At 42.1% G+C, this 41425-nt stretch carries 36 protein-coding genes; 11 read left to right on the top strand and 25 right to left on the bottom strand.

The genetic code is table 11. The features are described 5' to 3' along the window. Positions 1-393: 393 nt before the first annotated feature. The 3 genes from fba to epd form a co-directional block, all read right to left on the bottom strand. Positions 394-1458 (bottom strand): class II fructose-bisphosphate aldolase, encoded by a 1065-nt coding sequence (gene fba / locus ISP07_RS06590; protein WP_187490641.1) that lies wholly within the window; start codon positions 1456-1458, stop codon positions 394-396. A gap of 196 nt (positions 1459-1654) precedes the next feature. Continuing rightward, the gene (locus ISP07_RS06595) at positions 1655-2830 is read right to left on the bottom strand and encodes a phosphoglycerate kinase (protein WP_209327150.1); all 1176 of its coding nucleotides are present in this window, start codon (positions 2828-2830) and stop codon (positions 1655-1657) included. A gap of 42 nt (positions 2831-2872) precedes the next feature. Next, a complete protein-coding gene (gene epd / locus ISP07_RS06600; protein ID WP_054551164.1) occupies positions 2873-3889 on the bottom strand; it encodes an erythrose-4-phosphate dehydrogenase in 1017 nt (338 codons plus the stop codon). 298 nt (positions 3890-4187) lie between these two features. Here epd and ISP07_RS06605 point away from each other — a divergent pair, with 298 nt between their 5' ends. Together ISP07_RS06605 and ISP07_RS06610 are read left to right on the top strand one after the other, a co-directional pair. Then, positions 4188-4472, top strand: a complete 285-nt coding sequence (locus ISP07_RS06605; RefSeq protein WP_199530155.1) for a type II toxin-antitoxin system RelB/DinJ family antitoxin — start codon at positions 4188-4190, stop codon at positions 4470-4472. Next, a complete protein-coding gene (locus ISP07_RS06610) occupies positions 4469-4747 on the top strand; it encodes a type II toxin-antitoxin system RelE/ParE family toxin (protein WP_199530156.1) in 279 nt (92 codons plus the stop codon). The genes ISP07_RS06605 and ISP07_RS06610 overlap by 4 nt, the downstream gene beginning before the upstream one ends. A 14-nt stretch (positions 4748-4761) precedes the next feature. On the opposite strand, the gene ISP07_RS06615 is transcribed toward ISP07_RS06610, so the two are convergent. The 4 genes from ISP07_RS06615 to ISP07_RS06630 form a co-directional block, all read right to left on the bottom strand. Next, on the bottom strand, positions 4762-5385 hold the full coding sequence (locus ISP07_RS06615) for a 3'-5' exonuclease (protein WP_199530157.1): 624 nt from the start codon (positions 5383-5385) through the stop codon (positions 4762-4764). Positions 5386-5393: 8 nt separating this feature from the next. Continuing rightward, positions 5394-7232: a DUF294 nucleotidyltransferase-like domain-containing protein gene (locus ISP07_RS06620; protein ID WP_054551335.1), complete on the bottom strand. Its 1839-nt coding sequence runs from the start codon at positions 7230-7232 to the stop codon at positions 5394-5396. Positions 7233-7351: 119 nt separating this feature from the next. Beyond that, entirely contained in the window at positions 7352-9076 is a 1725-nt protein-coding gene (locus ISP07_RS06625) for a sodium:solute symporter family protein (protein ID WP_199530158.1), read from the bottom strand. Between the two features lie 10 nt (positions 9077-9086). Further along, positions 9087-9350 carry a DUF4212 domain-containing protein gene (locus ISP07_RS06630; protein ID WP_054551160.1) on the bottom strand — a complete coding sequence of 88 codons (264 nt, stop codon included), beginning with the start codon at positions 9348-9350 and terminating at the stop codon, positions 9087-9089. Between the two features lie 387 nt (positions 9351-9737). Between ISP07_RS06630 and ISP07_RS06635 the strand changes: the two genes are divergently transcribed. Further along, on the top strand, positions 9738-13178 hold the full coding sequence (locus ISP07_RS06635) for a PAS domain-containing hybrid sensor histidine kinase/response regulator (RefSeq protein ID WP_209327151.1): 3441 nt from the start codon (positions 9738-9740) through the stop codon (positions 13176-13178). Between the two features lie 36 nt (positions 13179-13214). Here ISP07_RS06635 and ISP07_RS06640 read toward each other — a convergent pair whose 3' ends face one another. After that, on the bottom strand, positions 13215-15818 hold the full coding sequence (locus tag ISP07_RS06640; protein ID WP_209327152.1) for a DUF2339 domain-containing protein: 2604 nt from the start codon (positions 15816-15818) through the stop codon (positions 13215-13217). Between the two features lie 105 nt (positions 15819-15923). After that, a complete protein-coding gene (locus ISP07_RS06645) occupies positions 15924-17285 on the bottom strand; it encodes a DUF4397 domain-containing protein (protein ID WP_209327153.1) in 1362 nt (453 codons plus the stop codon). A 340-nt stretch (positions 17286-17625) separates the two neighbouring features. Here ISP07_RS06645 and purU point away from each other — a divergent pair, with 340 nt between their 5' ends. Beyond that, a complete protein-coding gene (purU, locus tag ISP07_RS06650) occupies positions 17626-18456 on the top strand; it encodes a formyltetrahydrofolate deformylase (protein WP_054551156.1) in 831 nt (276 codons plus the stop codon). A 52-nt stretch (positions 18457-18508) separates the two neighbouring features. Here purU and ISP07_RS06655 read toward each other — a convergent pair whose 3' ends face one another. Beyond that, on the bottom strand, positions 18509-19159 hold the full coding sequence (locus tag ISP07_RS06655) for a response regulator transcription factor (protein ID WP_209327154.1): 651 nt from the start codon (positions 19157-19159) through the stop codon (positions 18509-18511). A gap of 96 nt (positions 19160-19255) precedes the next feature. Further along, a complete protein-coding gene (gene acs, locus ISP07_RS06660) occupies positions 19256-21196 on the bottom strand; it encodes an acetate--CoA ligase (RefSeq protein ID WP_209327155.1) in 1941 nt (646 codons plus the stop codon). A gap of 292 nt (positions 21197-21488) precedes the next feature. Between acs and ISP07_RS06665 the strand changes: the two genes are divergently transcribed. From ISP07_RS06665 to ISP07_RS06675, 3 genes are all read left to right on the top strand, one after another. After that, positions 21489-22655, top strand: a complete 1167-nt coding sequence (locus ISP07_RS06665; protein WP_209327156.1) for a DcaP family trimeric outer membrane transporter — start codon at positions 21489-21491, stop codon at positions 22653-22655. Between the two features lie 191 nt (positions 22656-22846). Beyond that, the gene (locus tag ISP07_RS06670; RefSeq protein ID WP_209327157.1) at positions 22847-24964 is read left to right on the top strand and encodes a TonB-dependent siderophore receptor; all 2118 of its coding nucleotides are present in this window, start codon (positions 22847-22849) and stop codon (positions 24962-24964) included. A 153-nt stretch (positions 24965-25117) separates the two neighbouring features. Next, complete coding sequence (locus tag ISP07_RS06675) at positions 25118-25471, top strand: hypothetical protein (RefSeq protein WP_209327158.1); 354 nt, start codon at positions 25118-25120, stop codon at positions 25469-25471. Positions 25472-25658: 187 nt separating this feature from the next. Here ISP07_RS06675 and recA read toward each other — a convergent pair whose 3' ends face one another. Next, complete coding sequence (gene recA / locus ISP07_RS06680) at positions 25659-26705, bottom strand: recombinase RecA (protein ID WP_054551150.1); 1047 nt, start codon at positions 26703-26705, stop codon at positions 25659-25661. Positions 26706-26763: 58 nt separating this feature from the next. Further along, entirely contained in the window at positions 26764-27261 is a 498-nt protein-coding gene (locus ISP07_RS06685; RefSeq protein WP_209327159.1) for a nicotinamide-nucleotide amidohydrolase family protein, read from the bottom strand. 21 nt (positions 27262-27282) lie between these two features. Between ISP07_RS06685 and mutS the strand changes: the two genes are divergently transcribed. Next, a complete protein-coding gene (mutS, locus tag ISP07_RS06690) occupies positions 27283-29856 on the top strand; it encodes a DNA mismatch repair protein MutS (RefSeq protein ID WP_209327160.1) in 2574 nt (857 codons plus the stop codon). A gap of 101 nt (positions 29857-29957) precedes the next feature. Here mutS and rpoS read toward each other — a convergent pair whose 3' ends face one another. The 11 genes from rpoS to ISP07_RS06745 are packed head-to-tail and all read right to left on the bottom strand — an operon-like array spanning position 29958 to position 37534. Then, the gene (rpoS, locus tag ISP07_RS06695; RefSeq protein ID WP_054551147.1) at positions 29958-30941 is read right to left on the bottom strand and encodes an RNA polymerase sigma factor RpoS; all 984 of its coding nucleotides are present in this window, start codon (positions 30939-30941) and stop codon (positions 29958-29960) included. Between the two features lie 60 nt (positions 30942-31001). Further along, positions 31002-31826: a peptidoglycan DD-metalloendopeptidase family protein gene (locus ISP07_RS06700; RefSeq protein WP_054551146.1), complete on the bottom strand. Its 825-nt coding sequence runs from the start codon at positions 31824-31826 to the stop codon at positions 31002-31004. Positions 31827-31868: 42 nt separating this feature from the next. Further along, positions 31869-32447, bottom strand: coding sequence for a YqaA family protein (locus ISP07_RS06705; protein ID WP_054551145.1), 579 nt, complete (start codon positions 32445-32447; stop codon positions 31869-31871). 11 nt (positions 32448-32458) lie between these two features. Further along, positions 32459-33097 (bottom strand): protein-L-isoaspartate(D-aspartate) O-methyltransferase, encoded by a 639-nt coding sequence (locus ISP07_RS06710; protein ID WP_054551144.1) that lies wholly within the window; start codon positions 33095-33097, stop codon positions 32459-32461. Then, positions 33087-33851, bottom strand: coding sequence for a 5'/3'-nucleotidase SurE (surE, locus tag ISP07_RS06715; RefSeq protein ID WP_138599729.1), 765 nt, complete (start codon positions 33849-33851; stop codon positions 33087-33089). Before surE ends, ISP07_RS06710 begins: the two co-directional genes overlap by 11 nt. Continuing rightward, positions 33852-34880: a tRNA pseudouridine(13) synthase TruD gene (gene truD, locus ISP07_RS06720; protein WP_209327161.1), complete on the bottom strand. Its 1029-nt coding sequence runs from the start codon at positions 34878-34880 to the stop codon at positions 33852-33854. Beyond that, the gene (gene ispF, locus ISP07_RS06725; RefSeq protein ID WP_209327162.1) at positions 34877-35359 is read right to left on the bottom strand and encodes a 2-C-methyl-D-erythritol 2,4-cyclodiphosphate synthase; all 483 of its coding nucleotides are present in this window, start codon (positions 35357-35359) and stop codon (positions 34877-34879) included. The genes truD and ispF overlap by 4 nt, the downstream gene beginning before the upstream one ends. Further along, positions 35356-36057: a 2-C-methyl-D-erythritol 4-phosphate cytidylyltransferase gene (ispD, locus tag ISP07_RS06730; protein ID WP_054551140.1), complete on the bottom strand. Its 702-nt coding sequence runs from the start codon at positions 36055-36057 to the stop codon at positions 35356-35358. The genes ispF and ispD overlap by 4 nt, the downstream gene beginning before the upstream one ends. Further along, entirely contained in the window at positions 36047-36337 is a 291-nt protein-coding gene (gene ftsB, locus ISP07_RS06735; protein ID WP_054551139.1) for a cell division protein FtsB, read from the bottom strand. The genes ispD and ftsB overlap by 11 nt, the downstream gene beginning before the upstream one ends. A gap of 22 nt (positions 36338-36359) precedes the next feature. Then, the gene (locus tag ISP07_RS06740) at positions 36360-36992 is read right to left on the bottom strand and encodes a hypothetical protein (protein WP_054560904.1); all 633 of its coding nucleotides are present in this window, start codon (positions 36990-36992) and stop codon (positions 36360-36362) included. Positions 36993-37051: 59 nt separating this feature from the next. After that, positions 37052-37534, bottom strand: coding sequence for a DUF2947 domain-containing protein (locus ISP07_RS06745; RefSeq protein WP_138599731.1), 483 nt, complete (start codon positions 37532-37534; stop codon positions 37052-37054). A 63-nt stretch (positions 37535-37597) separates the two neighbouring features. On the opposite strand from ISP07_RS06745, the gene ISP07_RS06750 reads away from it, so the two are divergent. Genes ISP07_RS06750 through ISP07_RS06760 form a run of 3 tightly spaced genes read left to right on the top strand, consistent with a single transcriptional unit; the run spans position 37598 to position 39921 of the window. Beyond that, a complete protein-coding gene (locus tag ISP07_RS06750; protein WP_420706830.1) occupies positions 37598-37831 on the top strand; it encodes a DUF1653 domain-containing protein in 234 nt (77 codons plus the stop codon). Positions 37832-37883: 52 nt separating this feature from the next. Then, positions 37884-38732: an AAA family ATPase gene (locus tag ISP07_RS06755; RefSeq protein ID WP_138618538.1), complete on the top strand. Its 849-nt coding sequence runs from the start codon at positions 37884-37886 to the stop codon at positions 38730-38732. Between the two features lies 1 nt (position 38733). After that, positions 38734-39921: a vWA domain-containing protein gene (locus ISP07_RS06760; protein ID WP_054551134.1), complete on the top strand. Its 1188-nt coding sequence runs from the start codon at positions 38734-38736 to the stop codon at positions 39919-39921. Positions 39922-40049: 128 nt separating this feature from the next. Here the strand turns inward: ISP07_RS06760 and ISP07_RS06765 are convergent, their stop codons facing one another. Then, the gene (locus ISP07_RS06765) at positions 40050-41222 is read right to left on the bottom strand and encodes an NRAMP family divalent metal transporter (RefSeq protein ID WP_420706831.1); all 1173 of its coding nucleotides are present in this window, start codon (positions 41220-41222) and stop codon (positions 40050-40052) included. Positions 41223-41425 lie beyond the last annotated feature (203 nt).

A 41425-nucleotide genomic window follows, 5' to 3' on the forward strand; every position in this document is an offset into this window, starting at 1 on the left:
ATCCTTAATTTAAGCAGTAACTTAAAAATCGAACATAAAGGGCTTTTGGTCAAGGCAAGGTGACTATATTTCACATAAAAATCACGGATCACAGATCTACTAACTCCATCAGATCAAGATCAGGTTTTTACCAAGTTGATCACCCACAGATCAGTTTTTTACTTAGAGAGTAAGATAACTTGTTGATTTAATGTTAAGACACTCAGCATTTCGTATAAAAGCTGAGCAAAGAAAAGCATATGATCAGTATACAACTAGTAAAATAATGATCCGTGGAAGCGAAGGTTAGTAAAACAGTGATCCCGAAAAGCACGAGTAAGTAAATCGTTGATCCGCCTTGATCGAATCATAAAAAAACCGGCATGCAAGCCGGCTTTTTCGATTTATTATCAATTACTTGATTTGTGGATCAAGTTCACCTGATAAGTATTTAAGGTGCATATCATCTAAAGAGATAGGCTTGATCTTACCAGCTTGGCCTGCCGTACCAAAGGCTTCGTAGCGAGCAACACAGATCTCAGTCATTGCTTTCGTTGCTTCAGCTAAGTATTTACGTGGATCGAAGTTAGCTGGGTTTAAAGCTAAGTGGCGACGAATTGCACCTGTAGATGCTAAACGAAGATCGGTATCGATATTTACTTTACGAACACCGTATTTAATACCTTCGATAATTTGCTCTACTGGCACACCATAGGTTTCAGGGATTTCACCACCGTATTGGTTGATCACTTCTAACCACTCTTGTGGCACTGAAGACGAACCATGCATTACCAAGTGCGTGTTAGGAATACGCGCGTGGATCTCTTTGATGCGATCAATCGCTAAGATATCGTCTGTTGGTGGACGCGTGAATTTGTAAGCACCATGTGATGTACCACAAGCAATAGCAAGTGCATCAACTTTAGTTTTACGAACGAAATCAGCGGCTTCTTCAGGATCTGTTAGCATTTGATCAGTAGATAATTTACCTTCTGCACCCACGCCGTCCTCTTCACCTGCTTCACCTGTTTCAAGTGAACCTAAAACACCTAACTCGCCTTCTACAGACACACCACAAGCATGTGCCATTTCAACGGTTTGACGAGTAACATCAACATTGTATTCATAACTTGAAGGAGTTTTACCATCAGACATTAATGAGCCATCCATCATAACTGATGAAAAGCCTAACTGGATTGAACGCTGACATACACCTGGTGAAGTACCGTGGTCTTGGTGCATTACGACTGGAATATGTGGCCATTCTTCAACGGCAGCTAAAATCATATGACGAATAAAAGGGGCACCAGCATAGGCACGTGCGCCTGCTGAACCTTGTACAATTACCGGGCTGTTTGTTTTGTCAGCCGCTTCCATAATTGCGCGCATTTGCTCTTGGTTATTAACGTTAAAAGCAGGTACGCCGTAACCATTTTCAGCTGCATGATCAAGAAGTTGTCGCATACTGATTAAAGCCATTTGGTATTCTCCAAATTGTATCGACAGTAGTTTCCTACTATCTAGTTTGAACGGATAAGTTATTTTTTGATGCATCACTGCATCACGAAAAGCTCGCGCCTACCGTAACAGCTGTAAATAAAACGAGGGTGAGAGGTATTTTATTAACAGCTAAACCAGCGTAATTACCTAATAACTACGCTGGCATACGCACTAATTACTTAGCACGTTCTTCAAGCATAGCAACTGCTGGTAATTTTTTCCCTTCTAAAAATTCAAGGAAAGCACCACCACCGGTTGAAATGTAAGAAACTTTATCGGCAATGCCGTATTTATCAATCGCTGCAAGCGTATCACCGCCACCAGCAATCGAGAATGCACTTGAGTTAGCAATCGCATCAGCAATAGCACGTGTGCCGTTGCCAAATTGGTCAAATTCAAATACACCTACTGGACCATTCCATACAACAGTGCCCGCATTAGCAATGATTTTTGCTAATTGGTTTGCTGTATCAGGACCAATATCGAAGATCATGTCTTCGTCTGTTACTTCATTCACATCTTTTAGTGTTGCCACTGCAGATTCTGAGAACTCATTACCTACAACAACATCAGTTGGTACCGGGATTTCACCGTTATTAGCTTTTGCTGCCGCACTTAATTTGTTTGCTTCATCAATTAAATCAGCTTCAAATAAAGACTTACCTACTGAGTGACCTGCTGCTGCGATGAAGGTATTAGCGATACCACCACCTGTTACAAGTTGGTCAACCACTTTAGAAAGTGAATCAAGTACAGTTAACTTAGTCGATACTTTAGAGCCACCAACGATAGCAACTAAAGGACGAGCTGGGTTATCAAGCGCTTTACCTAGTGCGTCTAACTCTGCCGCAAGTAGTGGACCTGCACATGCAACATCAGCAAATAAACCCACACCGTGAGTCGATGCTTGTGCACGGTGAGCCGTACCAAATGCGTCCATTACGTAAACATCACATAATGCAGCTAGTTTTTTAGACAGTGTTTCGTCGTTTTTCTTTTCGCCAGCGTTAAAACGCACGTTTTCGAAAACAACCACTTCGTTATCAGCAACGTCTACGCCTTCTAGGTAGTCTTTTTCAAGACGAACTGTTTGCTCAAGGGCATCATTTAAATAATTAACCACAGGGGCAAGTGAAAACGCTTCATCATATTCCCCTTCCGTAGGGCGGCCAAGGTGTGACATCACCATTACTTTAGCGCCTTTTTCTAACGCTAATTTGATAGTTGGTAATGCTGCACGAATACGCGCATCAGAGGTCACTTTACCTTCTTTTACAGGCACATTTAAATCTTCACGAATTAACACGCGTTTGCCGTTTAAATCTAAATCTGCCATTTTAATGACCGACATGGACTTCTCCTTAGTTAACGATACTAATATTATATTTATACATTATTGGCTTACAGCCATCATCGCACGCGCAGTGTCGAGCATACGATTCGCAAAGCCCCACTCATTATCGCACCACACTAACAACTTTATCAGTCGTTTATGACTAACACGTGTCTGAGTGCCATCTATGATACAAGAATGTGGGTCATGATTAAAATCTACCGATACCAATGGCTCTTCTGTGTAGCTTAAAATACCGTCAAGGCGGTCTTTTGCAGCTAACTTAAGTGCTTGATTGACAGTCGCTAAATTCACATCAGTATTCACTGTTACACTTAAATCCATTGCAGTCACGTTGATAGTGGGTACCCTAACAGCAATGGCTTCAAAGCGACTATGAAACTTAGGCAAAATACGCTCAATACCACGAGCAAGCTTTGTATCCACCGGAATAATAGACTGGCTTGCAGCGCGAGTACGACGCAAATCATGATGATACGCATCAATCACTTGTTGATCATGCATCGAGGCATGAATCGTTGTAATAGCCCCAGATTCAATCGAAAATGCGTCATCTAACACTTTAATTACTGGCACAATACAGTTTGTGGTACATGAACCGTTTGAAACAATCGTATGTTCAGCTTTTAGCTCATCATCGTTAATACCATACACAATTGTGGCATCAACATCAGCATCTGCAGGCTGTGAAAACAATACTTTTTTTGCGCCCGCAGCTAAGTGTAGTTCTGCATGTTCACGAGAGTGATACACCCCTGTACATTCAAGAACCACATCAACATCAAGAGTTTGCCAAGGCAGTTCTGCAGGGTTTTCTTCTGCAAATAAGGCTATAGAGTCGTTAGCAACCGTTAAAGTATCTTCGCCAAGATTAACTGGAAATGAAAAGCGGCCATGAGATGTATCGTATTTAAGGAGATGGGCAATGCCCTTAGGGTCGGCTAATTCGTTAATAGCGACAATTTTGATTTGATCTTCAAGCCCAGACTCATACAGAGCACGGACGATGTTGCGCCCGATTCGACCAAAACCATTAATTGCAAGTTTGATTGCCATGAAGAAGAAAATCCACTCTATTTGCTTGCAGATAAAGGCAGCTGCCTTTTAGATGGCGGTATTGTAATCGACCTGAAGAGTTTTTATAAGAGGTCAGATGAAATAAAAGTTGCCTAACACTTTTTAGATGGCGCAGTTTTGGTAATCAACCTGAAGAGTTTTTATAAGAGAGTAAGATAAATAATGCTACTTAAGTTAGTAAATTACCACTCACCTTAACTCTAATTAAAAAGTGAGTTAGTTGCCCAACCCTCACGCTAGTGCTAACATTTGTACACACATAGATGAGGAGTCTAGCATGGATACCAGAATTCAATTTCGAGTTGATGAAGAAACTAAACGACTTGCCCAGCAAATGGCACAAAGCCAAGGTAAAACACTTAGTGATGCTTGTAGAGAACTCACTGAACAACTAGCTGAGCAACAAAGAAAAGCGCTGTCTCATGACGCTTGGTTAACAGAGCAAGTAAATCAAGCTTTTGATAAATATGAGGCTGGTGAAAGTACTTTTATCGACAACGAAACAGCTAAATCCCGCATGGCTGAGCGTAAAGCAAAAATACGCAATAGAGGCAATCTATGATCCTGTGGGAAGATGAATCTTTAAATGATCGTGAAAAAATCTTCGAATATCTTTATCACTTTAATCCAAGTGCTGCAGACAAAACCGATGAGCTTATTGAAGCCAAGGTAGAAAATTTATTAGCACAGCCTTTGATGGGTGTAGAGCGTGCTGGCATTAAAGGACGACTGCTCATTATTCCAGAAATATCGATGATTATTTCCTATTGGGTTGAGGATGACACAATACGTGTAATGCGTGTTTTACATCATAAACAAAAGTTTCCTCAAGACTAAATAGCGGCTTTAAGTTAAATCAGCTCCCCTACTTTCAATGCCTTACCACGACTAATTTGATGACACTGGGCTAAGAATAACTCGGCTGTTGCCATGGCATCCGTAAGAGCATGGTGCGAGCTATAATGCGGTAAGTTGTAGCGTTTACGGCATTCGCTAAGTGTTAAGTCATCGTGGCCAATTTCGTGGCCTTGCTGGTGCAGGCGTTTTTTTTCAATAACAAAGGTATCAAGAATTAAACGCGCTTTTGCATCTAAGCCAAGCGTTCTGCAGGCTTGTTTTAAAAACCCCCAATCAAGTGCCGCGTTATGAAACACTAAAATGCACTCACCAAAATGCTGATGCAGCTTACCAAGAATGCTTTCGAGGCTTTCACCTGTATCTATATCTTGTTTTGCAATACCGTGATAAATCGGGCTTTGCTCTAAGCTTTGCACGTCTTTATTTATTAAGTGCTGCGCACCGCTGAGTTTAATGCATTGATCTTCTATCATCACCCACGCCACCGAGACAATTTCGTGCTGGCGAGGATCTAGCCCCGTTAATTCCATGTCTATCACTATGTAGCGTTCTTTATAGGCATCAGCTGCCAAGAGTTGCTTGCGCGCTAAATACCGACTTAACCAGCGTTTAACCATACCCTCTCCTATAAACTACCGCGAGCAAACTTAAATGCGGCGGCTTGTTGCGCCTGCTTAACCAAATAAAATGCTTCTTTTAATTGATGTCGCTCTAATGAATTCAACGCATTTGGGTTAATACAGTTGCTAGGCAATCCCTCTTCGTTAATTTGCGTGCCTAAACGCAGCTGGGTTAAAAAGCGCCAACAGTCTTTTAAGTTATAGAGATCATCTTTATTGAGTAACGAAAATTTCATTAACGCATCAATACGCTCTTGCGTATTAGCACGCTGAATACCCGCTTTGAGGGAATATAAACGTACTATGTCGTTGATGATCACCACACCGCGTTTTTTTAAATCGAGGTACTTATGCTGCTTTTCGTCTTTCTCTAATTTAAATTGATTAAACAAACCAATGGGCACTGGCGTATTTTTAATGTCACTGGCCATAGCCGCATAGAATAAGTCATTTTTAGAAATGCGTTTTAGCTGCTCACAAAAGCGCGCATATAAGGTAGTGGAACCTTCAATAAAACGTAGGTCAAAAAATATCTTACAATTGAGCATCGCCTCTGGTGTAGGTGAGGTGATCCACTTATGAAACTTTTCTGTCCAAGCATTAATGCCCATACGGCACTGTGCATTGCTCGCCATAATATTGCCAGGGCAACGTTTTATACCGCACTCAATTAAATGCTCACAGACATACTCGCCCATGCGCTTAAAGTAATCGTGTTGTTCTTCTGTTAAATCATCAGGTAGCAACAGGCCATTATCTTGGTCAGAATGCAGTGTTTGTTCTTCTCGCGCTTGCGAACCAAAACAAATAAAACTAAAGCTGGTTGGTGCCGCACCATTATCTTCTTGGAACAAACGAATTAACCGCGAAGTCAACGCATCGGTTAAGCCACTTAATAATTTACCAATCAAAGAGATATCGTCAATATTGTTCGAAAAGCCTTTTAATAAACCGGGTATCTCTTGCGAATAACGTTTTAAATCAACCACGCTATGCGCTTTGTAAATTCGCCCAATCAATTGTACTGGGTCGCTTTTTTGCTGACGCAGTAAATCAGTACTGGTGAGCATACCAAGCGGTTTGTGATGTTCATCAAGCACAGGTAAATGGTGAATATTGTGCTTAAGCATTAAGTGTAGCGCCGAAAACACGCGGTTATTTTCAAAAATAAACTTGGGTTTACACGTCATGATGCTACTAACAGACTCTTGTGGGTCAACCTCATCGGCTAATACGCGGTTGCGTAAATCTCGGTCGGTCACGACTCCTACAAGACGCTCATGTTCAGTCAACATAATCGATGAAACACCCTGTTGTTTCATTTTTTTAGCGGCTTGACGAATACTTGCATCTGGCGCCAAGGTGACGGCCTTGCGATTCATCAACTCGCAAATTTTTTTCTCCGACCAACTGTCGTTTTGACTTTTATAATGAGACGACAATAAACGGTTTTTATGGGCACGAACAAAGTATTGCTCAAACACCTTATACTCACGGCGTAAGTAATCAAATGCCGCTTGGTTAAGCATGTAAACAATGCCTTCCTTTTGCACTGAAATGCTATTTTGAATTGCTTCGCCAGTTAACAGTGAAGGAAAACCAAAGTAATCGCCACTTGATAACTTAGTGATCACATCGCCTTTTGGGTCAACTAAATCATAATCGCCAGATCGAATTAAAAATAATCTTAGATTATCCGAACTTAACCACTGATTTTGATTCTCACGGGTCAAATAAATAATATCGAGATGGTTTACAAAATACTCACTGGCAGCGCCATCAAGCTGATTAAATGGCGTTTGCTGCATCACAAATTGGGCGACTTCCTGTTGCTCGGTATTCATGGTCATTCTCGCTATAAAATAGAGACAATATCTACACTACCCCTGTTTGAAATAAATAAAAAGCCCGACTTAAGTCGGGCTTTTAAACGTCAAGAGTGTGTTCTTATAAAATGGTTTTATTAGTGCGCGTGTGCTGCGCTCGAACCTTTAGGGTTACGGATACCTTCAACCATTTCTTGGATTTCAACTGGTGTTTCAGCCGTTAGTTTAAGTACGATAGCTGCAACTACAAAGTTAACAATCATACCAATAAGACCGATACCTTCAGGTGAAATACCAAATAACCAGTTTGCCGGTGTATTCAACTCAGGGCTTACGAACTTGAAGTAGATAATATAAGCCGCTGTAAATGTAATACCTGTCACCATACCCGCAATCGCACCTTCTTTATTCATCTTCTTAGAGAAGATACCCATAATGATGGCTGGGAAGAAGCTCGCCGCTGCTAAGCCGAAGGCGAAGGCAACAACCGAGGCCACGAACCCTGGCGGGTTAATACCAAAGTAAGCTGAAATCACAATCGCTATCATCGCAGCTAAGCGTGCTGCAAGTAGCTCTTGTTTGTCACTTATATCTGGTTTTAAGGTGCGTTTTAATAAGTCATGGGATACCGAGGTCGAGATCACCAATAGTAAGCCTGCTGTTGTTGATAGCGCTGCTGCGATACCACCTGCTGCTACTAATGCAATCACCCATGCTGGTAAGTCTGCGATCTCAGGATTTGCAAGTACCATGATGTCGCGGTCCACTTTAACTTCGTTTGCGCTGTTTGGATCATCAATCTTACCTGCTGAGTAGAACATTTTGCCGTCACCATTTTTATCATTAAAGGTGATTAGGCCTGTTCTTTCCCAGTTTTTAACCCAAGCTGGTGCTTCTGCGTACTCTGTACCGCTACCGTCTTTACCGTTAATTGTATCAATCATATTTACACGAGCGAATGACGCTACAGCAGGTGCTGTTGTATAAACGATTGCAATGAAAACAAGTGTCCATGCAGCTGAGATACGCGTGTCTTTAACACGTGGAACAGTGAAGAAACGAACGATTACGTGTGGTAAACCTGCAGTACCAACCATTAACGCGCCTGTGATTGCGAATACATCAATCATGCTCTTCGAGCCTTCGGTATACTGCGCAAAGCCAAGCTCGGTACTGAGCCCATCTAGTTTATCAAGTACAAACTGTCCTGAGCCATCGCTAAGGGTTGCACCGAAACCGGTTTGTGGGAAGAAGTGACCTGTCATCATCATTGAAATGAAGATTGCTGGAACAAGGTAAGCAAATACGAGTACACAGTACTGAGCTACTTGCGTATATGTAATCCCCTTCATACCGCCTAATACAGCGTAGAAGAATACAATCACCATACCAATGTAAACACCGGTCTCAATATCTACTTCTAAGAAGCGAGAGAAAACCACACCTACACCACGCATTTGACCTGCGATATATGTGAAACAGATAAAGATAGCACATAAAATTGCAACAACACGTGCAGCTTGTGAGTAATAACGGTCACCGATGAAATCAGGTACCGTGAACTTACCAAACTTACGTAGGTAAGGAGCTAAACAAAGTGCAAGTAGTACATAACCACCTGTCCAACCCATTAGATACACACCACCGTCATAACCCGCAAACGAGATAATACCCGCCATTGAGATAAACGATGCCGCACTCATCCAGTCAGCAGCGGTTGCCATACCATTTGCTAGCGGCGGTACACCGCCCCCTGCAACATAGAATTCATTTGTTGACCCAGCACGAGCCCAGATTGCGATGCCGATATAAAGCGCGAAGCTTAAACCGACGATAATAAACGTGAGTGTTTGAACATCCATTGCTTAGCTCCTATTCGTCTACGCCGTATTTTTTATCTAACGTATTCATTTTGAAAACGTAAACAAAAATCAAAGCAACAAAGGTGTAAATAGCGCCTTGCTGGGAGAACCAGAAGCCGAGTTTAAACCCAAAGAAACGTATCTCGTTAAGTACGTCTACCAGTAAAATGCCGAAGCCAAATGACACGACAAACCAAATTGCTAATAATTTAAATAGCAGTGCGAGGTTTTCCGCCCAATAAGCTTTTGCTTGTTCTTCATCTTTAAAAGCCATTTTTTATCCCCTTATGCATTACAAAAAAGTAATGAGTGGTATTAGTTGTCATTAACTAAGTTAGCAAGGGTTCTGATTTATGGAATTGAGACCATAGTCGTAACAGTCAGTTTACGTTTACGTAAACTGCAAAACATCATTTGTTAATAAATAGTAAAAATCAATATTTAACAATAACTTAACCTATAAAGATAAATTTGCGAAATAGCGAAAATAGTAAAAACGAATGATCTGCGACATTAGTCTAATAGCAGCGCATAAAACAGTACTATCTTTTAAATATCAACAACTTGATTTTTATTAATTTTTATTGCAAAAAATCTAGCCATCGAAATCGCGCATAATTCTGGTAAGGTAGTGTTATTACAATAATTACTGAATTTAAACATGACAGCTGCGCTTTTATTTGTTGCACTCGCCTATATTGGCGTGTTGTTTTGGTTGGCAAATTGGGGAGATAAAACCACTCCTCTTGCAAAAAGAATTAGTCACCACCCATTTGTCTATTCTTTTTCACTAGGGATTTACTGTACGTCTTGGACCTACTATGGTTCGGTTGGTACAGCAGCCACCAGCAGTTGGAACTACTTACCTATTTTAATTGGCCCTGCGCTGCTATTTTTCTTCGGCCAAGGGTTTTTACGTAAATTAGTACTGGTCAGTAAAAAGCAAAATATCACCACCATCGCCGACTTTATTTCAGCTCGCTATGGTAAACGGCAAACCACCGCGATTATGGTAACGATTATCGCTTTATTAGCGACTATTCCGTATATCGCACTGCAATTAAAAGCACTGAGTAGCAGCTTCTTACTGCTGCAAAACGACGATCGTATTTCGGGGTCTATGCTGGCCCTTTCAGCAACACTTATCATGGCAATGTTTGCGATATTCTTTGGTACTCGTAAGGTGGATGTAACCGAATATCGCTCGGGGCTGATGCTGGCTGTTGCCTTTGAATCGATGATTAAATTACTGGCTTTAGTGGCCGTTGCTGGGCTTGCTTTATACACATTATTTAATTTAACTACGGTGCAAACCGAGCAACTAAAGGGCTCTATTTGGCAGCACTGGCATAACTTCGACTTTTTTAGCTTTAACTTTATCGGTCAGTCATTAATGGCAGCTGCGGCGATTATCTGTTTACCAAGGCAGTTCCATGTAACTGTGGTCGATAACCAAGACAAACGCCATCTTTATACTGCCCGCTGGGCATTCCCCCTGTATTTGTTACTGACTGCTGCAATGATTTTCCCTATTGCAACAGCAGCTATACACCCAGGCATTGGTAGTGGCTTCTCTCCAGATAGCTTTGTATTAGCCCTACCGCTGATGCACGAAAACGCCTTTTTAACGACCTTTGTATTTATCGGGGGTCTATCAGCGGCTACAGCGATGATTGTTGTAGCCACACTTACACTCAGCACCATGATCTCAAACGATGTGGTATTGCCGTTAATGCTGCGTCGTAAGTTTAAACGTAATCTCATCACCAGCAGCTATAAATCACAAATTCTGTTAGTTAGACGATTCACAATTGCTGGCATTTTGATTTTGTCGTATTTCTACCAGCAATGGTTTGGTCATGGTAAAGCATTGGCTAGTATGGGTTTAGTGGCCTTTTCTTTAGTATCGCAATTACTGCCTGCTATTGTGGGTGGTCTATATTGGCGAAAAGGCCATGCTTATGGGGTTTATGCGGGATTATTAACAGGCTTCATTTGCTGGGTTTTATTCTTAATGCTACCTATTTTAGATGCAGGCAATACCTTAAACGCAGAGCTACAACAAACACTCATTACTCGTGGCACCCTCATTGCTTTATTTGCCAATATTGGTTGTTACATTAGTTTTTCGCTCGGTGCAGATGAGCGTTTAATTGATAAAATTCAGGCAGCTGCCTTTGTTAATCCTAAAGATCAAGCTGTGTTTGCTAGACGCTTGAATAAAAATGTGAAAGCCACCGTCTACGACTTTAAGGTTCTGCTACAAACCTTCTTGGGCGTACAGCGATCGCAACAAGTTTTAGCCCATTACTCTTTAACTCATAACTTAGATAATAATAACGCACACCCAGAACCTGAGTTTATTGCCTATTGTGAACGCGCCTTAACTGGTGTGCTTGGTGCCTCTTCAGCACAGGCGCTGATCCACACAGTTGCCTCTGGTAAACGCATGGCCTTTGAAGAAGTCGTTAACTTTTTTGATGAAACCACACAAGCTCTGCAATTTAACCAAAACCTATTATTCACCTCACTTGAAAACCTCAGCCATGGTATTTCTGTTGTTGATAAAGAGCTTAATTTAGTGGCATGGAATAAGCGCTACGCAGAAATGTTTGACTACCCAGAAAACTTTTTAGAGGTTGGTCAACCCATAGAGGAAGTGATCCGCTACAATGCCGAGCGCGGCGAGTGTGGTCCTGGTGAAGTTGAGCGCCATGTAGAAAAGCGCGTGCAGCATCTTAAAAACGGCACGCCCCACCACTTTATTCGCCACCGCCGTAATGGCCAAGTGTTCGAAATGATTGGTAACCCACTGCCAGATGGTGGCTTTGTAACAAGTTTCTCTGATGTTACCACGCATATCGAAACGCAAAATGCGCTTGAAGAAGTAAACATGGACCTTGAAAACCGTATTGAAGCGCGTACTCAAGAAATCCGTACTATCAATAAAGATTTACAAGCACAAATCGATAGCCGAGTACAAACTGAGCAAGCGCTTACTTTAGCTAAAAAAGAGGCAGAACAAGCTAATGACAGTAAAACGCGATTTTTAGCCTTAGCAAGTCACGATATTTTACAACCGCTAAATGCGGCGCGCCTGTACCTTGCAGCCATTGATGATAAAACCCTCTCGAGCAACAACTTAAATAACTTTGAAAAGCTTGGCGCAAGTTTAGATTCAACGGTGCATTTGATGTCTGCGCTGTTAGAAATTGCTAAGCTCGAGCAAGGGGCAATGACGCCGGCTCCGCGTCACTTTAGTATTGATGACATACTTGCCCCGCTTAAGAACGAATACGCCATTATGTCGAGCGAAAAAGGCTTAAAACTCACGGTGCGTTCAAAAGGAGTTATCGTTCACAGTGATATCACTTATTTACGACGAATTATTCAAAACTTGGTGTCAAATGCAGTTAAATACACTGATAGTGGCCGAGTTTTAATTGCTTGTCGCAAACGCAAACATCATTTACGTATTGAAGTATGGGACACAGGCCCCGGCATTACAGAAGTAGAGCAAGCGAAGATCTTTAATGACTTTTATCGTATTGAAGCGGGAGATAACAAAGGGGTTGGCCTTGGCTTAGGAGTTGTAAAACGAATGGCCGACTTACTTTCTTTACGATTAGATGTCAGTTCAACGCCTGGCAAAGGTAGCCGCTTTAGTATTGAAGTACCTTATGGTGAAAGCCAATTTATTCAACAAAAAGAGGCACCTAAAAAAGGTGTTGAGAACCGCAGTGCAATGAATATTATTGCGGTGGATGACGACCCTGAAAACCTTAATGCCATGGCAAGCCTATTGCAAAAGTGGCAGGCCAATTACCAGCTCTTTGATCAAGTTGAAACCGTGATGGCCTATGCCAAAGAGCACCGAGCGCCCGATGTGATCTTAATGGATTATCAGCTCGGTCATGATTGCGATGGCATCACGCTTATTAAAACTCTAAGAGAAATTTGGCAAAGCCCAGTACCGGCGATTTTAATCACAGCGGTACGTGATGAAGCGCTAAAACAGCAAACCAAAGAAGAGCAAATTCATTACCTTAGTAAACCCGTTAAGCCCGCAAAACTCAAAGCACTGCTTAACCACAGTACTTAACAATAGTACTTAACCAACGTTTTTAAAAACATAGATTTAAGGCAAAGCAGTAGGCTTTGCCTTAAATTTTTGGAACAACCAACTAAGCGCCACTAACGACAAGCCTAAGCCGATAAACGAAATAGCCCGCAATAATCCAGTTAAGTTTGCCATATCAATCAAGAACACTTTTAACACCACCAGCGCCAATAAGCCAAGGCCAAGCTTTTGTAATAACGTAATGGTTTTTAAATGCCCTATCACAACTACCATAGCTCCGATAATAAGCCAAACTAAAGAATAACTGTAAAGTTCGGCATCTGAGGTTGGCAAAGCAATATTTATAAACTCGCCTTGCCAGTTGTGGCGAATTTCCGCATTGATATATAAAACACTCATCACACCTGCAAGTGCTGTAAACAGCTTTTGTAAATAGTGTTGAGATTTCGTCAGTCGGCTTGCCCAAATTGCAATTAAAGCTGGTACTAACCAAAGTAATAGTAACCAGTTAATAATCGGCCAGCTGCCTATATTTATCGGTTCAAAAAACGGATTTACAGCGGTAAAGCTTTTCACTACTAGCAAGCCGCTTAATGTTAATAACGCAAAACCAGCCATTTGATAGAGCTTAACCAATTGCGCAGTAAAGCGTGAGCGCAGTAAGTAAACACAGCCCAAGATGCCCCAGTTACAGGTCAGTAAAATATGCTCATACACAGACAAACTCTCAAAATCAGGATAGCGCCCTACTAACTGATAGCTCGTCTCTGTGGTAATAAATAAAGCAATGCAATGTAGGGCTGCACCCTCTAGCCACATTCGAACAGATTGCTGCTGCCAATGCCTTGCTGCCAAGTAAAATAAGCAAGCACATACAGGATAAACAACCAAACTCCAATGTACACCGAGCTGCAGCGCATCACTGTAATCCGCTGACCAAGGTGCAAAACTTAATCTAATGAGTAAAGCACCAACTAAACCTTTAAGCGGCCAAGTCAGTATGCTGAGTGACTGTTTATTCACATAAAAACTGATCAACAACACTTGCACAGCAAGCGCTAAGGTCAAGCTGCTGCCTTCAAGGAGCATGGATAATGCCAAACTAATATTGGCATTACCGCCGAGCCAGTAACTAAATACTCGCATTGGATTTGTGCTATTGATGGATAACTTAAATAGCCAGGCAGACAGTGCCAGTAATACAAAGCACCAAACCGGGTATGCCGTCATCAAGGCATGGTCGGGAGTGATGAGATATAAGCAACTAATAATCACAAAACTTGAAAGTGATGCGAGTAACGTAAAGCCAAAGCGTTTAGGGTATTTACGACCAAATAAAAAACCATAGCCTGCAAACAGAGCAATAAAGAACAGCCCTGCTCCGTAGTTTTGCCTAAAAACAAAAAGTTGCTCAGAATAATCAACAGTATTATTTTGCCCTGTCAGCAAACACACCACACTCACCACAGCTATTATTAGCCAGTGATCCCATGTACTGTTTTTTAATACCAAAAACAACAGTAAAGCCACTAACAACAACATACTCAATTGCCAAGTAAGCAGTTGGTTACTACTCATGAGTAAAAGATAAAGTGGTACGACAACCGCTAATAACAAAGGGTTGTCGGGCAGTTGTTTCAGTAGCGTTTTAAAGCGATGTGGGCGGTATTCAATTTGCTTAAAGCCCAGCCCAAGGCGTGGAATAGCAATTAACAATATAATGCTAAATAGAGCATAAAGATTAATAAACCAATGCAGGTTTTTAGATACTGTCAATGCAACTAAAATGTACCAACCTAAATGACCTGCCCATAACAGGTACCACAACCAATGACGCTTTACATAATGCGCTACCAGCGAAGCAGAAACACTAACAAAAGCAACATAGGTTAGCAGTGCTATAAAGTCATTACTCCCGGTATTGACCCAAACTGGAACGCTGTAGGCGCCAATAATACCAATGACCGCAAGCACTGGACCAAAGCGCAGTGCCATCCAGCTTGCTGCTACAGAAACTAAGGTTAAAATGCTAAATGCAGGTAAAGCTTGGAGTAAGCCATAATGGCTGTAGGCCAGTAAGGTCAATGCAAAACAACTAATAAAGCCGCCGCTAGCCAGCGCCGCGGGAATATAGTTACTAAACCCATCAAAGATAATACCTTTACGATGTAAAACCTCAGCCGCAACAATTAAGCTCAGACCAAAAATAGCCCCAAGTGTGAGTCGCATAGTTTCGGATAATAAGCCTGCTTCCAGTGAATAGCGGGCTAAAAAGATACCACCAAAGGCAAGTGCAACCGCTCCTACCCAAGTTAGCCAATTGGCTTTGATTTGTGTAACGAGTTGGCTTACTAGCGGATTTAAAATGGCAGGCTTGGGTTTTGTTGGCTCTGGCTTTTTAGGGATAGCCTCAATCGGCTTAATAATGACTACAGGCTCTGGTTCAAATTTTGCAGTATCAGTCAGATCTTCGTTTGAATTTTCAAACGTGTTTGCAGTATTTTTTTGAGGATTATTAACATATGTCGCGTTAAGTTTTACTCGAAGAGCAGCCACCTCTCGCTTTAAACTAGAGAGTTGAAAAAAGGCAATAATGCCAGCAATTGAGCCACCTACAACAACTAGTGCTAGTAAGACTAGTAACGCAATACCGCCGTCCATACTCTCTCCTTGTGTATACTTTAAACAAAAAAGCAAAAGCCTTAATTGTTTATACAATAAACACTTAGCAAGAGTAAATAAACAACGATATTGCGTTTTAGCCGGTTAAGACTGTTCAGTCACCGTACGCTCTAAGGTCATTTTGTAACCTGAATCAGTGGTTTCATCGTGTTCAATCACCAAGATATAGTTACCTTCTTCGGTAAAATCCATATCGCTTTGTTGCAAGAGCACAATCTGTTGGCCGTTATCTTCAAACACCACATAAGTTGTATAAACTTCGTTATCAACCACCTGCTCTTGTTGGTCGTATTGATCTAACCCTTCAACAACATTGCTAGTATCTTCAACCGTTTCGCCATTGAGGGTAAAGTACACATCGACTTCGTCTATCTCTTGCCCTGCATAGCTATCAATTAAGTTAACCACAGTAACTGCGTGGCTGTAGCTGCTTGGTGTTAGATTTTCTTCAATGGTCATCATACGAGGGCCGTAATCTTTGTCATTGTAGAAAAGACCAACCGCACTTTGCTCACGCTCTAATGTCATTAAGAAATTATCTACAATCGTGTCGCCAGCTTCATCTAACATGGCGACGCTGTAACTATTTGGCGACATGCTCATGTATTCAGAGTAACTATCGTTGCTAACAACTTCGGTGTTAGTCGCCGTTGTGCCTCGGGTTACTTTAAACTGGGTTTGCGTGTAATCATCAATGGTATTAATAAAACGCAGCTGACCTTGCGCGTCTTGGTGGTTTAGTTGTGTTACAGAGCTACTTGCCGTCACGACATCAAGCGTAATGCCATCTTCTTCTGTTGCATAACTTGGGCGGATCATCGCCATGTACGTTGCTTCATCATTAAAATACACGGTTGGTGATTCAAAAATCACATCTGTGCTGCCGCTAGCGGTAATATAAATAGTGTAATAACCTTCCTCAAGCGTGGCTAATTCTGGCTCAACGAGGTATTGCGAAGTCATTAATAACTCTGCGGTATCAAATACACCGTCGTCAGTGGCAACATATACATCGTAAAGATTGTCTTCGCCAACAATATTAAAAAAGCCGACATTGAATTCATCTTCATCGCTTGACGTCGGCACACTTAGCTCTGTAAAAATTGGTTCAGCAAAGTCACCATTCATTACTAATAACTGAGTTTGATCATTTTTTATATTGATAGTTTCTTCGTCAATCGAAATATAACTGTCGTTGGCATCAACATATTCAAAACTGAGATCATACTCCCCCGAACTGTAGTTATGACGAGTTGATACATCACCAAAGTCTGCCCCCGAGCGCTCAGTGTCATCAACAAATAAACGCGTGTATGGGCTGTTGTAAGAGCCATTGTACAGTTGCACATAGCCACTGTTGCTACTGCTGCTGTCATCGCTTGAGCAGGCAGCTAGTACCGAAAGCAAACTTGAGGCAACAATTGTTTTAAGCAGAGTGCTTTTCATGGAATTTTTTCCTTATTGTTTGTAATACCCCATTTTGACTTGAATAAATCGAAATAATTCTATGTTTTACAAACTATTACCTTCACTTACAGTTACTTACGATAAAGTTAAAAAGTGTAGAAAATGATGTAGAAAAGCACTTAATTAATCATAATTATGGACAGAAAATCACATTTATAGTGAAAGCAGCTTACTTTTACACGAAAAGTAAATAATGGTTACATTTTAGGCGTTTATGCAATCAAATCAGATAAATTATTAGATAGTTAAATTTGCGCTATGCAGCACAAAAAAATTAGCAAATAATGGTGATCACACAAACGGGATTAGAATGAGGACTATGAACACGATTTTAACCACTCAATGCGATGATGATGTTGGTCTAATTGCCAAGATCACCGGCCTTTGTCATCAGCATAATTTAAACATTACGCGTAATAACGAATTTGTAGATAAAGACGCTAAACGCTTTTTTATGCGTACAGAGTTAAGCGGTGTTATTGCTGAGGACTTCTTACCAAGGCTTGCTGAGCTACTTCCTGATGGCGCAGAGCTTGCCCTGCACAGCAGCGAAAAAACGAAAGTGGTATTGCTTGCCACTAAAGAAGCGCACTGCTTAGGTGGTGTATTACTTAAGCAGTTCGAAAAAGCCTTAAACATCGAAGTACTGGCTGTGATTGCCAACTACGCTGATTTAGCACCATTGGCTGCAGGCTTTGGCGTGCCATTTCATGTGGTATCGCACGAAGGTTTAAGCCGTGCGGAGCATGATCAACAAGTCGGTGATTTAATTGCCAGCTATCAGCCTGATATTATCGGCCTTGCAAAATATATGCGTATTTTAAGCCCTGAATTTGTGGCGCGCTTTGAAGGTAAGATTATTAATATTCACCATTCATTTTTGCCTGCCTTTATTGGTGCAAAGCCTTACCATCAGGCATTTGAACGCGGTGTAAAAATTATTGGTGCGACCGCCCATTTTGTTAATAATGAGCTTGATGAAGGGCCGATTATTTTACAAGATGTGACGCATGTCAGTCATGCGGATACCGCAGAGATGATGGCAAAAATGGGTAAAGATGTAGAGAAAACAGTATTCTGTAAAGCGCTGCAACTCGCATCTGAACATAAACTGTTTATCAATGGAAATCGAACCGTGGTGTTCGCTTAAGCAATAAAATGAAGAGGCTGAATGGCCTCTTTATTATTTTTATTATCTTTTGTTATGCCGACTCAATAGGCTCTAGTTGCAATTTAGAGGCAATTAATACCGCTTGAGTACGGTTATACACACCTAGCTTTCTAAAAATTGCTGTAATGTGTGCTTTAATGGTTGCTTCAGAAATATGTAACTCGTAAGCAATCTGTTTGTTTAACAAGCCTTCGTGTAAGTATTGCAACACCTTGTATTGCTGCGGTGTCAGTGAAGCCACTTGCGCTGCAATTTCTTTGTCTTCGCCATCTACAGCAGCCACTTTATCTTTAAGTTCAAGTGGCAGCCAAACATCGCCTTCAAGAATGTGGTTGATTGCCAGCGCAATATCATCTGATGAAGATGATTTAGGAATAAATCCCATCGCACCATAACCCATTACTTTAGAAACTACATTGATGTCTTCGCTGCCGGAAACAACAGCTATTGGTAAGCTTGGATAGTCTTCGCGAATGCGAATAAGGCCGTATAAATCGCCATTGCCTGGCATGTGAAGGTCTAGTAGTAAGATATCAAGATCTTCTTGCTCGCTTAGCACCTGCAAAGTGGTATCAAAGTTTTCCGATTCAAACACTTCTAAATCAGCGAACTTAGCACTCAATGCCCCTTTCAGCGCTTCACGAAATAACGGATGATCGTCCGCTATTAAAAACTGACTCATGGTTCACTCCTAATAAATTCGGCTGACACCTATTTCTAAGTGACAGCCGATATACTACGTTTAGAATCAACTTCTAATCAAGTTTTTAACGCGATTTTAACGATTTAATCGGTTTTCGATTAGCTCATCAACAACGCTTGGATCGGCTAGTGTAGAGGTATCACCAAGCTGTTGGTGCTCATTTGCCGCAATTTTACGTAAAATTCGACGCATGATCTTACCAGAACGAGTTTTCGGTAAACCCGGAGACCATTGGATCATATCTGGTGATGCAATTGGGCTTAACTCTTTACGAACCCAGTTACGTACCTCTTTTGTTAGTTCATCACTCACAACAACACCCTCATTTGGTGTGATGTAAACATAGATGCCCTGACCTTTAATATCATGCGGGTAACCAACTACAGCCGCTTCTGCTACTGCTTCGTGAGCAACCAATGCACTCTCGATTTCGGCAGTACCTAGGCGGTGACCTGATACGTTAAGTACGTCATCTACACGACCTGTGATCCAGTAGTAGCCATCTTCATCACGACGACAACCGTCACCAGTGAAGTACACACCTGGGTATGCTGAGAAATAGGTTTGTTCAAAGCGCTCATGGTCGCCATAAACTGTGCGAGCTTGTGATGGCCAGCTGTCTAAAATAACAAGGTTACCGTCAACCGCGCCTTCTAATGTGTTGCCTTCAGCATCAAATAGTGCCGGTGCAATACCAAAGAACGGACGAGTTGCAGAACCTGGTTTCATATCTGTCGCACCTGGTAATGGTGTGATCATGATGCCACCAGTTTCTGTTTGCCACCAAGTATCGACGATTGGGCAGTTTTCGTTACCAATGTGCTCGTAATACCATGCCCACGCTTCAGGGTTAATCGGCTCACCCACAGAGCCCATAACACGAAGGCTGTTACGAGTTGAAGTCGCTGTTGGCTCATCACCTTTCGCCATTAGAGCACGAATAGCAGTTGGTGCTGTGTAAAGGATAGTCACGTTGTGCTTATCAATCACTTCACCCATACGCCCCGCCGTTGGGTAAGTTGGCACACCTTCAAATACCACTTGTGTACAGCCATTCACTAATGGGCCATAAGCAATGTAGCTGTGACCTGTGATCCAGCCCACATCGGCACTACACCAGAAAATATCGTCTTCTTTCAGGTCAAACACATATTCATGTGTCATCGATGCATAAACAAGGTAACCACCGGTAGTATGAACCACCCCTTTTGGTTGACCCGTTGAGCCTGAAGTGTAAAGAATAAACAGCGGATCTTCTGCATTCATTGGCTCTGGCTCGCACTCAGCTGGTAAATCAGCTACAAGCTCATGCCACCAAACATCATGGCTATTCCATTCAACTTCACCACCGGTCAGTTGGTGAACAATAACATGCTCAACAGTGGTTACTGAATCTTGTGATACCGCTTCATCAACATTTGCTTTAAGTGGAACACAGTTGCCTGCACGACGACCTTCGTCTGATGTAATGACCACTTTAGCGCCTGAATCATTAATTCGGTCAGCAATCGCTGATGGAGAGAAACCACCAAATACCACAGAGTGAATCGCACCAATACGCGCACACGCTTGCATAGCGTAAATAGCCTGCGGTGTCATTGGCATATAAATAGCAACACGGTCACCTTTTGATACGCCTAACTTTTTAAGGCCATTAGCTAATTTAGCGACTTCGTCGTGAAGCTGTTGGTAGCTAATATTTTCGTTGTGTTCAGGGTTGTCGCCTTCCCAAATGAGGGCTGTTTTATCGGCTTTAGTGGCAAGGTGGCGGTCAATACAGTTATAAGATGCGTTTAGTTGGCCGTCTTCATACCAGCGAATACTGATGTGGCCTTTGTCGAATGAAGTATTCTTTACTTTATTGTAAGGAGTTGACCAATCAAGGCGTTTACCGTGTTCTCGCCAAAATCCCTCAGGGTCATCAATCGATTGCTTATACAGTGTATTATATTTATCGTTATCAACTAATGCAGCATTCTTGATATGCGCTGGTACTGGATAGATACTTTCTGACATTGTTGTCGTCTCCATTTTAATTACTTGCCTACGGCCTGCATCAAGGATCACTCAGCAAAGCCCCTGAAAGTATTAGACCTTAGTTGTATATCTTGTCATTTAACAAAAAACGTCGAAATCGCCTTCTATAATCTAGTTCAATGTTAGATTGGTTGTGATTTAACCAGATATTCCACCTTAGTCTAATAGACCAATAGATAATTGAGAGAAGTCTTATCTTAAACAACAGTGGTACAACAACATTATTAAAAAATCATTAATGCAACAAGTAGCTTCGACAGGAATACACATTATGACAACAACAAAAGTAACCGCATTAAAAACACTAGCAGCTTCAGCTGTTTTATCAGCACTTGCCAGCAATGCTAACGCTGCAACCATTGGTAACACAGAGGTTTCTTATGGTGGCTATGTAAAACTTGATGCCATGTGGAGTGATTACTCAGCAGGCGTACCAGCCGGTGGTAGTATTGGCCGTGACTTCTATGTACCAGGCACAACACCAGTAGGCGCAGACAGCGACAGCGATGCTGTATTTGACATGCACGCGCGCCAATCTCGCTTTAACCTAGGTACCGCAACAAAGTTAGACGATGGCAAAACCATCAAAACTAAAATTGAAATCGACTTTATTGCTTCAGCACCAGGCGGTAACGAACGCGTAAGTAACTCTTATGCGCCACGTATTCGTCAGGCATTTGTAACTTATGATGGCTGGTTATTTGGTCAAGCATGGTCAAACTTTCAAAACGTAGGCGCATTACCTGAAACACTCGACTTCGTGGGACCTGCTGAGGGTACCGTGTTCGTACGCCAAGCACAGGCACGTTACACTACTGGCAACTGGTCATTCTCTATCGAAAACCCAGAGAGCACAGTCACAGTAGACGGCGCTCGCGTAGCCACTGATGATGCATCAATGCCTGACTTTACAGCACGTTATGCACATAAAGCTGATTGGGGTGAATTAGTATTTACCGGTCTTGCTCGTCAATTAACTTACAAGCAAAATGGCATTGATGCAGATACATCATCGTTCGGTATCAGCGCCTCAGGTAAAGTTAATTTTGGCCAAAACAACCTAAAATTCATGCTAACTCAAGGCTCAGGTTTAGGCCGCTACATTGGTTTAAACGTAGCAAATGGTGCTGTGCTTGATGGTGATGATTTAGATGCGATTGATTCAACATCAGGTTTTATTGCCTACCAACAACACTGGAACAGCCAATGGCGTTCTACTTTCCTTTACTCATTCTTCTCAGCAGATAACAACACAGATTTACTTGCAGTGACTGGCGACCCTACAGAAATGAGCCAAAGCTATAGTGTCAACCTTTTATACTCGCCTGTTAAAAAGCTCACCTTTGGTGTTGAGTTTAAACATGCCGAGCGTGAGTTAGAAAGCGGTGCTGATGGCGATATGGATCGTCTGCAGTTCTCTGCAAAATACGTTTTTTAAGATTTAAACTTATTTTACTTCCTGAAGCGGCTTCGGCCGCTTTTTTTATATCTCCTTTTTATATTTCTGTGCCCTTTAAACTTTTTTGCAATCAATTATTCACTAAAACAGCAAACCTAATTGCAAATTATTTTCATTTAGATTAGATTACGCATTAATTTCACTATTCATTGAACTAATTGGAACTTTGCATGTCATCAACAAAATTTTTGCGCTTATCTCAATTAAGCCTTGTGACCTCAGCACTTTTAAGTGGCCACGCTTTTGCAGAACAACAAAAAGAAGAACAAGCAATTGAAAAAATTGCCGTGTATGGCCAGCATCATAAAAACTACATCACTGAAGAAGCACAGTCTGCGACCAAATTAGGGCTAACAATTAAAGAGACACCACAGTCAATCTCTGTTGTTTCACGTGCATTAATGGATGACTTCTCACTCGATAACCTTAACGCAGTTCTTGAAAGCACACCGGGTGTGACTGTTGAGCAAATTGAAACTGATCGTACTTATTTTAAAGCTCGCGGTTTTGAGATCACTAACTTCCAGGTTAATGGCATGGGTATGCCACAAGACAACGGTTCAATCCAAGGTACTCTTGATACCTCTATTTTTGATAGTGTTGAAATTGTACGTGGTGCCAATGGTTTAATGACAGGTGCGGGTAACCCATCAGCAACCGTGAACATGGTTCTAAAACGTCCTACTTATCAAACACAAGTAAATGCGTCTGTATCGTATGGTTCGTGGGACAACAAGCGTTTAGAGCTTGACGCCTCTACAGCTATCAACGAAAACCACGCTGTACGTGCAGTATTCACTAAGCATAAAACCGAGTCATACCTTGACCGTTACGAGCAAGATAAAACAATTTACTACCTAGCCTACGAAGGTCAGCTAACTGATAGCACAGTAGTCACTGCAAACTATGTAAATCAAAAGAAAGATGCCGACAGCCCACTGTGGGGTGCCTTACCACTTTATTACAGCGATGGTTCAGCAACAAACTTTGATGCGTCAACCAGCACTGCTTCAGATTGGTCATATTGGAATAACACAACTGAGCAGCTGTTCTTATCAATTGAGCAAGCAATCACCAACACTTGGTTCTTAAAAGCAAGCTACGCGCACTTAGAAAATGAGCAAGATTCAGAGCTTTTCTATGTTTACGGCACACCAGACAGAGAAACAGGTCTTGGCCTAACTGGTTATGCTAGTGAATATGACCACAAAGATAAGCACGACATTTTAGATATCTACGCAACAGGTAAATTTGATTTATTTGGTATGGAACATGATCTGTCATTTGGTGTAAACCAAGCAGATATGGATAATAAAGATAAATCATTGTATGACCGTACAACAGGCAATGGTTTCCCTGCGATGCCTGAGCTAGGTGGTTGGGATGGTGTAGCGCCAGTGCCAACACTTACTGATGGTTTAACAGGAGCTGATATCACCAGTCGTCAACGCTCTGCATATGTTTCAACACGCATTCGTGCAACTGACGCATTCAGCATTTTAGCGGGTGTAAGCCAAGTAAATTGGGAAACGGAAGGTGCCTCTTACGGCGTTGCAAAAGACAAAGATAGCGACCAAACAGTGCCGTACTTCGGTGTTGTTTATGATATCAACGAAAGCTTCTCAACTTACGCAAGCTACACAGAAACCTTTGTTCCGCAAACAGAGCGTGACGTAAACGGTGATTATTTAGATCCAATCACAGGTAAAAGTAGCGAAATTGGTGTAAAGGCACAGCTACTTGATGACGACTTATTTGTAACTGTAGCCTACTTTGATGCAAAACAAGTTGGCCTTGCTGTTGCTATCCCAGGTTCATTACCTGATGACACTCGCTACTATGGCGCAGATGGTATTAACAGTGATGGTATTGAAGTAGAGCTTAGCGGCAAAATCAACGAAACGCTGAGCGCGAGCTTTAGTTTCAGCAATCTAAACATTGATGGTGATGAATTAGTTAAAAACTACACACCTGAAAACCAATTTAAACTTGCTGTCACTCATAAGGTACCTGAGGTTGACGGCTTAACCTTTGGTTTAAACTACCAATGGCAAGACGACACTAAACGTGTACAACCTACTCAACCGTCTGGCGTTGTTCCTGTTACTAAGCAAGATGCTTACGGCCTATTAAACCTAATGGCAACATACGATATTAATGACCACATGAGCGTTAACTTAAACGTTAATAACGTAACTAACGAAAAGTACTTACATAGCTTGTTCTGGGAGCAGGGTTATTACGGCGCACCGCGTAGTTATTCAGTATCTTTCAACTGGCAGCTATAATTTTATAAAGCGACAAGTTTTAAGCTTTAAGTACATTAAAAGCCGCATCATATGCGGCTTTTTTATTACCCCGTTTTACTCTAACAGCAAAAAACATAGCGAATAACCTTCACTTCATTGCACCTTATAGATTTTTCTGTAGTGTATTAAAAAATGAATATTTTTGTTATTTGGTACATATTAATGGATGCTAAAAAATCGAAACGCTCTAGAAGATGTCCAGATTGTGGATGGAAGTTTCCAATAGCCAAAGCGAGAACACCAATAGACAGGGTTGACGGTAAACTATTCACTTGCCCTGATTGCCAAACAGCTCTCATATATCGAACTGATACAGAACTTATGTATCGAATTTTCACGCTGATGACAATACCAGCTACCAGCTTGGCATTCATATATGACGATAATGCGCTATTTGAAACAATAGCGATTTTTTTGATAATCCCTCTGGCAACCCTTGCTGCTATTTTATGGCGTCGTAGCGAATATATTGAGCGTGTAAAATGAATTATACCAATTCGCTTAATTAACTTCCTACTCCAACAACTGCGGGTATATCCCGCATTAAGTTCTGTAATTAAACGCGATATAAAATCGCAACTACAAGCAACCATAAAAAAACCGCTAACTGTGTAGCGGTCTTTTTGTGTTAAGTGCGGGTCAAATCACGCTTAACTATACTCTTTTGCGGTGTTTATAGCTCGTCTTCAGCTAATAGGCCTGCATCTTCACCATCTTCTGGTTGCACAGTTGCTTGAAGTAATAGCATCTCACGTAACTTACCTTCGATCTCATCTGCGATCTCTGGGTTGTCTTTTAAGAACTTAATTGAGTTTGCTTTACCTTGACCAACTTTGCTGCCATTGTAGCTGTACCAAGCACCTGATTTTTCAACAATCTTATGCTTAACGCCTAGATCGATTAGTTCGCCTTGTTTAGAAATACCTTCACCATACATGATGATGAACTCAGCTTGTTTAAACGGCGGAGCAACCTTGTTTTTAACAACTTTAACGCGGGTTTCGTTACCAACAACCTCATCGCCTTCTTTCACTGAACCAATACGACGAATATCGATACGTACTGAAGCGTAGAATTTAAGTGCGTTACCGCCTGTTGTTGTTTCAGGGTTACCAAACATAACACCAATTTTCATACGGATTTGGTTAATGAAAATACATAGTGTGTTTGAACGCTTGATGTTACCTGTAAGCTTACGTAATGCTTGTGACATTAAGCGAGCTTGCAGACCCATGTGTGAGTCACCCATATCACCTTCGATTTCAGCTTTAGGTGTTAAAGCTGCTACCGAGTCAACAATCACAACATCAACAGCACTTGAACGAACTAACATGTCACAAATTTCTAATGCTTGCTCACCCGTGTCTGGCTGAGAAACAAGTAAATCATCAATGTTTACGCCCAATTTTTGTGCGTATACAGGATCTAGAGCGTGCTCAGCATCTACGAATGCACACGTTTTACCTTGCTTTTGAGCTTCAGCGATAACTTGTAAAGTAAGTGTTGTTTTACCTGATGATTCAGGACCATACACTTCAACAATACGGCCTGTAGGTAAACCACCAATACCTAGTGCGATATCGATACCAAGTGAACCTGTTGAGATTGCTTCAATATCTAGGGCTTTGTTGTCGCCCAGTTTCATAATTGAGCCTTTACCAAATTGACGCTCAATTTGTGATAAAGCAGCGTCTAAGGCTTTTTGTTTGTTATCGTTCATTCTGTTCTCCAAATCCGGCTAATGCAGACAGTATACTGTATGAAATTACAGTATCAAGCTAATTTTCAGATTTTATCAATTCAATTATGTTTTTTAATGAATAAACAATAGCTTGCAGTCTAACGTCAGCTCTATCACCAGCGAAAACCTGTTTGCTTGAGTAGTTTTGACCAGCCAAATGAATACAAAACCACACTAATCCCACAGGTTTATCCAGTGTTCCACCACCTGGGCCTGCTATCCCCGAAATAGCTATTGCAATATCTGCGTTTGCTGCTTTTGCCGCCCCCGATGCCATTTCAACAACGGTTTGTTCACTCACCGCGCCAAAGCTGTTTAAGGTTTGTTCACTTACGCCAATGAGCTCATGTTTTGCTTGGTTACTATAAGTGACAAATGCGCGGTCAATATAATTAGAACTGCCTGGGGTATCGGTAAGCGCATAACTCACTCCACCGCCAGTGCATGATTCTGCGGTAGTGATCCATAAGCGTTTATCCGTTAAAATAGCTCCTAATTTCGCAGCAAGTGTTTTAATCTCTTGATGTAATTCCATATTCAGCCTTTGGGTAAATACATGTCGTTTGATCTTTATGCACCGCACACTATAAAACAACAAACCCCTATGATGCAGCAGTATCTAAAAATAAAAGCCGAGCATCGGGATATTTTATTGTTTTATCGTATGGGCGACTTTTACGAACTTTTCTTTGATGATGCCAAGCGTGCAGCACAACTTCTTGATATTTCTCAAACCCACCGAGGTAAAGCCGGTGGCGATCCCATTCCAATGGCAGGTGTGCCCTATCACGCAGTAGAGAACTATTTAGCTCGCCTTGTACAAATGGGTGAGTCGGTGGCTATTTGTGAACAAGTTGGCGACCCAGCTACTAGCAAAGGCCCTGTTGAGCGTAAAGTTGTGCGCATTGTTACACCGGGCACTATTTCTGACGAAGCGCTGCTACAAGAACGCCAAGACAACTTACTAACCAGTGTGTGGCAAAGGAAACAAGGCCTATATGGTATTGCTTATTTAGATATTAACTCTGGCCGGTTCAATGTGTTAGAAGTTAATACCGATGAAGCATTTAGCTCAACATTACAGCGTTTAGCCCCTGCTGAGCTGCTTTATAGTGAAACATTTGCAAATGTGCATTTAATTGAACATATCAAAGGCGCACGTCGTCGCCCAGAATGGGAATTTGATCTAGATACAGCCCAGCACTTACTGTGCGACCAATTTGGCACCAAAGATCTGGTTGGTTTTGGAGTAGACAAAGCACACGCTGCTTTGGTGGCTGCGGGCTGCTTAATGCAATATGTAAAAGACACTCAACGTATTGCCCTTCCGCATATTCGTGCGATTACCCTTGAGCAAAACGAACACGCAGTGATCTTAGATGCCGCAACCCGTAAAAACCTTGAACTAACAGTTAATTTATCAGGCGGCTACGAAAACACGCTTGCGCAAGTACTTGATAAAACAGCGACTGCGATGGGTTCACGCTTATTAAAGCGTCGTATTCATACACCAGTGCGCAGCAAAACAGAGCTCAACTCTCGACTAAACGCTATTAGTGCCATTATCGATGCGCAATTATGTGGTGAGCTACAAGAGTCATTAAAGCAAATTGGCGACATTGAGCGTGTTATCGCCCGTTTAGCACTTTGCACAGCACGCCCGCGTGATTTAACGCGCCTGCGTAGCGCACTGCAAGCTCTGGCACCATTACACGAATTACTTTTGGACGCCAACGATCCGCGTATTAGTCAAATAATAGCGCAATCACAGCAATTACCTGAGCTACAAGACTTACTAGAACGTGCTGTCATCGAAACCCCACCGGTGCTTATTCGTGATGGGGGTGTTATTGCCCCGGGTTATAACAGTGAGCTTGATGAATGGCGTGCCCTAAGCCAAGGCGCAACCGATATTCTCGAAAAGCTTGAAGAACGTGAGCGTGAACGCACAGGCATTAGCACTTTAAAAATTGGCTATAACAAGGTGCATGGCTTTTTTATTGAAGTAAGTCGCGCTAACTCGCACTTGGTTCCTGCCGATTATATTCGCCGTCAAACGCTAAAAAATAATGAGCGCTATATTATCCCTGAGCTTAAAGAGCACGAAGATAAAGTACTTGGTAGCCAGTCAAAAGCACTAGCACTTGAAAAACAGCTTTACGAGCAACTCTTTGAGTTTATTGCTCCGCATATTGAGCAGTTACAAACAATGGCAGCTGTTTTAGCAGATTTAGATGTACTGAACAATTTAGCCGAACGTGCGCAAGCGCTTAATTATGCTAAGCCAACACTGTGCGATAACGATAATATCAGCATTAAACAAGGTCGCCACCCAGTGGTAGAACAAGTAATGAAAGACCCGTTTATTGCCAACCCTGTAGAGCTTAATAACGACCGTAAAATGTTGATTATCACAGGTCCAAACATGGGTGGTAAATCAACCTATATGCGCCAAACCGCACTTATTGTTTTGATGGCTCACATTGGTTGTTACGTTCCTGCTGATAGTGCAGAAATTGGTAATATTGACCGTATTTTTACGCGTATTGGCGCAAGTGATGACCTAGCATCAGGGCGCTCAACCTTCATGGTTGAAATGACTGAAACGGCAACAATTTTAAATAACGCCACAGCGCAATCACTGGTACTGATGGATGAAATTGGTCGCGGTACTTCAACTTATGATGGTTTATCGCTTGCCTATGCAACGGCTGATTATTTAGCATCAAAAATTGCTGCTAAAACTTTGTTTGCAACCCACTATTTTGAGCTAACCGAACTGGCCGAGCAAAAAACGGGGCTGGTTAATGTGCACCTCGATGCCATTGAACATAACGACACCATTGCCTTTATGCATACCGTGCTTGAAGGCGCAGCAAGCAAGAGCTTTGGTTTACAAGTTGCTGCTTTGGCTGGTGTACCAAAAGCGGTTATCCAACAAGCAAAACAAAAGCTTAAAATGCTTGAGAATCATCAACCTGTTACTGCCCCTATTGAGCAACAACAGCAAACATTAAGTTTTGATGATGAACCTTCAGAGCTTGAATTAACCTTAAAACAGCTTGATCCAGATAGCCTAACGCCAAGACAAGCACACCAACTACTGTATCAATTAAAAGATTTACTTTAAATTTTGAGTGGATATAAAAAAAGCTGACGTAACGTCAGCTTTTTTGTGTGTTCTGAACCCGTGGGTTCTATACCCTTGATCAGGTATTCATTGTTGTCAAATCAGGTGAATTGGTCGAATAGGCTATCTGTACTTAAACCTTCGTGTTGCAAAATGTCTTTTAAGCGACGTAATGCTTCCACTTGAATTTGTCTTACACGTTCACGTGTTAAGCCAATTTCACGACCAACATCTTCAAGGGTTGATGGCTCATAGCCCAGTAAACCAAAACGACGAGCAAGTACTTCACGCTGTTTCGGGTTTAACTCTCCAAGCCAATCAACAATGTGCTTGTTGATGTCATTGTTTTGTACTTCGCCTTCTGGACCGTAGTCTTTCTCATCGGCGATAATATCTAATAACGCTTTGTCATTTTCACCACCGATAGGTGTATCCACCGAGGTGATTTTTTCGTTTAAACGCAGCATCTTAGTAACATCTTCAACCGGCTTATCTAAGCACTCTGCAATTTCTTCTGCAGTAGGTTCATGGTCAAGTTTCTGCGTTAATTCACGGGCTGTTCTTAAATAAACATTAAGCTCTTTGACCACATGAATAGGTAAACGAATCGTACGTGTTTGGTTCATGATGGCACGTTCAATGGTTTGACGTATCCACCAAGTTGCATAAGTTGAAAAACGGAAACCTCGTTCTGGGTCAAATTTCTCAACGGCTCTGATAAGGCCTAAATTACCTTCTTCAATAAGGTCTAGTAGCGCAAGGCCACGGTTGTTATAGCGGCGGGCAATTTTCACCACTAAACGTAAATTACTTTCAATCATTCGCTTGCGAGAGGCTTCACAGCCTTTCAGTGCTTTTCGAGCAAAATAGACTTCTTCTTCTGCGCTTAACAGCGGAGAAAAACCAATCTCACCAAGATACAGCTGTGTAGCATCTAAATTCTTGGCAACTTCTTCTTTTGCAAAAATTTCATCTTCGTTGTCGACTTCTTCAAGTAATTCAGAAGACTCTTCTTCGACTACCGTGTCATCAAATTTATCGTCAATCGCGTCAGTTTTTTTCTCAAGTTTTGCTGTGTGACCCATAAGCGTCCTCCCGAGCAAATATGTGATTGAGCTAAATCACTTTATCAATACCCTAAATGGCTAAGGTAGATACTTAGCAGGATTGACTGCTTGACCCCGATAACGAATTTCAAATCTCAAAGCCGTAACCGTAGAGTCTGAACTGCCCATTTCTGCTATTTTCTGCCCCGCCTTTACTTCCTGCTTTTCCTTTACAAGCAACTTTGAATTGTGCGCGTAAGCACTTAGGTAATCATCATTGTGTTTCAAAATGATTAAATTACCATACCCCCTCAATGCGTTGCCCGCGTATACCACAGTTCCATGTGCAGCAGCTACAACAGAAGCCCCTTGTTTATTAGTGATCTGTAACCCTTTAAAGCCGTTCTCTTTATTAGAGAAGCGTTGCGTTACTTTACCTTTAGCAGGCCAGTTCCATACAACTTTTGCATTAGAATTACGTTTTTTTTCACTAATTATTTTGTTGGCTTGTTTCTGAACATACTCTCGTTGTTTTGGCTGATCAAGCTCTTTCTTTAATTTTTTGTTATTTTTTTGTATAGAAACAGTAGACTTTTTACTCGAATTCGTATATTTTTTCGTCTTTTTTTGTTTTTGTGCCGATTTTATGAGCGAAATATTCTGCCCAGGGAAGATGGTATAAGGTGCTGGAATATCGTTTATTTTTGCGAGGGTTCGAAAATCTTGCTGAGCACTAAAGGCAATTGAATACAATGTATCACCTTTTTTAACTACATATTTTGAACCGGAGATATTAACTTTGCGTGTGGCGGGTTTAACTTTATTATCTAAACTACTCACCGGTGCTGGGGCTTCGCGAGAAGTACAGCCAAAGAGCAAAATACTAAGAAACAAAGTAACATAGACTGTTATCTGCCTGCTCATCGTAAAATGCTCCTTATCGTACTAGTTTAATGGTTTTACGGGTTATCGCAGTAAAAAGTACGCAACCACAACTAAAACAACTAATCCCCAGCCAAGCGCTTCAACATATTGACGTAATTTCTGCTCCATTTTAACGCCGCCCCACTTCATTAAAGCCGACACTAAGAAAAAGCGTGCGCCACGACCAATTGCCGAAGCAATTAGAAACGGCAGAAATGCCATTTGCATCAAACCAGCACCTATGGTGAAAACCTTATAAGGAATGGGGGAGAAGCCCGCTAAAAACACCACCCACACACCGTAGTTTTCAAACCAACTTAGCGCTGTGTCAAATTTCGCTTGCCAACCCATTTGCGCAATCAGCGGCTCGACCACAGGTTCGAATAACCAAAAGCCAAGTAAGTAACCTAAAATACCACCAATCACTGAAGCAATCGTCGTAAAGCTGGCAAAACGCCATGCTTTATCTGGTTGAGCAAGTGACATAGGTGCTAGCATGACATCCGGTGGTACCGGAAAAAAAACAGATTCAGCAAAACTCATCCCTGCTAAATAACGCTCTGCATGGCGATGTTTAGCCCATACCAGTGCCATATCATATAACTTAGTAAACAACTTCAAAGTTTAACGTCCTATTCAATATCACCAGGTACCAAGGGTACAAATCTTACTGGTGCAACTTTATGTTCTGTGAAAGTATCGCCATTTCTAACGACCATCATTAATTGCTGATCTTGCTCACCGATAGGTGCAATCATAACGCCCCCATCAGCTAATTGAGCAAGTAACCCTTGTGGCATAGTGGCGGCTGCAGCTGTAACAATAATCCCCTCAAACGGCGCTTGTGATTGCCAGCCTTGCCAACCATCACCATGTTTCATGGTGACATTATATAAATCGAGTTTGTGCAAACGGCGTTTTGCTTGCCACTGTAGTGCTTTTATACGCTCTACCGAGCACACTTTAGTGAACGTTTTTGCCAGTATTGCCGTTTGGTAGCCAGACCCTGTGCCAATTTCGAGCACTTTATCACGTACGCCCGCTAAGCGAAGTAGCTCAGTCATACGTGCGACAATATAAGGCTGCGAAATCGTTTGTCCTTGACCAATTGGCAATGCGGTATTTTGATAAGCTTTGTGCTGTAAAACATCATCAATAAAAATGTGTCTGGGTGTTGAGGCTATCGCTTCAAGCACAGTGCTGTCTTCTACACCTTCGCGTTTCAATAACTCTGCTAATGCCAGTGCGCTGCGATTATAATTAGTCAGCACTATTAATCTCCATATTTGCTAACCAGCTATCGACTGCTTGTAAACTTTCTTTCGCTGTCATATCAACACTAAGCGGGGTCACTGATGCGTAACCATTATTTATGGCGTAAAAATCAGTGCCTTCACCTGCATCACTTTCAGCACCAAGGGTACCATACCAATAAATGTCACGGCCCCATGGGTCTTGTTGTTTCGTCATGGTTTCAGCTTTATGACGCGAACCTAAACGGGTTACCTTAACTCCTTTTAGCTCAGTAAGTGGAATATCTGGCACGTTTAAGTTGATGATTTGATCTTTCGGTAATGGGTGCGATGCCAACTCTTTGATAATACTCACCGCAATCGCAGCTGCAGTTTCAAAGTGATTTCCTTCTTTAGAGCATAACGACACAGCAATGGCAGGAAGTCCTAAGTGGCGGCCTTCAGTGGCGGCGGCAACAGTACCTGAATACAAGGTATCATCACCTAAATTGGCGCCGTGGTTTATTCCGGCTACCACGAGATCTGGCTGCTGCTCAGTTAACTCGTTAACCCCTAAGTGCACACAGTCAGTCGGCGTGCCATTAATTGAAATGAAACCATTATCAAGGGTAGTTGCACGCAGTGGATTCATTAACGTTAATGAATTACTTGCGCCACTGCAATTGCGATCTGGCGCCACTAAGGTCACATCTGCAATTTGCGTTAATGCATGATACAAAACCGCAATCCCTTTAGCATGTACGCCATCATCATTGCTCAATAAGATTTTCATTTACGCATCCTTTTGTTTTTGTTCTCTGGGGCTTGCATCTTGATAGTCCACCAGCTCACGCAGCAAGGCGGTAGCAAAACACCCTTTTGGTAAACCAAAACTTAACTTTAAAGTAGTTTCGTCAATCGTTTCAACAGCTAATGAATCAGGAATAAGGCGTAACATTCTACGCTCATTCTTAAGGCCAAGTTCGCTAAGTCCCTCTATCCAAGATTGATAAGGCTCGAGCCACTCTTTTTCAGTTTCGGTCAGGCCTTTTTCGCCTTTACCAACCATGGGGGCCGACATCACAATATCACCAGACGCTAAGCGAGCAATATTGTCATCACTAATGTTATCTTCAAAAAAAGCATTACTACCGCTGAGCATAAACACTTCACGGTGCATTGTTTTTGCAAGACCATGCTCTTCAACTCGCATGCTCACGATTTCATTAAACACATAAGAGCGTGCAGCTGAAATAACTAAGCCACGCAATTTTTTATCGCGGATACGCTCTCCGGCAAACATGCGCTTTGCCATTTCAAGGTTGTGACCACCATGCCCAAAGCGCTGCTCACCAAAGTAATTAGGCACACCGGCGCGCACCGCGTTAATACGACACAAAATATCCAGCGGCTCAGTCACGTTGCGTAACGTAATGGTAAAGCGATTGCCTCTATGGCAACCCGTTCTGAGCTTACGATTATGACGCTGTTGCGATACCACAAAAAATTGCTCGTTACTCAGTTCACTAAATTCTATGTGCTTTTTAATTGGTACTGGCACGCTAAACCACTGTGTACACACGCCATGACGGTCTTTCAAGCCTGCATAACTCACGTCACGTGGAGATACCCCTGCTTTTTCGGCAATGCGTTTCGCAATAAACTGAGTATTTTCGCCTTTTTTTACAACCTGCAAGCAAACATGTTCACCAGAACCGGTAAACTCAATACCTAAGTCTTCATCAACCATGAAGTCTTCGGCGTGAGTTTTAAAGTCAGCCTTAGAAAGAGGTTTACCGTATAGGTAGTTTAACTCACTCATGCGCTTAGTTTGCTCATAATCACCACTGCGTGGCTTGAAATACCTTCTTTGCGGCCTTCAAACCCTAGCTTCTCTGTGGTTGTTGCTTTCACATTAACTTGTGAAATATCAGCTTCAAGGTCTTGGCATAAGTTTTCACGCATTGCTTGAATATGTGGCAACATTTTTGGTGCTTGCGCAACAATCGTCACATCGGTATTGCCAAGTACGTAACCTTGCTCTTTAGCAAGCCCAACCACGTGGCGTAGTAAAATTCGGCTATCAATATTTTCGTATTCGCTCGCAGTGTCTGGAAAATGCTTGCCAATATCCCCCATTGCTAATGCACCTAAAATAGCATCACACAATGCATGAATGGCAACATCGCCATCTGAATGTGCTAAAAAGCCTTGTGGGTAATCAATTTTTTCACCACAAATCACCAACGGGCCTTCGCCGCCAAATTTGTGTACATCAAAGCCATGGCCAATTCGAATCATGAGGTACTCTCGTTTTGTTGTTTTTGCAGTAAAAATGCTGCTAAATCTAAATCTTCTGGGGTGGTGATTTTAATGTTGTCACTGCGACCGGCAACCAGCTTAACAGGCTGCTTAGCCCATTCAATTGCCGATGCCTCATCAGTGATAGTCACACCATTTTTAAGGGCACTTGATAGCGCATTAGTCAGCGCTTGATAAGGGAAAAACTGAGGAGTGAGTGCCTGCCATAAATCATCACGAGGCACTGTTTGCTCACTGTGGGTATGACCGCGCTTAATGGTGTCTTTTACTTTTGACGCTAAGATACCGCCTTCATTGGCAGCGATGCATTCTGTCATTAAACGCTGAATATCAGCCAAACACACTAACGGCCTTGCCGCATCGTGCACAAGTACCCAATCAGGTGGATTATCAGCAAGTGATAGCAAGGCGTTAAGCACTGAATCAGCGCGCTCTTTACCACCACTCACACGCTCAATACGCTTATCTATGTGTGGTAAATCAGCAAAGTAGCCGTCATCATCGCTAATTGCTACTTTGATGGTGTTTAATTCGTTAAGTTCTGCAAGTTTACTCAGGGTGTGTTCTAAAATAGTTTTACCCGCCAGTTCAATATACTGCTTTGGCGCCGAATGCTGCATTCGACTCCCTACCCCCGCAGCGGGAACAATGGCGGTTATAGTTTGCTTAATTTTCATTTTGTTGTTGGCCCGGCAAAACGCGAATAAAGGTTTCGCCAGGTTTAATCATTCCTAATTCATTACGCGCGCGCTCTTCGATACCTTCTTGACCAAGCTTTAGATCTTTTATATCTGCTTTAAGTACAGTATTGCGCTTTAATAATTTCGCGTTAGTATCTTGATGAGAGGTAACCGCTTGTTTCAGACGAGTGTAATCTTGCACACCATTATGACCAAACCATAAACGATATTGCAGAAATAAAGCCAAACATAACAAGGCGAATTGAAAAACCCGCATTGAACACTCCTTCGCGGTTAAATTAAGTCAAAGGGCGTTTTAAATTACGCCAATTTATATTGCTTGCTAGTAGCATTTCTCTTAATGACAAACGCTTAGGTGTGATGCGTTTATTAAATTGCCATTGATGACCGCAACACGCCGCTGCCATCACTGCCTTTGCAGGCTTAAGCAGTTGAATATGCGTGTTTTCTAGCGATTCACCTGAAGTATCAAACCAACCAAGCTCGTTGCAATGTACCTTATTGTCGCTTACTTGATCTAAGCTGTCTATGCGCACAGTTGTACATTGCTCGTCATTAATTAGCACGGGAACAATTAACCCGCGCTTAGCATGTTGACTATAAAAGTCTTTTGAGTCTTTTTTATTATAAACAGGTGGCGTTGTTTTTTGTTTTTCAAGCCAACTGCCATTTTGTGAATCAAGCTGTAATGGTGCATCGCCACTAACTATACGCATGGCTAAACGCTCAATATAGTAAGGCAAACTTGCTAATAAGCGTTTAAGCCTTGCAGTATCAGGTTCATCGACTAAACGCGGGATCTCACGAGCATAAAATGCATTACATAACTGCGCATACAAAGCACGTTCGGCATCAGTTTGCCAAATTTCGGCTTGTTGCGAGTGTTCGCTCTGTGAAGTTGGTTTAGACAATGCGCGCTCTTATAAAACAATTGCTTGACTGTTTTATAGCATAGAGCGTTTATTGAGCGCTACTTTACTGCGCCTTTTTTACCCAACTTTGCGTTACCAGTTTCTAAAAACTGCACTACTGCATCACGCTTTTTACCTAACAACAAACTACCATCAGCTAAAAACATAAAGTTTTGCCAACAACGCTTGAAAACGGCAAAGCTGGTTTCAATGATATTGTCGCGAGCCATACAAAAATAAACAGTGGTATTAGCTTCCCACGCTAAGTGGTTTAGGATTTCTTCTGGTAACTGCTCATCACCCGCTTCCCAAGCGTTTTCCCAATTAATAGTCTCTGAAAAGCTGTCGTCTTTGCCACACCAATCTGTTTTATCAAAAAAGTCAGGGTGATCATGTTCGCGGCTCACCATAGTAGTCCATAAGACCGCAGCACGCTCAGCGCTCATTGGTTTAATTTGTGCTGCGTCTTCGCTGCTTATCGGCATATCTTTATGACGAAAAACCCAGGCTTTTTTGTATTCATCTAACGAAATATAATTCATAGTTTAGGCAGTTTGTTTCAGCGTAAAATGTGCAAACTGCAATTATACCCAAATGACTCCAAGATGCGAGATAAACACATGACAATCAAACCCGGTATTTACCAACATTACAAAGGCCCAAAATACAAAGTTGAATATATTGCTACCCACAGCGAAACGAATGAGCCATTGGTAATTTATCAAGCGCTATACGGCGAATTTGGTATGTGGGCACGCCCACTTAGTATGTTTACAGAAGCAGTTACTGTAGAGGGTAAAACAGTACCGCGTTTTGCATACCTTTCAGACGCCGACTAACTGTGGCATCATGACGTTATTAATCACTGCTCAGACCAGATAAGGTGACATCGTGCTTTTTAATTCAACCGATAACTACATTGCCAGTAACTCATTAAAACAAGCGGTTAACGCAGCGATCTTGCTTGAAAAACCCCTGCTTATAAAAGGTGAACCCGGCACAGGTAAAACCATGCTGGCCGAGGAGCTTGCAAAAAGCTTAGACACCACGCTAATTCAATGGCACATCAAATCAACCACTAAAGCGCAGCAAGGCCTGTATGAATATGATGCGGTATCGCGCCTTCGCGATAGCCAGTTAGGTGATGAGCGTGTGCACGATATCAGCAACTACATTGTAAAAGGGAAATTATGGCAAGCCTTTACCTATGGTGAGCAACATAACAAGCGCCCTGTGTTATTGATTGATGAAATAGACAAAGCCGATATTGAATTCCCCAACGACTTGCTATTAGAGCTCGATAAAATGGAGTTTCATGTTTATGAGACTGGCGAGCGCGTGGTTGCAAAGCAGCGTCCGATTGTGATCATTACGTCAAATAACGAAAAAGAACTGCCAGACGCCTTTTTACGTCGTTGTTTTTTCCATTACATTGATTTTCCAAGTAGTGAAGAAATGGCACAAATTATCGATGTACATCACCCGCATGTTAAACAAGATTTAGTTCGCCAAGCACTTGAGGTGTTCTTTAATCTACGTGACGTAAATGGCATTAAGAAAAAGCCATCAACCAGCGAACTACTCGATTGGTTAAAGCTACTGATGGCCGAAGATATAGACGCTAAAACACTGCATGATAAAAGCCAAAAAGGCGGCTTAATGCCAATGTTTGGCGCACTATTAAAGAACGAGCAAGACATTAGCTTAATCGAAAAACTTGCGTTTATGAGCCGCCGTTAAGATGTTAATTGCGTTTTTCTTTAAGCTTCGCGAATACCGCTTACCAGTGAGTTTGCGAGAGCTACTTGATTTGATCAATGCGCTCAAGCAAGGGGTTATTTTTGCTGACGTTGACGCGTTTTATTATTTAGCGCGTACTATCATGGTTAAAGATGAAACCCACTTTGATCGTTTTGATAAAGCCTTTGCAGATTACTTTAGTGGCGTGGCCGACCTTGATCTGCTCGAAAGCTTAAAACAGCAACATGCCTTGCCTGATGATTGGCTACGCAAAGAGTTTGAAAAGCACTTAAGCGAAGAAGAAAAAGCGCAATTACAAGCCATGGGCGGCCTTGATAAACTCATGGAAACCCTCAAGCAACGCCTTGAAGAGCAGCAAAAACGCCATGCTGGGGGTAATAAGTGGGTGGGTACCGGTGGCACTTCACCATTTGGCGCCTATGGGTATAACCCTGAAGGTGTGCGCATTGGTCAAGACGGTAACCGACATCGCCGTGCGGTAAAAGTGTGGGATAAGCGCAGCTACCGAAACCTTGATAGTGACCGTGAAATCGGCTCGCGCACCATTAAACTCGCTCTAAAAAAACTGCGTAAATTTGCCCGTACTGGCGCCAGCGACACTCTCGATTTAACCGAAACCATCCGCGCAACCGCAAAACAAGGCGGCATGCTCGATGTGAAAATGGCACCTGAGCGCCACAATGCAGTAAAAGTATTGATGCTATTTGATATCGGCGGTTCAATGGATGATTACATTCATACCTGCGAAGAGCTATTTAGCGCCGCCCACAGCGAGTTTAAACACCTTGAGTTTTACTATTTTCATAACTGTTTATATGAGCATGTTTGGCAAGACAACGAGCGTCGTCACTCTAACGTAATTGATACCATGACCTTGATTAACAAGTTCACCAGCGACTACAAGGTGATCTTTGTTGGCGATGCCACCATGGGCCCTTACGAAATCGCCTACCCCGGTGGCAGCGTTGAGCATTGGAATGAAGAGCCCGGTAGCGCTTGGTTAAACCGCATAACCAATCACTTTGATAAAGTCGCTTGGCTTAACCCACAGCCCGTTGAACACTGGCGCTATTATCAATCAATTGATTTTATAAAGCAGTTAATGGATAACCGCATGTACCCACTCACGCTAGATGGGATTAGTAATGCGATTAGGGAGTTGAGTTAGAGCTATCAGCCGTCAAACAGCATAAAAACTGAGAAATGAATGTAAAGTTATAATTGTTTATAAATACAAATAACTAAGCCCCTTCTCGATCAGCTATAAACTGACGGCTGAAAGCTGACAGCTCCCATTTACATTCCCTTCCAAACCAAAAACACTAGCGCAAAGCCCACTAAATAAAGCAAACCTAGCCAGCTTAGGGTGCGTAATAAAGGTGAGTGATGAATGCTGGGTTCTGAGCGCACTAAACTAAAGTTCAGCCATGCAAATACAGGAGTGGTTACAAAAGCGAGGGTCATAGCAAAAGTGAGCATTGGGCCAAGGGCTGATTTAAAGAATAAAATCACTGCCATGCCAGCAAATGCTTGTAGTAATAACCACATATTTAAACTGTGTTTAGATTGTTTAATCGGTAGCAGTTTATGTGACTCATTTAATGTTCTGGCGTAGCCATCAAGCACTGTTAGCGTAGTGCCAAACATACATAAAAAAGCGATACCTGAAACCAGTGGCCTTGCCCACTCGCCCATAGTGAGAGCATACATATCAATTAACTGCTTCGCAAAGGCTACACCACCTAATTGCACAGCTTGTGCTTGGCCATATTGTACTAACACACCTAATGAAAAAAACACTAACGCAAGTGCTGCGGTAAGCCAGTAGCCCAAATTAAAATCAAATAAGCCTTGTTGCTTTGTCACGGCTTGTTGATGCTGCTTTTCTTTTAGCCACAGTGAGCTAATTGCTGATATTTCAATGGGAGCAGGCATCCAGCCCATGAGCGCGACCATAAAGCCAAGCATGACAAGTTCATACGGCGACGGGCCTACATAGTCAACCGGTGCCATTGGGCCATTATTAATAGCGACAACTAGCGCAGCCACGGTTGTAACCGTTAACAGCCCCATAATGAGCTTTGAGACATTATCGAGCGCCTTAAAGTGCCCCAACAACAAAATAAGCAAACACACAGCTAAGATCAGCCAGCATAATAAGGTTACAGAAACAGTGACAGGTAATGCATAGTGCAGCAGACTGGCCGTTAATAATAAAACCCCTGCAGTATTTACTACCGCAGCGACAATATTAAGCGCAATAAAACTATAGAAATACCCCGGCCCTTTTTGCTTGTAGCCCTCAACTAAACTTTGTTTAGTCGCAAGGGTGTACTCCATGCCAAATCGAAAGAATGGATACTTCAATACGTTTACTACAATGATTAGCCAAAATAGCTGCCAGCCGAATAACGATCCTGCTTGTGTTGATGCTACTAGATGTGAGCCACCAATGGCGGCTGTAGCCATTAAAATCCCCGGCCCTAAAGCATTTAATTTAGACTGCCAATTTGATACTGCTGATTGCATAAGTTGTGTGTGTTTTATTCTTAGTTACAAGCAACTTACAGCGTTTTAGGTGAGATTGGAAGCAGAGCAAGTTAGCAAGTTAGCAAGTTAGCAAGTTAGCAAGTTAGCAAGTTAGCAAGTTAGCAAGTTAGCAAGTTAGCAAG

It is taken from the genome of Pseudoalteromonas sp. PA2MD11 (genome assembly GCF_017808125.1).
Classification (GTDB): Bacteria; Pseudomonadota; Gammaproteobacteria; order Enterobacterales; family Alteromonadaceae; genus Pseudoalteromonas; species Pseudoalteromonas simplex.

Coding starts and splice junctions, on each gene's coding strand:
- surE (WP_138599729.1), bottom strand. CDS start 33,851: ATGAAAATCTTATTGAGCAATGATGATGGCGTACATGCTAAAGGGATT.
- ISP07_RS06635 (WP_209327151.1), top strand. CDS start 9,738: ATGACAGCTGCGCTTTTATTTGTTGCACTCGCCTATATTGGCGTGTTG.
- ISP07_RS06640 (WP_209327152.1), bottom strand. CDS start 15,818: ATGGACGGCGGTATTGCGTTACTAGTCTTACTAGCACTAGTTGTTGTA.
- ISP07_RS06760 (WP_054551134.1), top strand. CDS start 38,734: ATGTTAATTGCGTTTTTCTTTAAGCTTCGCGAATACCGCTTACCAGTG.
- ISP07_RS06670 (WP_209327157.1), top strand. CDS start 22,847: ATGTCATCAACAAAATTTTTGCGCTTATCTCAATTAAGCCTTGTGACC.
- fba (WP_187490641.1), bottom strand. CDS start 1,458: ATGGCTTTAATCAGTATGCGACAACTTCTTGATCATGCAGCTGAAAAT.
- ISP07_RS06765 (WP_420706831.1), bottom strand. CDS start 41,222: ATGGCTACAGCCGCCATTGGTGGCTCACATCTAGTAGCATCAACACAA.
- ISP07_RS06685 (WP_209327159.1), bottom strand. CDS start 27,261: ATGGAATTACATCAAGAGATTAAAACACTTGCTGCGAAATTAGGAGCT.
- ISP07_RS06745 (WP_138599731.1), bottom strand. CDS start 37,534: ATGAATTATATTTCGTTAGATGAATACAAAAAAGCCTGGGTTTTTCGT.
- ispD (WP_054551140.1), bottom strand. CDS start 36,057: ATGAAAATTAAGCAAACTATAACCGCCATTGTTCCCGCTGCGGGGGTA.
- ISP07_RS06750 (WP_420706830.1), top strand. CDS start 37,598: ATGCGAGATAAACACATGACAATCAAACCCGGTATTTACCAACATTAC.
- ISP07_RS06645 (WP_209327153.1), bottom strand. CDS start 17,285: ATGAAAAGCACTCTGCTTAAAACAATTGTTGCCTCAAGTTTGCTTTCG.
- rpoS (WP_054551147.1), bottom strand. CDS start 30,941: ATGGGTCACACAGCAAAACTTGAGAAAAAAACTGACGCGATTGACGAT.
- ISP07_RS06665 (WP_209327156.1), top strand. CDS start 21,489: ATGACAACAACAAAAGTAACCGCATTAAAAACACTAGCAGCTTCAGCT.
- ISP07_RS06675 (WP_209327158.1), top strand. CDS start 25,118: ATGAATATTTTTGTTATTTGGTACATATTAATGGATGCTAAAAAATCG.
- ISP07_RS06625 (WP_199530158.1), bottom strand. CDS start 9,076: ATGGATGTTCAAACACTCACGTTTATTATCGTCGGTTTAAGCTTCGCG.
- ISP07_RS06655 (WP_209327154.1), bottom strand. CDS start 19,159: ATGAGTCAGTTTTTAATAGCGGACGATCATCCGTTATTTCGTGAAGCG.
- mutS (WP_209327160.1), top strand. CDS start 27,283: ATGTCGTTTGATCTTTATGCACCGCACACTATAAAACAACAAACCCCT.
- truD (WP_209327161.1), bottom strand. CDS start 34,880: ATGAGTGAGTTAAACTACCTATACGGTAAACCTCTTTCTAAGGCTGAC.
- epd (WP_054551164.1), bottom strand. CDS start 3,889: ATGGCAATCAAACTTGCAATTAATGGTTTTGGTCGAATCGGGCGCAAC.
- ISP07_RS06610 (WP_199530156.1), top strand. CDS start 4,469: ATGATCCTGTGGGAAGATGAATCTTTAAATGATCGTGAAAAAATCTTC.
- ISP07_RS06620 (WP_054551335.1), bottom strand. CDS start 7,232: ATGAATACCGAGCAACAGGAAGTCGCCCAATTTGTGATGCAGCAAACG.
- ISP07_RS06700 (WP_054551146.1), bottom strand. CDS start 31,826: ATGAGCAGGCAGATAACAGTCTATGTTACTTTGTTTCTTAGTATTTTG.
- ISP07_RS06630 (WP_054551160.1), bottom strand. CDS start 9,350: ATGGCTTTTAAAGATGAAGAACAAGCAAAAGCTTATTGGGCGGAAAAC.
- ISP07_RS06595 (WP_209327150.1), bottom strand. CDS start 2,830: ATGTCGGTCATTAAAATGGCAGATTTAGATTTAAACGGCAAACGCGTG.
- purU (WP_054551156.1), top strand. CDS start 17,626: ATGAACACGATTTTAACCACTCAATGCGATGATGATGTTGGTCTAATT.
- acs (WP_209327155.1), bottom strand. CDS start 21,196: ATGTCAGAAAGTATCTATCCAGTACCAGCGCATATCAAGAATGCTGCA.
- recA (WP_054551150.1), bottom strand. CDS start 26,705: ATGAACGATAACAAACAAAAAGCCTTAGACGCTGCTTTATCACAAATT.
- ftsB (WP_054551139.1), bottom strand. CDS start 36,337: ATGCGGGTTTTTCAATTCGCCTTGTTATGTTTGGCTTTATTTCTGCAA.
- ISP07_RS06615 (WP_199530157.1), bottom strand. CDS start 5,385: ATGGTTAAACGCTGGTTAAGTCGGTATTTAGCGCGCAAGCAACTCTTG.
- ispF (WP_209327162.1), bottom strand. CDS start 35,359: ATGATTCGAATTGGCCATGGCTTTGATGTACACAAATTTGGCGGCGAA.
- ISP07_RS06605 (WP_199530155.1), top strand. CDS start 4,188: ATGGATACCAGAATTCAATTTCGAGTTGATGAAGAAACTAAACGACTT.